Here is a 56,629-nt window from a genome sequence, read left to right as displayed (position 1 = left end):
GATAGCGGCGTTCGGGATCGATATTGCCGGTCGGCGCAATGCCCAGGCTGCCTGCCAGCGCCGCAGCCAGATCGCTGAGGATGTCGGCGTGCAGGTTGGTGGCCACGATGGTGTCCAGCGATGCCGGGCGGTTGACCATGCGCGCGGTGGCCGCATCCACCAGTTCCTTGTCCCACGTCACGTCCGGGAATTCGCGGCTGACCTGCAGCGCGATCTCGTCCCACATCACCATCGCGTGGCGTTGCGCATTCGATTTGGTCACCACCGTCAGCAGCTTGCGCGGACGCGACTGCGCCAGCTTGAACGCAAAGCGCAGAATGCGTTCGACACCCGCGCGCGTCATGATGGACACATCGGTGGCGGCTTCGATGGGATGCCCCTGGTGCACGCGCCCCCCCACGCCGGAATACTCGCCTTCCGAGTTTTCCCGCACGATCACCCAGTTCAACTGTTCGGGCGTGCAGCGTTTAAGCGGCGCATCGATGCCGGGCAAGATCCGCGTGGGCCGCACGTTGGCGTACTGGTCGAAGCCCTGGCAGATCTTCAGGCGCAGGCCCCACAGGGTGATGTGGTCGGCAATGTCGGGATCCCCCGCCGACCCGAACAGGATCGCGTCCTTGTCGCCCAGCGCCTCCAGCCCGTCGGCCGGCATCATCACGCCATGCTTGCGGTAGTAGTCGCCGCCCCAGTCGAAATCCTGGAACTCGAAGCGCAAGCCATTTTGACTGGCCAGCGTCTGCAGAATGCGCTGGCCGGCGGGAATGACTTCCTTGCCGATGCCGTCGCCGGGGATGGTTGCGATGCGATACGTCTTCATGGGCCGACAGGCTCCTTGCTGATAAGGGTCTGTGGGCACTTTACCGAGCGCAGGCGCCGCGAACGGCGCCTGAATTCACAACATCTTTAACCTGGAGTTGAAAGTGGCGGTCAGTGCGCCGAATGCCTGGCCTCGTGTTCCAGCAGCCAGCGCTTGCGGTGCAGCCCGCCGCCGTAGCCGGTCAGCGATGCGTTGGCGCCGATCACCCGGTGGCAGGGGATCACGATGCCGACCGGGTTGGCGCCGTTGGCCAGCCCCACCGCGCGCACCGCCGATGGCCGTTCGATGCGGCCGGCCAGGACGCCGTAACTGACGGTCTGCCCGCCCGCGATGCCGCGCAACGCCTGCCAGACCTGCCGCTGGAAATCCGTGCCGCCCAACGCCACGGGAAGGCCATTGATCGCCGCCACGTCGCCATCGAAGTACGCCTCAAGCGCCCGGCGCGCCGCCGACGGCCCGGCCGCATCCCGCACCTGCACGGCGTCTTTGCCGTACTGTCGGCGCAGCAGCGTGTGCATGCGCGTTTCATAGTCTTCCCAATCAACCGCGCGCAGGCACTGTTGCGAATCCGTCAGCACCAGCATCTGGCCCAGTGGCGTGGTGGCGCGCTCCAAAGAGAATGTGTGGATCGGCATGGCCGGCTCCTGGTGAAGTCTCGATGGGGCCAATATAAATACAGTCCGCCCCCTCGGCTGGCGGTTTTCGGACATCAGTGTGCGCCTCACAACCGTGTCCGAAAACCGCTAGATCCCGGCCCCGGCGCGGCGTTAGTATCGCTGCATGGAACTGAACCACGACGCCTGCTACAGCGCCATCCAGGTGCGCGACGCCCGTTACGACGGCCGCTTCTTCACGGCCGTCAAGACGACCGGCATCTATTGCCGCCCCGTCTGTCCGGCACGCACGCCGTTGTCGAAGAACGTCACGTTCTTTTCCACGGCGGCCGCCGCGCAAGAAGCGGGATTCCACCCTTGCCTGCGGTGCCGGCCAGAGACCGCACCGGAATTGGGGCCCGGGCATGAACTGCCCGACGGCGTGGCGCGCGCGTTGCAGTTGATCGAACTGGGCGCCCTGGACGAAGACGGCGTGGATTCGCTGGCGCAACGCCTGGGCGTGGGCGAACGTCAGCTACGCCGCCAATTCCGCCAATATCTGGGCGCATCGCCCGTCGCGGTGGCGCAGACGCGCCGCGTGTTGCTCGCCAAACAGTTGATTCACGAAACCCGCCTGCCCATGGCGGAAATCGCCTTTGCCTCGGGCTTTGGCAGCATCCGCCGCTTCAACGAGATTTTCCTGGACCTGTTCGGCCGTGCCCCGGGCGAACTGCGCCGCTCCGAAAAACCCGACGTTTCCGCCGGCCAACACGGCGAGATCAAGCTGCTGCTGCGCTACCGCCCGCCCTATGACTGGGATGCCATGCTGGCCTTTCTGCGGCTGCGCGCCATCCCGGGGATCGAACACGTCACGGAAGACAGCTACGCGCGCACCGTCAGCCTGGATGGCCATCAGGGTACCGTCACCGTGCGCCCCGGCACCGGCAACGCCTTGCAGGTCATCGTGCGTTTCCCCCATTTGCAAGCGCTGCCGGCGATCATCGCGCGGGTACGCCGCGTATTCGACCTGGCCAGCGACCCCGTCGCCATCGCCGCCCAATTCGCGGAAGACCCCGTCATGACGTCGCTGATCCAGGCCAGGCCCGGGCTGCGCGTCCCCGGCGCCTGGGACGGCTTTGAACTCGCGATGCGCGCCGTCCTGGGCCAGCAGATCACCGTGGTCGCCGCCATCCGCCTGGCCGGAAAACTGGTGGCGGCGCACGGCGCGCCCATGACGCGGCCGGAAGGCACGTTGACCCATGTCTTTCCCGAGCCGGCCGTCGTTGCTGGCGCCGAACTCGCTTCGCTAGGCATGCCCCGCAGCCGCGCCGCGACGTTGTCGGCCGTGGGCGCCGCCGCCGTCGCCGACAAGCACCTGTTCGATGCGGCCGCCGGACTGGAAGAAGCCGTGGCGCGCCTGCGCCAGATCCGCGGCGTGGGCGAATGGACGGCGCAATACATCGCCCTGCGCCAGTTGCGCGAACCGGACGCGTTCCCGTCGGCGGACATCGGCTTGATCCGCGCGTTGGAAAAGCTGGAATCGCGCGACATCACCCCCGCGCAGTTATTGGCCCGCTCCGAGCAATGGCGGCCGTGGCGCGCATATGCGGCGCAGCATCTGTGGACGGCGTAGCGGCTGCGAGGAATACGTGTTTGCGCGCGAAGCGTTCGCACAGCGTCTCGGCCGCCAACTTGGTGGCGCCGTAGATATTCTTTGGCACGGGGACAACTACTTCGGTCACCCGGCCCGACGCCGTTTATCGCCTGCGCTTTTCCTTCAGCCCGTCGATGATGACTCCCAGGCCGAACTCAAAGGCGGCGTCCGGACCGGCGCTATCGATGTCGCGCATGGCCGCTGTCAGGAATGGCGTGGCGGCAGCAGCGGTGGCTGATGGCGAGGGGCGTTCATCCACACCGGCTTCGTCGGACTGCTGTTCAATCACCGCGCCGACGGTGTAGTGGCTAACCGTCAGCAGTGCCTGGGCGGCGTCGCCCGGCGTGAATCCTTCTTCACACAAGAAGCGAAGCTGTGTTTCCACCGTCTCGAACTGCGGTTCGCTCGGCCGCGTACCGGCATGAATGCGCGCGCCATCGCGATAGGCCAGCAATGCCTGCCTGAAGCTGTGGGCATTGCCGATAAGGAACGCGCGCCAATCGTCGCCGGGCCGAGGCAAGGGATACGTGTGACGCTCGACCAACATGGCTTGAGCCAGCCGGTCCAGCAAGACGCGCTTGTTTTTGAAGTGCCAATAGAGCGCAGGTTGCTGCACGCCCAATCGCTCCGCCAACTTGCGCGTCGTCAGGCCGTCCATGCCGACGTCGTTCAGCAGGTCCAGCGCGGCGCGGATTACCGCGTTCGGTTGCAGTTTTGTCATGCTTGACAATTTATCACCGATAAATTATTTGTCTAGTTATCTATCACTGATAAATTTTGTGGATCTCCGCCGCAACTGGCAGCGGCGGCGTCCCGAAGCCCCACCCGTGAAATCCAATCCCGCCCTTGGCGTCCTGTTTAGTACGGTTGCGCTTGACGCTGCCGGCTTGGGCCTGGTCATGCCCGTGGTGCCCGGCTTGCTGCGCGAACTGGCCGCGGCAGGCGATGTCGCCACGCACTATGGCGTCCTGCTGGCGCTGTACGCGCTGATGCAGTTTGTCTGCGCACCGATCCTCGGCGCGCTGTCCGACCGATTCGGACGGCGCCCCGTCCTGCTTGTCTCTCTGGCTGGCGCGGCCGTCGACTACGCGATCATGGCGACCGCCCCTGTTCTCTGGGTCCTGTACATCGGACGTGTCGTCGCCGGCGTCACCGGGGCGACAAGCGCGGTGGCTGGCGCTTATATCGCCGATGTCACGGAGGGCGACGCGCGCGCCCGTCACTTTGGCTTCATGAACGCCTGCTTCGGCATTGGCATGATCGCGGGCCCCGCCATCGGCGGACTCGTCGGGGGGATGTCGCCGCATGCGCCGTTCTGGGCCGCGGCGGTGTTGAACGGCCTTAACTTCCTGGCAGGGGCCTTCCTGTTGCCGGAATCACACAAGGGCGAACGCGGACCCATCGCATTGACGGCATTCAATCCGCTTGCCTCATTCCGATGGGCTCAGGGCATGACCGTCGTCGCTGCGTTGATGTCCGTCTTCTTCGTGATGCAACTCGTCGGCCAGGTGCCTGCCGCGCTCTGGGTCATCTTCGGCGAAGACCGGTTTCATTGGAACGCCGCCATGACCGGCGTGTCGCTTGCCACGTTCGGCGTCCTGCACGCGCTTGCCCAGGCGCTGGTCACCGGCCCCGCCATCGCCTGGCTAGGCGAGAAGCGCGCGCTCATTGCCGGGATGCTGGCCGACGGCGCCGGATACGTTCTGCTCGCCTTCGCGACGCAAGGATGGATGGCGTTTGCCATCATGATCCTGCTTGCGAGCGGCGGCATCGGCATGCCGGCGTTGCAGGCCACGTTGTCCCGGCGGGTGGATGAGGCGCATCAAGGGCGGCTTCAAGGATCGCTGGCGGCGCTAGGCAGCGCGGCGTCGATCATCGGCCCCTTGGGTTTCACGGCGATCCATGCCGCGTCCGCTGCGACCTGGACGGGATGGCCCTGGATCGCGGGCGCGGCGCTCTATCTGCTGTGCTGGTCGGCCGTGGTATCGAATTGAGGCGCGCGAATCGGAAATTCACTTAGAACGGCCTCCTGCGCCATCCACATGGCGCGATAGCGGCCCTGTACCCGCAGCAGATCGGCGTGCTTGCCCGACTGCGTGATGCGACCGTCCTCAAAGACCAGGATACGGTCGGCGGCGACGATGGTCGAGAGGCGGTGGGCGATGACGATGACGCTGCGTTCCCGCACCAGCGCATCGATGGCCGCCTGCACGGCCAGTTCGCTTTCGGTGTCCAGCGCGGCGGTGGGCTCGTCCAGGATGACGATGGGCGCGTCCTTCAGGATGGCGCGCGCAATGGACAAGCGTTGGCGTTCGCCGCCCGACAGCCGGCTGCCCGCTTCGCCCAGACGGGTCTGCCAACCTTGCGGAAGACGTTCGACGAAGTCCAGGCAATGCGCGGCACGCGCGGCCTGGCGGATTTCGGCGTCGCTGGCCTGGGGCCGGGCCATGCCGATGTTGGCAAGCACCGTATCGTCGAAAAGATGCACGTCCTGGAACACCGTGGACACGAGACCGTTGATTTCTGCAGGCGGCATTCGGCGCAGGTCGACGCCGCCGATCATGATGGCGCCAGCCTGGGGATCGGCGTGCCGCATGAGCAAGCGCGTGAGCGTCGTCTTGCCGGAGCCAGAAGGGCCCACCAGCGCGGTCAGGCCGCGCGCCGGCAAACGCAGGTCGATACCACGCAAGGCGGGCGTCTTGGTACCCGCATAGTGGAAAGTCATGCCCTCGACGCGGATAGCGGCGTCACGCGGCGCATCGCCGGCAACCGGCCATTGCGGCAGCGGCGCAACCGACAGCACTGCCTCGACGCGCGCGAGCGCGGCTTCGATCAGCGCGAAAATGGCGGTGAACGACACGAAGGTCGCCATCGGCTCGGCAAAGCGCACCACCAGTACCAGCACGGCCGCCAACAACGCGGCGTCCAGGCTACCTTGGGCCACCCAGAACGCCCCGCAGGCCAGAATACCGAGCAGGCCCAGTTCGATCACGCTGGCAATCATCAGATCGGGTTTGGCCCCACGGCGGTGGGCGTCGCGCTGCACGCGCTCCACCGCTTCGAAGCGATGGCGCAAGCGCTGGTTTTCGACGCCGGCGCGCCCGGTCGCCATGCAGACCGGAACGCCCTGCATATATTCCAGCAGTTCGGCGCTCAGGGCTTCGTTCGCCAGTCCCGCCGCTTTCATGCCCTGGTCCATCGCCGGCCGGCGCCAGCGGTAAAGCGGAAGGATCGCGGGAAACACCAGCAGTAGCGCCACGCCAATGCGCCAATCCAGCGCCAACAGCGCCAAGGCCGTCACCGCGGGCGTCACCACTGCCCCCAGGATGAGGTTCACCACCGTCAACACGTAGTTCATCTGTTCATCGACGCCGCCAAGCAGCTTGGCGGCGATGTCGCCCGTGCGGTGGGCCTGCAAGGCCTCCAGCGGCATACGCCGGAGCTGCTGCCCCAGACGGATACGCAGGTCATGCGAAGCGGCCGCCATATGGCCTTGGTAATCGAACCCTTGAGCGCGCCAACGCACAGCCGTTGCGCCCAACGCCAACAGCGAAAAGGCCGTGAGCCAGCTTGCCAGCGTGCGCCATGGCGCGCCGTGGGCGACGGCGACGAAAAGCGGCGCGATGCAGGCAAGCGCCATGCCTTGCAGCATCGCGGCCGCCAGCAGTCGCGCAAGGCTTGCGCGCAGGCGTCCAGCCTGCGGGCCGGCGCTGCGCATCAGGCGGCGATAGGTTTCGGGCCACGTGGCCGGGTGGTGACTCATGGCTGGTGTTCTCCCAAGGTCCAGAGGCGGGCGCGTTCGTGGTTGCTCCACAGACGGGCATAGAGGCCGCCCGCGGCGATCAATCCCTCGTGCGTGCCGCGCTCGGCCAGACGGCCGTGGTCCAGGACCAGGATCTGGTCGGCGTGGCGGACGGCGTTCAGGCGATGCGCGACCATGATGACGGTCTTGCCGCGCATCAACCTGGCCAGCGCGGCGCCGACGGCACGCTCGTTCTCGGGATCGGTCGCGGAGGTGGCTTCGTCCAGTACAAGAATCGGCCGGTTCATGAGGATGGCGCGGGCGATCGTCAGGCGCTGGCGCTGGCCGCCCGAGAGGTTCTTGCCCCCTTCGCGCAATACGGTGTCGTACCCCTCGGGCAGCGCCGCGATGAAGTCATGGGCTTGCGCGGCGGTTGCGGCGGCCTCGATATCCACGCGGGCAGCATCGGGCCGACCCATGGCGATGTTTTCCGCAACACTGCCGGAGAACAGGAAGGCATCCTGAAAAACAAAAGCGACGTGTTCGAACAGCACGTCGCGTGCCATGTCGCGCACGTCGACGCCGCCGATGGTCACGCTGCCGGCATCGACATCCCAGAAGCGCGCAATAAGGCGCGCCACGGTGCTCTTGCCCGCGCCGGATGGCCCCACCAGGGCCGTGATCTGCCCGGCCTGGGCGGTGAAGGTAAGGTCATCAAGCGCCCGCTTGCCGTCGTAGGAAAACGTCACGCCGTTGCACCTGACCGAGCTGTCCGCGGGACGCTTGTCCGGCGCGAGCGCCGGCGGCAAAGGGGCGATGTCCATCACCTGCTGGATCCGGGTGACGCTGAGTTTGGCCCGGTCGATCATGTGGGCCAGCGACATCATCGGGAACATGGCCTCGGCCATCCCCATCCCGAACAGCAATGCGGCCAGCCATACCGGAAATGTCAGTTGCCCCTGCGAGATCAACCAGGCCCCGATCCAGAGCAGAAGACCCAGCGTGGGCAACGGCCCCAGCAGCGCAATGGAAAAGCGCGCGGGAAAACTGGCTTGGCGATACCAGTGCGTCAACATGGCCAGATAACGCTCCAACGCTTGGTGGTAGCGGCCGAACGTGGTCTGACCGGTATCGAAGGTGCGGACGACCGGCATGGCCTGGACGTATTCGACCACGGCCGCGCTAACCTGCTCGCGCGCCTCGTGATAGCGGCGCGTCATCGTGTCGCGCCCGCGCATGGCCCGAGACAGCACGCATGCCCCTGCCGCCAACACGCCGACGCAGGCCAGCGCCAGGCGCCAATCCAGCGCGAACAGCAATACGGCGCTGGCAGCCGGCATGGCGTATGCCCGGGCATAGAGCGGCGTGCTGTCCGCCACGAAAGTATGCAGCGCCTGGACATCGTCATGCACCACCTTTGCAAGCGCGCTGCTTCCCAGCGCTTGCGTCTCGCCAAACGAGAGGCGCGCAATATGCGCGACCAGGTTCGTGCGCAGGATGACCTCCAGGCGAAAGGCCGCGTAATGCGACTGATTGAACGCCTGCAAGCGCAACGCGTAGGCAAGCACGGTGAACAGAAGCGCACCGGCGAACTGGCGCCAAGGGAATACGCCGGGCGCAAGCGTCAGGGCCTGGACCGCCAATGCCAGGCTGGCCAGCGCCGCCATGCTGGACAGTACGCCGATCACGGCCAAGGCCATGGCCCGCCGTATGCGGCCGCGTACCGGGCGCAGTATCTGCCACGGCTTGTTCATGCGGCGCTCCGAGGCGTCCAACGCAAGCTGGCGGCGGCCGCCAGCAATGCCAGCACGACGGCCGCCGCCACAACCCCGCCATAGCCGATGCGCGCGGCCAGCATCGCACCCGCCGACGTCAGCAGCATCACGAAGCACTGGCTCAGACTGACCTGCAGGGTGTAATCGGTCGACGGGCTTGCCGCAGACGACTGATCCATCATCAATGTCGCCAGCACGGTCGCGGCCGGGTTATAGAGCAGGAAGTAGGCCACGACCGCCGCCCCCGCCATGGCGGCGGACGCCCACCCCATCGCAGGCAGCGCCAGGCCGCAGATGCCCAGCAGTTGCAGCAGCGCGGCCACGACCATGGCGCGGCGCCGCGAGTAGCGCCGCAACAGGCGGCCATAGGCCAGCGCGCCGGCCACACCCGCCAGCGACCCCAGCACATTGACGACCAGGCCGACGCTTTCCAAGCCCCATCCGGCATCGATCAGGGACGGCATGACGATCGAATAGGCCAATGCGCTGCCGGCCGGATAGATCAGCAGCAACAGCAGCAGACGCAGGCGCCCCGGCGCGCGCCAGAATCCGATAAGGCGGGAGTAGCCGGCAGGCCGCGCCGGCCGCGGCCATGCGGGTTCCCGGTAGCGCAGCAATTGCAGCCACGACAAGGCGGTCAGGGCCGCCAGCGTCAGGCAGCAGCCGGTCCATCCGAAGGTCGGATACAGCATCAACATTGCCCCGCCGCCGACCAGGTTGCCCACCAGCCCGCCGCCGATCTGCAGCCCATTTCCAAACCCGCGATCCGCAGCGGTGAGCAGGCGGCAGGCCAGGCCATCAACGGCGATATCCTGTGTCGCGGACAGCAGCGACGTCGCCAGGCACAGCAGATAGATCAGCGCAAAGTCGGCCTGCAAGTCCAGCAGTCCGATCAGCGCCAGGCATAACACCATGCCGCCTTGGGTGAAGAGCAGCCAGCCGCGATAGTGGCCCTGCCGTCCGATGGCATAGCGGTCAATCAAGGGCGCCCACAGCGCCTTCAGCGGCCACACCATGCCCAGCAGATACACGAGGCCAATGGTATCGAGGCTGGCGCCGCGGTCGCGCAGGATGGCCGCCATGGCGACGACGAAGAACATCAGACCCAGGAACTGGGTGCTGTAAAGGCTTGCCAGCAGGCGCCAGGCGCGTTGGGGGTGCACGATGCGGCTCCAGGGTCAGAAGGTGTACGACACGCCGACGCCCAGCGTGCGGCCGCGGGCGGGTACGCCATAGGCCACGCTGGGCGGCGCGAAATACCCATAAAGGTCATACTGCTGGTTCAACAGATTGCTGCCCCAGACGTAGTATTCGGCGCGCCCGTTGGCCAGCCCCAAGCGGGCATTCAGCAAGTGGTAGTCGTCCAGATCAAAGTGGTTCTGCGGGTCGGCGGCGCGCTTGCCGACATACTGGTAGTCCAGCCGGGCATTCAGCACCGGCGCCGACAGCCCCATGAAGGCGGGCATGGCGCGGCGGTACGTAACGCCCAGCGTGCCGCTCCAGCGCGAGACGTCCGGCACGCGGTTGCCGGCTTGCACGTCGCCATCGCCAATGCCTGACACGGTTGTCATGATCTTGGCGTCGATGTAGCTCAAGCCCGCCGTGAAGCCCAGGCCGTTGTCGAGCCGGACGTTGCCCTGAAGCTCCGCCCCCTTGCTGCGCGTGTCGGCGTTGAGCGCGCTGACGACATACGTTGCCGAGTCATACGACAGCAAGTGGTTGTTGCGCACCTGGTTCAAATAGACGGACCCATTCAAGCCGTAGCGTCCGTCGGCGCTCAGAAACTTGAAGCCGAGTTCATAGGAGTTGGTTTCGGCGGCTTTATACGGCGCGCTGTCCGCCGGCTGCGCGGCATAGTCGTTGAAGCCGGCCGGGTTGTAGCCGCGGCCATAACTGCCATACACCGTCGTTTCGGACGTGAGCGCATACGCAAGCGCGATGCGGCCGGTGGTGAAACTGTCGTCGAGCTTGCGGTGGTCTGTCTGGACGCTGCCCCCGCCGTGGTACTCGCCGGCATATGTCTTCTTCACCCATGACTGACGCAGCCCTGTGGTCAGCTTCCACTGCTCGGCGATGGGATAGGTCATTTCTCCATAGACGCCATACCGGTCCGTGTCGAAATCGCGGTACTTGGCGCTGGCCTCGCCGTAGGTATTGCGCGGCGTGTCGTAGGAGCGCGTGGCGTGGGAATACGACAATCCCGTCACCCAGAAGACGTCGGCGCCAGGCAGCGAGGCCAGGCGTAGATCCTGGGTGAACAGATGTTCACGGGCTTCGTCGACGTTCCAGAACTCGCTGGAACCGCGCCCCATGGCGGTTTGCAGACGGCGGTCGTAGACCACGGGGCCGATGTTGTAGCTATCGGTGTAGGCGGATGTCGCCGTCAGCTTGGCGCCGTCGAAACGATGATCGGCCTGAAGGGTGTAGCGTTCGACGGTTTTCTTCGCGTCGTCCAGCAACGACGGGTCCATATCCACCGTCGGGGGCCGGCCGTAGGGCATCAACACCAGTTGCTCGCCCAGGTGCCGGATCTGATGGCGTTCGGCCGAGACCAACGCGCTGGTGCGCGCGGTGATGTCCAAAAGCAGGCTGCCCCGAAAGGCCACGTCGCGCGGCTTGGAAAGCGGCCGGTCGTTGCGGGCGTTTTCGATCCAGTGGTCGGAGCCGCCCGCGCGTATCGCGAAGCGGCCCGCAAGCTTGTCGGTCAGCGGACCGCCGACAGCCGCCTCGGTCAGGAACTGGCGCTCTTGGCCATACTCGGCGCGGGCGTAGCCTTCCCACTCACGGGTGGGGCGGCGCGTGGTCAGGTTGACGGCGCCGGCCTCGCCCATGCCGCCGAACAGCGTGCCTTGCGGCCCTTTCAGCACCTCGATCTGATCGACGTCCAGCGTTCCGATGGAGATGTGGCGCGTCGAGAGGGGGCTGCCGTCGACGTTCAACGCCACCGAGCTGTCGTCCATGCTCATGGGATAGAGCGCGCCGACGCCACGGATATAAATCGTGGATACGTTGGCGCCGCCGGAGGAATTGACGTTCACGCCAGGCGTGGCCCGCAGCACCTGCTCCACATTGAGCATGCGGCGCTCTTCAAGCGTGACGCCGTCCATGACATTGACGGTGTACGGCAGGTCTTTATCGGTCTCGCCGGTGCCGCGCGCATGCACGGTGATGGCGGGCAAGGCCGCCGCCTCGCCAACCGGCTGGGCGTGGACGGGCAGGACAATAGACAGCGCCAGCGTGGGCAGGGAGAGCGCCGGCAAGGCAGGGAATCGCATTGGGGGCCTTTCAGGATGATCGGGGGATTCGGGTCGGATACGGCTGGCCGGGCCGTATTTGCAGGGTCAACACAAATGGATGATAATGATTTCCATTTGTGTTTCCACCCGAATCGGATCAACTCCCCCGATCGGATCACCTTATCTGGTGCGAACCGCCATGAGTTCCGGCATGATCCCGCTGTCCCGCGTTGTCACCGACACGTCGGTGTTGCGTCTTGGCCCCGGCAGCATCTGCCACATCACCCGCGTGCCGCTGCAGGAAGGCGCGCAACTGGTCTATTGGCGCAGCGCCTTCAACGAAACGCTGGACATTCCCTTGCAGGACGACAGCGATTACGTCCACTTCAGCTTCAACAGCCGCATGAACGGCCGCGCCGCCTGCCACTTCGAGCGTTGGGAAGGCGGCCGGGAATTCGCCGTAAGCGAAGGCATGGGCAGCATCAGCTACGGCCCCGGACGGCGCGGGCATTACTGCCAGGAAGGCCGGCTGGACAACGTGACCGTCATGGTCCGGCCGGATGTCCTCAAGCGCTGGACCCACGATGTGGACGGCAGCCTGGCGAGCGGGCTGGCCTCGTCCGCCTGCTTCCTGCACGGCCATGGCGGCGCCGAACTGCAAAGCACGGCGCATCTGTTGGCGCAGACCCTTTCCGGCAAAGGCTCGGCAAGCCGTCACGGGCTTTGGATGCAAGCCCAGGCATTGATGCTGGTGAGTCTGTTCCTGGAATCATGCTCGCGGCCCTTGACCGGCCTGTCGGCCAGCGCCCAACAGCGGATGGCGCGCGTGCACGAACATCTTCTGGCCGATCTGAGCCGGGCGCCCAGCCTGGCCGCGCTGGCCGATGACGCGGGCGTGAGCGTGCCGACATTGGTGCGGGCGTTCCGCCGCCAATACGGATGCAGTGTGTATACCTATTTCCAGTCCGAACGCATGCGCCAGGCACAGGCGCTGTTGCTGCGTGGCCGCTTATCGGTGGCGCACGTCGCGGCGGATCTCGGTTACAGCAATGCCAGCCATTTCACGGCCGCGTTCCGCAAGCAGTTCGGCGTCAATCCGTCATCGCTGCGCGGCGCGAAACGGGCTGCCGCCTGATCTGCCGGCACGGGCAGCCGCCCTTGCGGCTTGCACGCCGTTGCGTGCGTCACCAGCTATTTTCCGATCCCTTCTGGAAATAACCCACCAGGAAATCCACGAACACGCGGACCTTGGCCGACAGGTGATGCCGTTCCGGAAACACCGCGTAGATGTCCGCTTGGGGCAAGGCGTAGTCTTCCAACACGCGCACCAGCCGGCCGCTGCGCAGATAGCGGGCCAGGTCCCATTCCGCGCGTTGCAGGATGCCCAGGCCGGCCAGGCCCCACGTCAGCGTCACTTCGCCGTCGTTACTGCTGAGATTGCCGCGCACCTTCACGGTTTCGCTGCGGCGGCCCTTGGTGAACCGCCACAATCCGTAGGTGGCCTCGTTCTGCCGCAACACGATGCACTGGTGCCGCGTCAGGTCGTGCGGGATGGCCGGGGTGCCGTGCGCTTTCAGGTAAGCGGGAGACGCGCAGACCAGGCGCCGGTTGGGCGCGATCTTGCGGGCAATCAGGCGGGTGTCGGGCAGGTCGCCGAAGCGCACGGCGACGTCGAACGCATCCTGCACGAAGTCGGCGGGGCTGTCCGTCAGCTGCAGCTGCAGCGATACGTCGGGGTATTTTGCGGCGAATTCCGCGATGGCGGGCGCGATGTAGCTGCGGCCGAAGCCCAGCGGCGCGTTGACTTTCAATAGGCCGCGGGGGCTGGCCTGGCGGCTGGCGATCAGCGTATCCAGGTCTTCGATCTCGCCCAGGATACGGCGGGCGCTTTCCAGGTAGACCTCGCCTTCGGCCGTGAGGCTCAGGCGCCGCGTGCTGCGGTTGAACAGGCGCACGCCCAGGCGCGCTTCGATTTGCGCCAGCCGCTTGCTGACGGCGGCCGGCGTGACATCCAGTTCCCGCGCGGCGGCCGACATGCCGCCGGCGCGCGCGAGTTCAACAACGAGTTGCAGCTCCGTGGAATGACCCATGAGCCGGCGGCATCAATCGCGAAAGTTCTCGAACTGCAGGGGCAGGTCGACGTCGGTCTTCTTCAGTAGCGCGATGGCCGTTTGAAGGTCGTCACGTTTTTTTCCGGTGATGCGCAGCTTGTCGCCGTTGATCTGGGATTCCACCTTCAGCTTGGCGTTCTTGATGGCGGCGATCAGCTTCTTGGCCACCGGCTGCTCGATGCCCTGCTTGATGGTCACCTTCTGGCGCGCGCCGCCCAGGTTTTCCAAGGGGTCGGCCACATCCAGGCAACGCACGTCGATGCCGCGGGCGGACAGGCGGCCACGCAGGATGTCGAGCATCTGCTTCAACTGGAATGCGCTGGAGGCAACCTGGGTCACGACGAAGCCCTCCAGTTCGAACTTGGCATCGGTGCCCTTGAAGTCGAAACGGGTGGAAAGTTCGCGGTTCGCCTGGTCGATGGCGTTGGTGAGTTCGTGTTTGTCGACTTCGGAGACGACGTCAAAAGTAGGCATGACACGGGTCCTGTTGAGTAATGGGTGAAATGGGCGAATACCTAGGTATTCGCTATTTTACCGACCCCGCGCGGCCCGTGTCGTGCTCAAGCCGTCAGCACCAGCAGCCGCCCGGGCTGAAGCGGGTGCGCAATCACCTGGGCGTCGATGCCGTAGGCCAGATACAGGTTGGCCGGCGTCAGCACCTGGCCGGGCGTGCCCACCGCGATGCCTCGGCCACCACTAAGCAGCAGCAGGCGGTCACACCAGCGCGCCGCCAGATTCATGTCGTGCAGGATCACCAGTACGCCCGTATTGCCGGCATGCGCCAGTTCCCAGGCGCGGCGCAGCAGGTCGGCCTGATGCTTCGGGTCCAGGCTGGCCGTAGGCTCGTCCAGCAGCAGGTAGCGCGCTTCGCCCGGGGCTCGCGCCGCATGGCATTGCACCAGCACCCGCGCGAATTGCACGCGCTGCTGTTCGCCGCCGGAGAGTTCGGGATAGCGGCGCCCGTCCAGATGCGCCACGTCGGCCAGCTCCAGCGCCTGCGTCACCCAGGCGTCCACCTGGCCGGGCGGCAATTCGGGAAACGGATAGGCCCCCATGGCGACGACTTCACGCACATCCAGATCGAAGGTCAATCCGGGTTTTTGCGGCAACACGGCGCGGCGGCGCGCCTGCTGCCGATGCGGCAACGCGGCAAGCGCGGTGCCGTCCAGGCACGCCTGGCCCGAATCGGGGGTCAGCTCGGCCGCCAACGCGCCCAGCAGGGTCGACTTGCCCGCGCCGTTGGCGCCCAGCAGGCCCACGACTTCGCCCGGCCGGACGTCCAGCGACACCTCGGTCAGGATGCGCGCGCCCCCGCGGGACAGCGTCAGGTTTCGTGCGGCAAGGGTCATCCAATTCTCCTTCCGCGCGCCAGCAGCCACAGGAAGAAGGGCCCGCCCACCAGCCCCGTCACCAGGCCAATCGGCAATTCTGCCGGCACGACCACCGTGCGGGCCGCCCAGTCCGCCAACACCAGCGCCAACGCGCCCGCGATGACGGTGGCGGGCAGCAGCCAGCGGTGGTTGGCGCCCAGGGTCATGCGTACCAGGTGCGGCACCACCAGCCCGACGAACACGATGGTGCCCGTGGCGGCGACCAGCGGCCCGACGATCAGCGCGCTGGCCAGCACCAGCTTGGCCCGCACGCGTTTCAGCGCATAACCCAGATGCTGGGCCTCGCGTTCACCCAGCAGCAAGGCGTTCATGACGCGCCATTGGCTGACCAGCCAGACGCTGACGAGCAGGACCCAGGGGCCCAGGAAAGCCAGCAACGCCCAATTGGCCCCGCCCAGGCTACCCATGTTCCAAAAGGTCAGATCGCGCAGTTGCGCGTCGGTGGCGATGAACGTCAGCACGCCAATCAGACTGAACGCCATCGCGGTGATGGCCACGCCGGCCAGCAGCAGGCCCGCCACGCCCGGCACCCGGCGGCCGACCGCATAGGCGCACAGCGTCGCCAGCAGGCTGCCGATGAACGCCGACGGCGCCGTGACCCAGAACCCGCCCGAAAACAGCACGATGGCGGCAACGGCCCCCAGCGCGCCGCCCGCCGAAATACCGATCAGGCCGGGTTCGGCCAGCGGGTTCCTGAACAGCGCCTGCATGGCCGCGCCCGATATCGCCAAGCCCGCCCCCGTCACCATCGCGAACAGCACGCGGGGCAGGCGGATGTCGATCAGCACATTGCGCCACAGGGCGTTTTCCGGCGTGGCCGCCCCCCATAGCAAGGAAGGCAGTTCGCGCAGCGGAATGGCCACCGCGCCATTGGCGGTGGCCGCCAGCGCCGCCAGCACCAACGCCGCGGTCAAAAGGCCCAATGCCAATGGCGCGCTAACGCGCCATGACATCCGCGACCTCCTTTTTCAGTTCAGTCAGCGCCAGCGGCAGACGCGGCCCCATGCCCAGGATCAGCAGGTCGTCCATCACCACCACCCGCCGCTTGGCTGCGGCCTGCGTGGAGGCAATGCCCGGCAGGCGCAGGAAGGCCTCCATGCCGCCGCCCGCATCCAGCGAGGCCTGCGTCACCACGATCAGGTCGGGCGCCAGCGCGCCGACGGCTTCGGCCGACAGGGGTTTGTAGCCTTGCTGATCGTGCAGCACGTTGACCAGCCCCGCCAGATGCATGACTTCGTTGGCGGCCGTGTCGCGGCCCGCGCCTTGTGGCGACCCGGTCCGGTTGATAAGCAGCAACGCCCGGGCGCGCGTGGCGGGCAAGGCTTCGGCGCGGGCCAGTTCCCGCGTGACCTCGTCCACCATGCGTTCGCCGGCCGGCGCCACGCCCAACGCGTCGGCCACGCCGCGGATACGCGCCTTCAGTGAATCCACCGAGGGCGCGTCCGACACCGTCACGACCCGCACGCCCACGCCCTGCAGGCGTTTGAGCGCGTCCGGCGGCCCCGCCTGCTCCGACGCCAGCACCAGGTCGGGTTTCAGCGACAGCACGCCCTCCACCGGCACGGCGCGGTAATAGCCCACGCGCGGCAGTTTGGTGGCCGCCTCGGGATACAGGCTGGACAGGTCGTCGCCCACCAGCCGGCCGCCCTGCCCCAGGCCGTAGACGATTTCCGTCACGCTGCCGCCCAGCGTCACGACGCGGCTGGGTTCGGCGGCATGCACGCCCGCCGCCATGACCCAGCCCAATGCAATTGCCAGCCACTTTTTCATCAACGGATCCTTAGGCGGCCAAGGGCGCGCCGCACAAGCTGATCATCAATTCGCGCCAGCCGGTCAGCTCGGGCTTGCCCGGTTTGCGTTCGCCGAAGAACTGCACGATCAGGTCGCCATTGGCCGCATACACCTCCAGCGACGTCACCCAGCCATCGGACGTGGGCTTGTTCACGACCCAGGCCGACGCGATGGCGGTGGTGTCCAGGTGCAGGTTGAACTTCGGGTCCAGCACGTTGTACCAGGGGCCGGTGCGGCGCAGCTGCTGCACGGGGCCGCTATGGATCTGGATCATGCCGCGGTTGCCCACGAAGCACATGATCGACAGGCCCGATTCCGCCGCCGATTGCAGCATGCGTTCGACGGATTCCGCCGGCACGGGCTGCGCCAGGTCTTCACCCGCCGCGGCCAGCGCGGCCAGGCGCGTCACCTTGAACTTGCGCAGCAGCGGGAAGAATTCATGCGTGTCCTTCATGGCCAGCCAGGCCTCGCGCCAGCCTGCCGCGTCTTCGACCTGCTGGGCATCGGTGGCGGGGGCATAGGCGGTGGTTTCCGGCCATTGCGGTTCGCCCGCGAATGTCGCGACCAGCGCCGCGTAGGCGGCGGCGTCCGTGGCATCGGTGCGATAGACCTTGTGCACGGCCACGCCGGCGCCGTCGAAGAACTGCAGGCTGTGGCGGCCGTCCTGCTCGACCGCCCAGGCCGACTTCCAGGCGGTGAAGAACACGCGCAGGTCGATGTCCGGCCCCAACACCAGGCCCACCGGACCATCGGCCTGGATGTCCAGGTAGGCGCCGTGGCGTTCGTGCACACACCAGTCGTTGCGTGTCAATGCCATCACTTCGCCCAGCGTGCCGAGTTCGCGGAAGATGGCTTGGGGCGTGCCGTGCAGCGCGGTCGCCTTCACGCCGCCACAACCGGCAGCAACCCATTCCGCTTCGGAGACGCCCAGCGCCTGGGCAAGGTTGCGAGCGCGCAATCCAGGTTGCGCGGCCGCCAATTCATCGTTGCGGATGCGCAGCGCTTGCGCGCGGGAGTTGAAATCTTGGTTCGTCATCGTAGGCCCTCCGGCCAGAGCAGAGCATTCTTGAAAAACCACCGCCAGCCCCGCATGCGGCCGGCGGTGGCGCGAAATCAATACTGGTACGTCAACGACACGCGCACGCTGCGGCCCGGTTCCGTATACCAATCCACCGTGCGCGGCAGCGCCTGGGTCCCCGCGGTCGGCACGTTGATGGCCTCCCAGTATTTCTTGTCGAACAGGTTGAACACGCCAGCCTGCACTTGCAGCCCCTTCACCGCCGCCGGGCGCCAATAGCCCATCAGATCCACCACGCCATAACCCGGCGCCTGGAAGTCGGCATTGGCTGCCGCCGGCGGGCCATCGGGGTATTCGACCTTGTCGCGCTTGAGCGCGGTGGTCAACAGGGCGTCCACCCCCCACACGTCGCGACCGTAGCCCACACCGACGATGGCCTTCAACGGCGCCACCGAATTCAGATGCTGCCCGGTGCCTTCATCCTTGCCCACGGTCCATGCCACCGACCCCCAGGTGCGCCAGCCCGGCGCGAACTTCCAATGCGCGCTGGCTTCCGCGCCGTAGATGCGGACCTTCGCACGGTTGACGTTGCCCGTGATGCCCAGCGGATACTGCCCCGTCCAACCCGGCTGCCACTGCGGCGAGCTCGAGTTCAACGGCTGATTGGCATCGATGAAGTTCTGATAACGATTATCAAACAACGATACCGCACCGCCCAGGTCGTCGCTGCCCATCTTGGCGCCCAATTCCCAACCCTTGCTGGTTTCGGGCTTCAGATAGGGATTGCCCACGCGCAGATAGGTTCCGGGGCCACCGTAGTTGGTGTAGAGCTGGCTGGCGCTGGGCGCCTTGAAACCGTAGGCGTACTGGGCGTACAGGCTCAGTTGCTCGGCCGCTTTCCACGTGCCCAGCAGTTTGGGCGAGAAGCGGCTGCCGCTGTTGGACGGCGGCAAGGCGCCTGCGTTGGGATTGCTTTCGTAGCTGGCGCTGGACTGCGGCTTCTGTTCATAGTGGTCGTAGCGCAGCGCGGGCATGACGGTATAGCGGCCGTCGGCGAAGCTGAATTCGTCTTGCACCCACAGGGCCCACTGGTTGCCCTTGGATTGCGGCACGTCGGCCTGGTTGGTGTGCAGCATGTCGCACGAACGCGGACCGAACAGCGCAGGCAGGCCCGGGCGCAACACGGGGCAATTGTCGTACCCGCTGGAGTTCTGCTCGGTCTTGTTGCCATACCACTCGCCGCCCACCGTCCACAGCTGCGACATCGAGGCGCCGCCCAGCCGTTTGGTAAGTTCGCCGTTCACGCCGAACAGCGTCTGCTGGATGGAGTTGCTGCGACCGTAGGGGCCGCTGGGAAAGCCGTAGCGGAACGGATCGCCCGGGATGATGCCGGCGCGCGAATCCACACTGCGCACGCCGTCCAGGGAGTTGTCCAGCCGCATCCGCTGCCAATAGACGACCGCAGTGGCGGTATCGATCAGGCTGCCTTCGCCGGGCGCCTTATAGGAATAATCGAACGACACGCGCTCGCGCTCGGTTTCCTTCTTGGTGCTGTTTTCGCCGTACAGGTAGCTGGTGCCCGCGCCTTGGTCGTACATGTTGTCGATGTCGGCGCGGCGCTTGAAATATTCGCCCGTCAGGCCGAACCGGTGTCCGCCTTCGACGCGCTGCTGAAGCTTCATCAGGAAGCTCTGTTGGTCATAGTCTTCGGGGCTGGGCTGGCTGCGCTTGGGGCCGTAGCCGCCGACATCACCACGGTTGTCCACGTCGTGCCCGTTGCGCACGCCGGCTTGCACCAGCCAGAACGTGTTGCTGTGGATCTGGCCCGCCAGCGCGGCGTTGGCGCCCCAACTGGCGTCGGCCGAATCGTAGTCGGTCTTGGCCAGCGCGCCGAAGGTCTTGCCGCCGGTCAGCAGGTCGGACGGTTCCAGCGTGTACAGGTCGGCGGTGGCGGACAGCGCGCCCGAGCCGCCGCCGGTCGCGTCGGCGCCGCGCACGATGTCCAGCCGCGACAGGCTGTTGAAGTCCACGGCCTCCAGGCCGCCCTTCACGCCGCGCGCGCCGTCGTCCAGCCACGGCAAGCGGATGCCGTCCACGCGGGTCAGCACGCGGTCCTGATCCAGGCCGCGGATGTTGATGCTGTTTGTCGTCCGGTTGAAGTTCACCCCTGCTTCGGCGCGCTTGCCCAGATCGCTCCAATTCTTGATCTGAAGATCGTCCATCTTCTTGCGGTCGGTGCTGGTTTCCCAGGCGGGCGTCACGACGGCCCTCTCGCCTTCCACCTGCACCGGAGTCAGCAGCGTCACGCCGGGTTGCGGCGCCGCCAGCAACACGAAGACCCCGGCGCTGCGCTCGTTCACCGCCAGCCCGCTGCCGGCCAGCAGCCGCTCGAAGCCATCACGCACGGAATACGTGCCCTCCAGTCCGCCGGAACGGCGTTGCCCCACCAGCGCGGCGTCGAACAGCACCGTCACGCCCGCGCGGTCGGCGAAACGCGGCAATGCCTCGGCAAGGGGGCCGGCCGGGATGCGGTAGCTGCGCGCGGCGGCTTGCCCCGACGCCTGCGCGGAGGCCTGCGCTTGCACGGTGGCTATCGGCAACATGGCACCGGCGATGGCGGCGAAGGCCAAGGCTGCATGTACGGCGCAAGTCAGGCGGGTCAACCGGACCTGCGCGTCCGGAGCGTTTCGGGAGCCGCTTGCGCGGCCGGCGGGAAGATAAGCCATGGTCGTCCTTTCGATCCAACGGGTATCGGCATTCGTTTGCCTATACAGACCATGACCCTCGTGAATCGCGAATCGGACAGCTTGGGCGTCACTATTTTGTAACGGCCGAAAATCACGCGGCCCCTTCCCGGGGCCCGATCGTCACCCAGTAGGCCGTGCGGTAGCGAACCTGCACCGGCAGCGTCGCCGGCAAGGCAGCCAGTACGGCGTCCGTGTCGTTCAACTGGAAGGCGCCAGAGATACGCAGATGCGCGATGGCCGGATCGCAGCGCAGCACGCCCGAGCGGTACCGCCCCAGTTCGGAGGCGAACGCGTCCAGCCGCAATTGGTTGGCGTACAGCACCCCGCGCATCCAGTCGCTGGCATGGGGATCGGCGGCCGACGGCGCGGACACGCCGTCCTGGGTCAGCCGGCCTTGCTGGCCTGCGGCAAGGCTAAGCATGCGGCCGGAATGCGCGCCGCCGCTGACGCGGACCTGCCCCTCCTGCACACTGATCTGGCATTGCCCGCCGTCCTGGCGCACGCAAAAGCGCGACGGCATCGCCTCGATATCGCCCAGGCTCGTGCGGACCACGAACGGCCGCGACGCGGGCGAAGCATCCGCCACCGCATGCACGGCGATCTCGCCCGACCGCAGCCGCACCAGGCGCGTCGCGGCGTCAAACGCCACATCCACTGCGCTGGCCGTGTTCAGATGCAAGGTGGAGCCGTCTGCCAGCGTGATGTCGCGCCGCTGGCCTGGCCCGCTGCGATAGTCCGCCGTCCAGTCCAGCGGGTCTGCGCGCCACGCGGCCCACCCGGCGGGGCCCGCCACCACCAGGGCCACCAGCGCCTTCAACGCCGCGCGCCGCTGCTGCAATTGCGGCCGGTTCAGGGTCGCCATGCCGAGCGCCGCCGGGATCAGGCCAAAGCGCTGGTTCACGCGCTGCGCACGTTGCCAGGCGTATTCATGTTCGGCCTTGCTGGCGCGCCACTGGTCGCAGGCATGCACGTCCGCATCGGTCGCGCGGCCCGAACTCAGCCGCAGCAGCCAGCGCGCCGCCTCGCGCGCCACATTGCGCTCGACGGCGGGCAGCTCGCCAGCCGGCGCGCTCACGCCACCGCCATGATGCACTGCTCGAACCCGCGCGTGATGTAGCGGTGGACGGACCGTAGCGACACATTCAGCCGTTCGGCAATTTCGCCGTGGCTCAGCCCTTCCAGCTGCGCAAGCAGGAACGCCTGGCGCGCGGGCCGGGACAGCCCGGACAGCATTTCATCGATCTCCTGCAGCGTTTCCAGGATGATCAGGCGATGTTCGGCCGACGGCGCAACCGCTTCCGGCATCAGCGCCAGCGCTTCCAGGTAGGCGTCTTCAACCGAGCGGCGCCGGTGATGGTTCAGCAGCAGCCGCTTGGCGATCGTGGTCAGATAGGCGCGCGGTTCGCGCAGTGCGTCCAGCTCGTGGCGGTGGCGCAGCACCCGCACGAACGTGTCCTGGGCCAGGTCGGCCGCATCAAAGGTATTGCCCAGTTTCGCCCGCAGCCAGCCCTGCAGCCATCCATGATGCGTGCGGTACAAAAGTTGAACGGCGTCGCCTGAAGCGAGTACAGGGTTCGGCACGACGGGCTCCCAGAACGCTATGTACAAATAGAAATCAATCTCATTCTAAATGCAAAACCATGATTCCAGTCAAGTCCGCGCAAGATTATGTTGCGGCGATATGATGGGGACAGACCGGGCGGCATTCCGCGGCCCTTCCCTTGCAGGCAGCCCCCATGTTCTATAGCGTCGTGAAGTTCATCCATGTGATCGCCGTGATCCTATGGGTCGGCGGCATGCTGTTCGCGCACTGTTTCCTGCGGCCGGCGGCCGCGCAACTGGAACCGCCGGTGCGCCTGAAACTGATGGCGTCGGTGCTGGGCCCCTTCCTGAATGCCGTGCTGTGGGCGATTGTGTTGATCCTGCTGACGGGCATGTCGATGATCGGCCAGGAGGCCAGCCAGGCCTCGCGCACGGGCGGCGCGTTTTTCATGCCGCTGGGCTGGACGCTGATGGCATCGGGCGGCATCGTGATGATGGCCATCTTCGGCCATATCCGTTTTGTGCTCTACAAGCGTCTGGCCGCCGCGGGCGCGGGGGGCGATTGGCCGAAAGGCGGCCAGGCCATGGCGGGCATCCGCCGCTGGGTCGGCGTGAATCTGGTGCTGGGCATCGCCATCGTGGCCATCGTCTTCATGATCTAGCGCTGGCTCCAGCCGCCGGCTCCGCGCGGATACCGGCCGCCGCCGCCACCTATCGGCCAAGTGGGGACTGGTATCGGGATTCTTTCGACTGGTGCAATACCCCGTACATCCGCAGTGGCCACACTGCGGATGACTCTCGCGGGTCACGTCAACAACGACAAGGGATTCCCCATGATCAAACGTGCATTCCACCTGGCCGCCCTCGGCCTGTTCGCCACCTCGTTCGCCGCCCAGGCCGCCGCGCCCATCGACAACAGCGCCCTGGATAAGCCCGAGTTCCGCGCCCACAAGGCCACCTACGGCGTGGTGTACCGCCTGCCGCAGGACGTCAACGCCGTCCTGGACGCCAAGATCACCGGCACGCTCAAGCAGGACCTGCTGGCGCTGGGCCTGAAGACCGAGGCCGAAACGCCCAACATGCCGCACGTCACCGTGGTCCACATCCACAGCGCCGATCCCGAGACCCCCGCCCGCATGCTGCGCGCGCTGCCCAAGCCGCCCGCCCCGCTGCAGGTCACGCTGAAGACCTTCTACCCGACGGAAGCCGCCAAGGGCGCCGGCCATCCGTGGTGGCTGGATCTGGGTGTCGTCAAAAGCGGCCAGGGCTTTGAAGACATGATGCACTACAACACCGCCACGACCGCCGCGCTGGCCCCGTTGCGCGACGGCCCGCTGCCGCGCGTGACGGGCCCCGTCTACGCCAAGATGAGCGACGCGGGCAAGAACCTGGTCAAGACGATGGGCGTCAGCGGCGTCAACATCATGCAGGACGGCAAAGAGGTTCGCGCCCACAACCCGCACACCACGCTGGTCTACAGCATGGCGATCTACGACACCCGCTTGCAGGACGCCATGAAGCAAGAGTCCGACAAGTTCAATGCCGTGCTGCCCGACGGCATCAACACCACGTTCAAAGACGTTTCCATCGTTGAAATCGGCTTTGCCGGCAACGTCGTGCGCGAGATCTACCGCGTCAGCCTGGAAGACGGCTCGGTGATCGACGTGGCGACGGGCAAGAAGGTCGGCTCCTAGCGCCATCCGCTGCGGGCGAACCGGACGCGCGACGGTCTGACACGGCGGCTGAAGGGTCGACTGAATAGCCGACCGAATAGCCGACCGAATGCTGCCATTTCGTGGCAGCATTACGCATCTGGTTCCTTCCCCCCGCCATGTCTCGCACCGAACGACTGCTGGAGCTGCTCCAGACGCTGCGCCGCCACCGCCTTCCCGTCAGCGGCCACCGGCTGGCCGCCGAAATGGGCATCAGCCTGCGCACGCTGTACCGCGATATCGCAACGCTGCAATGCCAGGGCGCCGAGATCGAGGGCGAACCCGGCGTGGGGTACGTGCTGCGCCCCGGCTTCATGCTGCCCCCCTTGATGTTCAGCACCGAAGAGATTGAAGCCTTGGTGCTGGGCACGCGCTGGGTGGCCGGCCGTTCCGACGAACGCCTGGGCCTGGCCGCCCGCAATGCCCTGGCCAAAATCGGCGCAGTGCTGCCACAAGAATTGCGCGACGAGCTGGACGCCATTCCGTTGCTGGTCGCTCCCAGCGCCAGCGCGGTCATCGACCGCGTGGACGTGGCACTGATCCGCCAGGCGATCCGCAACGAGCGGAAACTGGAGATCCAGTACCGCGACGACAAGGGATCGGATTCCGCCCGCGTGATCTGGCCCTTCGCGTTGGGCTTTTTCGACAGTGTGCGGCTGGTCATGGCCTGGTGTGAACTGCGCCAGGACTTCCGGCATTTCCGCACCGACCGCATCGCCGCGCTGACTGCCGGCGACCGCTATCCCCGGCGCCGTCACGCCTTGCTGAAAGAGTGGCGCGCGATCCACCAGGAACCGAAAAAAGCCTGATGCACACTACTGCCAAAAACTGACAGCACCCCTGCCTAACATGAGCGCATCAACCACCAGGAGCGCCTCATGTCCGATACCAACTACGTCCTCTTCTACGTCGAAAAGCCCCAGGCCAGCGCCGCGTTCTACAGTGCGCTGCTGCAACGCGAACCGGTCGAGAATTCGCCCACGTTCGCCCTCTTCGTGCTGGATTCCGGCCTGAAGCTGGGATTGTGGTCGCGCTACACGGTGGAGCCGGCTGCGGCCGGCCGCGGCGGCGCGTCCGAACTGGCCTTCGCCGTGGCCGATGTCGACGTCGTTAACCAGCGCCACCGTGAATGGAGCCTGCGCGGCCTGCCCATCCTGCAAGCCCCCACCGACATGGACTTCGGGCGCACCTTCGTTGCGCTGGATCCCGACGGGCACCGTCTGCGCGTGTTCTCGCGCGCTCCTGCCTTGAACCCGGCAGACGAACGCATCGCAGCGGCCCAAGCCAGTTGAGGCCAGCGCGGGCTTGCCGGCATGCCGAACACGCCCGCGCCCCATTCAAGACGCCGTCGAATACAGGTCCGTCATGAATTGCGTGGACTTGATGCCGGTGCCGGTCAGCAGCACGACCGTGCGCTCGCTGGCCTGGATCGCGCCACGCGCTTGCAGTACGTCCAGGGCCGCCGCCGCCGTCGCGCTGGTGGGTTCGGCGTACAGGCCGGACAGCGCCAGGCGCTTCACTGCCGCCACGATGTCCGCTTCCGGCACCGCCACGGTCTGTCCGCCACTGGCCCGCACCGCCTGCAACACCTCGCGCAAGCGCACCGGATACTTGATGGCCGTGCCTTCAGCGACGGTGGGCAGCACCTGGCGCGGCACCGCCTCGTCTTGCCCCGCTTGAAAGCTGGCGTCCACCGGCGAGCAATTCAACGGCTGCGCCACGAACAGCCTGGGCAGGCGGCGGATCTGGCCCGCAGCCAGCAATTCGGCGAAGCCGATGGCGCAACCCAGCACGTTGCTGCCCGCGCCCGCCGGGATCACGACGTTATCGGGGGCCTGGAAACCAAAGTCTTCCCACATCTCGTAGGCGATCGATTTGGTGCCCTGCAAAAAGAACGGCTGCCAATTGTGGCTGGCGTAGAAGATGTCTTGCGAAGCGCGGATGGCTTCGGTCTGCGAATGCTCGCGCGGACCTTCCACAAGCCGCACGTCGGCGCCGAATGCGCGGATCTGCGCCACTTTGGCGATGGACGTATAGGCCGGCGCGAAAATGGTCACGCCCATGCCCGCCGCCGCACCGAAGGCAGCGATGGCCGCGCCGCCGTTGCCCGAGCTGTCCTCGGCCACCGCCGGGATGCCGATCTGGCGCAGCCACGACAGCATGACCGCCGCGCCCCGATCCTTGAAGCTGCAGGTGGGGTTGAACCATTCCAGTTTGAAATGCGGCCGCAGGCCGCCCCAAGCGCGTTCGACCATCGGCGTGCCGCCCTCACCCATCGACACCGGCGTTGCAATGTCCTGCGGCAACGCGGCGCGATAGCGCCAGATGGAGCGGTCGCGGGTATCGATGTCGTCGCGCGAAATGCCCGGCAACGGCGAAATCATCAGCGGCGTCTGGGCGTCGGAGCACCAGCGCGCATCAGTGATCGGATAGCGTCCGCCGGAAAGCGGGTCCACATAGAAGGGCTGCGGCATGATGAAGAGAAATAAGGCGGGAAAGCCGTCAGTCTAGGCCGGGCGCCCGGCACTGCGTTGCAATATCATGTTGCGATAACCGCAATGGAGAATCCGCATGGAACGAGGCGCGCTATGGGAATACCAGGTGTTCTGTGCCGTGGCCGAACGCCAGAGTTTCGTTCTGGCCGCCCGCTCGCTGGGCGCCTCGCCCAGCGCCGTTACCCGGGCCGTGCAATCGCTGGAACGCCAAGTGGGCGCGCAGCTGCTGTTGCGCAGCAAAAGCAGCGTGGTGCTGACGCCGCAGGGCGAAAGCTATTTCCAGTCGGCGCGCGAGCTACTGCGCGTGGAAGCGCAAGCGCGAGACGACCTTCAAGACGCGCAGGGCGGCGTGCAGGGGCGCGTGCGCTTTTCAGCGCCCGACCTGCTTGGCGTGGCGCTGCTGCCCGCCGTGCTGCGGCAGTACTCGGACGCCCATCCCGGCGTCAGCATGGACATCCTGTACACCGACAAATGGGTCGACCCCATCGCCGAAGGCCTGGACTTTGCGATCCGAGGCGGGTTCCCGGCTTCCAGCGACTTGCTGGGCGCGCACTTGTGGCCCTACGACCGGCTGTTGTGCGCCAGCCCGGACTACGTGCGCCGCAGGGGTCTACCTCGCGAGCCCGAAGACCTGAAAGCGCATCGCCTGGTGATGCACACCGGCCCCCGCGTGCTGAAGGATTGGCACCTGCGGGACGACCAGCGCATTGTGCGCCTGCACGCCGAACCCGCCGTGCGGGTCAGCAGCGGCAGCGGCTTGATGGCGATGGTCTTGCAAGGCATGGGGATCGCGCGGCTGGCGGACTGGGCCGCGCAGCCGGAAATCGAACGTGGCGCCCTGGTGCGCGTGTGTCCGGCGTATACCGTGACCTCGGCCCAGGGCGCCGCGCCGCAAATGCACGCCGTGTACGCGTCGCGTTCGCTGCCTGCCCGCGCCCGCGCCATGCTGGCGGCGATCCGGCAATGCGCGTCCGGTTCGGGGCGGCAGGCCAAGCGGTAACCCGGACTGCAGCGCCGGCGATGATCCGGGCGCGGTTGGCGGCCCGGGTCACCCTTGCTGGTCGCGCGCCTGCAGCAGCAGCGTTTCGCCGCGCTTCTTGAACAGCAGGAAATACAGCGCGGCCAGAATCAGCAGGAAGGGAACGCCAAAGGCCAGCGTCATCTTGAACACGCCGGTGAAGGCCGTGGTCACCAGAATGGCCAACATCGCAACTGCGCCCAGCAGCGTCAACGCCGGAAAGCCCGGCATCCGGAACGACAGCGCAGCGCCCCCTTCACGCGCCCAACGACGGCGGAAGAAATAGTGCGTGACGAAGATCATCATCCAGGTGAACAACGCGCCGAACATCGAAATCGCCATCATCAGCGTGAACGAGGTCTCGGGGTACAGCGCGTTCAACACGGCCGCGATGGCGATCCCGCTGGTGGACAGCAGCAGCGCGTTCAGCGGCGTGCCGCTGCGGGTCAGCCGGCCGAACGCGGATGGCGCGTGCCCGGCGCGAGACAGGCTGAACATCATGCGCGTCGTGATGTAGAGCTGGCTGTTCATGGCGGACAATGCCGCCACCAATACGATGAAATTGATTACCCCTGCCGCGCCCGGAATCTGCAGCGCCTGCATCACTTTCACGAACGGGCTGCCGCCCTTGCCGGCTTCGTCCCACGGCACGATGGCCAGGATCAGCGCCAGCGTCAGCAGGTAGAAGACGACCAGCCGGACGATGGTGGCGCGGAACGCCTTCTTGACGGCGCGTTCCGGGTCCTCGGCTTCGCCAGCGGCCACCGCGATCATCTCCACGCTGAGGTAGCTGAAGATCGAGATCACCACGGCGACCCACATGCCCCATACGCCATTCGGAAAAAAGCCGCCGTGCGAGGTATACAGCGCCGTGCCGTATTGCGGATTCCCCCAGACCACATACGCGCCCAGGATGATGAAGGCCACGATCGCCGTGATCTTGATGGTCGAGAACCAGTATTCAATGGTGCCGAAGGCCTTGACGCTCATCGCATTGATCAAGATCAGCGCCGCCGAAAACACGCATACCCACTGCCAACCCGGCACGCCGGGGAACCAGAACTTCATGTACTCGGCCACCGCCGTCACTTCCGTGCCCACCGCCAGCACCACGCACGACCAGTACGCATAGCGCACCAGAAAGCCCGCCAGCGGACCCACGTAATGCTCGGCATACGCGCCGAAGGAACCGGACGTGGAATGCGCCACCGTCATTTCGGCCAGGCAGCCCATCAGCAGCAGCGTGATCACCCCGCCAATGGCGTAGCTGATGATCACGCTGGGCCCGGCAAACCCGATGGCGAACTTGCTGCCCAGGAACAAGCCCGTGCCGATGGCCCCGCCGATGGCGATCATGCTCATCTGGCCCGAGGTCAGGCGCCGCTTCAAGCCTTGTTCGCGCTGGGTGATCTGGCCGAAGCCCTGTTGTTGTTTTTGCATTGTCTCCTCCTTGTACTGCGCTCTTTTTCTGGATGTAGGGCCGATCCGGCCCGCGCGATAAGGCAACGCGTCAGGGCGTTCAGGTCACGGCGGACCGCTGCTTGAATTCAGGCTTGTCCCAGGCGCGGCTGTCCAGCACGTCTTTCAGGATATCCACCGCGTCCCACACGTCGGCGTAGCCGAAATACAGCGGCGTCAGGCCAAAGCGCAGCACCTCGGGTTCGCGATAGTCGCCGATCAGGCCGCGCGCGATCAAAGCCTGCATCACCTCGTAGCCATTGGGGTGGCGGAAACTGACATGGCTGCCGCGGTCGGCGTGCTGGCGGGGCGTGACGAGCGTCAGCGGATGGCCTTCGCAGCGTTCTTCGACCAGCGCGATGAACAGGTCGCCCAGCGCCAGCGACTTGCGGCGCACGTCGGCCATGTCGGCAGCGTGGGCCACGTCCAGGCCGCATTCCACCAGCGACAGCGACACGATGGGCTGCGTGCCGCACAGGTAACGGCGGATGCCGCCGGCGGGTTCGTAGGCCACGGCCATGTCGAACGGGCGGGTGTGGCCCCACCAGCCGGACAGGGGCTGCCAGAAATCCTGCGTGTGGCGCGGCGCCACCCAGATAAAGGCCGGCGAACCCGGGCCGCCGTTCAGGTACTTATAGGTGCAGCCCACGGCGAAATCGGCGTTGGCGCCGTTCAGGTCCACCGGCACCGCGCCGGCGGCATGCGCCAGGTCCCAGATGGTCAGCGCGCCGCGTTCATGCGCCAGGGCGGTGACGGCGGCCATGTCGTGCATCTGGCCGCTGCGGTAGTTCACGTGCGACAGCAGCATCACGGCGACGGAATCGTCCAGCGCCTTGTCCAGCGGCAGCTCGTCATCGATCAGGCGCATTTCGTACCCCTGCCGCAGCAGGTCGATCATGCCCTGGATCATGTACAGATCGGTCGGAAAGTTATCGCGTTCAGACAGGATGACGCGGCGCGTCGGCTGCTTTTGCTGCTGGATGCGCAGCCCGGCGGCCAGCGCCTTGAAGATGTTCAGCGACGTGGTGTCGGTCACGACCAGTTCGCCTTCGCGGGCGCCCAGCAGGCTGCCCAGCTTATCGCCCAGGCGGGCGGGCAATTCGAACCAGCCGGCGGTGTTCCAGCTGCGGATCAAGCCGGTGCCCCATTCCTGCGTGATGACGCCAGCGGCGCGGGCGGCGGCGGCCTTGGGCATCACGCCCAGGGAATTGCCGTCCATGTAGAGCACGCCGGGCGGCAATTCAAAACGCGCTTTCAGGGCGGCCAGGGGGTCTTTCCGGTCTGCGGCGACGCAGTCTTCACGCGTAGTCATGCAATGCTCCTTCGGGCAATATCCTGTCGAACAGGATAGCAGCGCGCCGGGGCCGAAATATTGCAAATCCGGGCGTGGCTTACCCTAAGATTCCGCAGTAAATTGCATAGAACCCGGATTTTTAGAATTGGATTGCACCATGCAACTAGACGCGATTGATCAGCGCATCCTGTACCGCCTGCAAGAGAACGGCCAACTGAGCAATCAGGATCTGGCCGAACAGGTCGCGCTGTCGCCGTCGGCCTGCCTGCGCCGCGTGCGGGCGCTGGAAGAAGGCGGGATGATCCGCCAGTATCGCGCGGTGCTGGACGCCGAGAAACTCGGGTTTGAACTCGAGGCCATCGTCCATGTGTCGTTGGACCAGTCCCGCCCTGGCTGGCACGAAGCCTTCCTGGCCGGCATCGCCGCGCACGACGAGATCACCGAAGCCAGCATCGTGACCGGGGCCTCAAACTACATCCTGACGGTGCGCACCCGCAACCTGTCGGCGTTTTCCCAATTCGTGGAAGACAAGCTGAGCAAGATCGCCGGGGTACGCGACCTGTGTTCGCATATCGTCATGCGGAAAGTGAAAGACCGGGGCGGCATGCTGCCGCTGGCCGGTTGGCGATGACACCGTTCTTGCGTGACGCCCTGCCCGCCACGCTCAGGCGGGCGTGCCGTAGCGCAGAAAGCCGAACACCGTGACGAAATGGCAGGCCGATCCGCCCATCACGAACAGGTGCCAGATGCCGTGGGCGTGGCGCCAGCGCTTGTCGTTGACGTAGAACAGCGTGCCGATCGTATAGGCCGCCGCGCCCGCCAGCAGCCAGACCAGCCCCGCGGATGACAAGGCGCCCGCGATCGGGGCGGCGAACATCACCCCCAGCCAGCCCATCGCCAGATACAGCGGCAAGGCGGGCGCCGCGCCGCGCGCCCACCACAATTCCCGGCTGATCCCGACGGCGGCCAGCAGCCAGATCGCCACGCCCATCGCCGCCCCCCAGCCGTGGGCAATCGGCCCGAACGCCAGCGGGGTATAGGTGCCGGCAATCAACAGATAGATGGCGCAGTGGTCGGCCTTGGCCCAGCGCGCCTTGTTGCGGCCGCGGGTGCAGTGATACAGCACCGATGACGCGTAGACGGCGATCATCGACGCCGCGAACACCGCGCAGCTGATGATCTGCCGCGTATCCACCTTCAGCTCGGCCGCACGCGTGATCAGCCATCCGGACGCGCCCACGGCCAGGGCCAGGCCAGCCAGATGGGTCGCGCCGTTGAATCGTTCGCCCTTATACATAATGAGCCCCCTGTCAGGACACCGGAACCCCGGTGCCTGCCATGATGTTCCCTTCCTGTGACAACCTGAGGTCAGGAGGGTCGCCGGGGCGGCGCGATTCCTTCAGGCGATGAAATCGACAGCGGCGGGAAAGCCTTCCACCGCGCGTGCCGCCAGGATGGCGCGCTGCACCGCGATCGCCATGGCCTCCGCCGCCATGACGCCCAGCAGCATCACGTTGCCCGGTTTGCCCAGGGTGCCGGTGCCCAGCGCGAAGATCGTGTCGCCGTCCATCATCGTGTGGATCGGGTTGATGGTGCGGGCCAGGCCGTCGTGGGCCATGCCGGCGATCTTCTGGGCCTGCGCCTTGGTCAGGGTGGCATCGGTGGCGACCACGCCGATGGTGGTGGCGGTACCGGGGCGCATGGCGTTGGGCAGGTCGCCGGCCAGGATGGCGGCGCGCGTGTCCAGCAGATGCTTGCCGTCGGCGGTGCGCGCGCCGGCCAGGATTCGCCCGGTGGCGGGGTCCAGCACGTCGCCCACCGCATTCACGGCCACGATCGCGCCGACCGTCACGCCTGCCACCGTCAGCGACGCGCTGCCGATGCCGCCCTTCATGGCGCGCTTGGCGCCATACAGCTTACCCACCGTTGCGCCGGCCCCGGCGCCGACATTGCCCTCTTGCGGCGCGTCGGTGGCGGCTGCCTTGCAAGCCTGGTAACCCGCCGCCGCATCGGGCCGGATGGACGCATCGCCCACGCCCAGGTCGAACAGGATGGCGGCCGGCACGATGGGCACGTGCGCCACGCCCACATCAAAGCCGATCTTCTTTTCTTCCAGGTAGCGCATGACGCCGGTAGCGGCGTCCAGGCCGAACGCGCTGCCACCCGACAGCACGATGGCATGCACCTTGTCCACCATGTTCATGGGATTGAGCAGATCGGTCTCGCGGGTGCCGGGCGCGGCGCCGCGCACATCGACCCCACCCGTGGCGCCGGCCTCGGCGATGATGACCGTGCAGCCGGTCGGCCGCCGGGTATCGGTGTAATGGCCCACGCGCAGGCCCGATACCTGGGTAATGCTGCCCCCGCCCGGCGTCAGCCGCAAGCCGTTGCCGCCTTGCGCGGGCATCACCCCGGCAAACGCCGCCGCGCCCGCCGCCGCCATCATGAACGCCCGCCTGTTCCATTGCTGTTCCACACCATTCTCCCTCGCCATGCCGATTGAGTGCGCCCGGCGCGGACCGCCCCGGGCGTGCGTAACCTTATGACTTGCCGCTATATTTTTACTATTCCTTATGCTTTGTGGAAAAATAGACGCGTTGTTAGAGTGCGGCTAAGCCGGAGGGCATTGCACACCCGCAAGCTCTCCAGAATGACACCGATCATCCGTGGAGCATTGCCATGAAACTCTTTCGCTCGCTGTTCATCGCCGGCCTTATCCAGGCCGCCGCCCTGACCGCTGCCCACGCCCAGTCCGGCCTGGACCAGATCAAATCCGCCGGCACGTTCAAGATCGGCACCGAAGGCACGTATGCGCCCTTCACCTTCCACGATGCATCAGGCCAGCTTACCGGTTTTGATGTGGACATTGGCCGCGCCATCGCCGAACGCCTGGGCGTGAAGGCTCAATTCGTGGAAGGCAAGTGGGACGGCCTGATCGCTGGGCTGGACGCCAAGCGGTACGATGCCGTCATCAACCAGGTCGGGATCACCGACGCGCGCAAAGCCAAATACGATTTTTCCGATGCCTATATCTCTTCGGCAGCGGTGCTGATCGTGCGCGACGACAACACCACCATCAAATCATTTGCTGACCTGAAGGGCAAGAAGTCGGCCAATACGCTGACCAGCAATTTCGGCAAGCTGGCGCAAAGCCACGGCGCAGAAGTGATTGCCGTGCAGGGTTTCAACGAAGCCATTGACCTGCTGACCTCGGGCCGCGTGGAAGCCACGGTCAACGACAACCTGTCGTTCCTGGACTTCAAGAAGCAGAAACCCAACGCGCGGGTGAAAATCGCCGCCACCGACAAGACCGCTGAATTCAGCAATTCCGGCGTGCTGATCCGCAAGGGCAACCCCGAGCTGCAAGCCGCCATCAACAAGGCGCTGGCCGACATCAAGGCCGACGGCACCTACAAGACCATATCCGTCAAATACTTCGGCACGGACCTGTCGGCGCAATAAGCGACGGGCACGCACATGACGCTACCCTCCTGGCTGCAAGCCGTCATGCCCGATTGGCTGCTGGCGCAAATCGGGTCGTGGACCGTGCCGGCCTGGGTGCAGTTGATGGCCGACTCGTTCTGGCCGCTGCTGCACGCCGGGCTGGTATTCACGGTGCCGCTCACGCTGATGTCTTTCGCGCTGGGGCTGGCGCTTGCGTTCGTGGTGGCGCTGATCCGGCTGTTCGGCCCGGCGCCGCTGGTGGCGGTGGTGCGCTTCTATGTGTGGCTGATCCGCGGGACGCCGCTGCTGGTGCAGTTGTTCGTGATCTTTTACGGCCTGCCCAGCGTGGGCATCGTGCTGGACCCGCTGCCCGCCGCGCTGATCGGCTTCACGCTGAACGTAGGCGCCTACAACTCGGAAGTCATCCGCGGCGCCATCGAATCCATCACCAAGGGCCAGTGGGAAGCGGCGTACTCGCTCAGCATGACGCGTGGCCAGGCGCTGCGCCGGACCATCCTGCCGCAGGCGGCCCGCGTGGCGGTGCCGCCCCTGTCGAATTCGTTCATCGCGCTGGTCAAGGACACGTCGCTGGCGGCGGTGCTGACCGTGCCCGAGATCTTCCAGGCCGCGCAACGCATCGCGGCCGTCACCTATGAACCGCTGATCCTCTACACCGAGGCCGCGCTGATCTACCTGGTGTTCAGTTCCGTCCTGTCCGCCGCGCAGGTCCGCCTGGAACGGCGTTTTGGCCAGCACGCCGTGTTCTCCGAGAAAAGCCGATGATCCGCCTGCAGAAAATCGAAAAATCCTTCGGCGGAAACCTGGTGCTCAAGCAGGTGGACGTGAGCATTGCCGAAGGCAGCGTCACCGCCTTGATCGGCCCGTCAGGCAGCGGCAAAAGCACGCTGCTTCGTTGCGTGAATCTGCTGGAAGTGCCCGACCGCGGCACGCTTTCCATCGGGCCCGAAACCGTTGAATTCGAACCGGGCCAAAAGTTGGCGCGCGATCAGGTGCAGCGCGTGCGCAAGCAGACGGGCATGGTGTTCCAGAACTTCCAGCTGTTTCCGCACCAGACGGTGATCGGCAATGTGATGGAAGGGTTGCTGACGGTGCAGAAGTGGCCGCTGGACCGCGCCCGCGCCCGTGCCGAAGAACTGCTGAAGAAGGTCGGCATGGCAGAAAAGGCCGACGCCTGGCCTGCCAACCTGTCGGGCGGTCAGCAGCAACGCGTGGCGATTGCCCGCGCGCTGGCGCCCGCGCCCCGCGTGCTGCTCTGCGACGAACCGACCTCTGCGCTGGATCCCGGGCTGGCCGCCGAAGTGGTGGACGTGCTGCGCCAGTTGGCCACCGAGGGCATGACCATGCTGATGGCCACGCACGACCTGCGCCTGGCTGCCAGCGTATCGCGCGAAGTGGTGTTCCTGCTGGATGGCGTCGTCGTGGAATCCGGCGAGTCCCGGACGCTCTTCTCGCGCCCCACGGATCCGCGCACCGCCACGTTCATCTCGACCCTGACGCAGGACGCGACGCCGTAGGCCGCGTTGCCGCCGGGTTACTTCGGCGGCAGGTTCCCCGCCGGGTCGACCGCCTGGCCGTCATAGCGCAATTCGAAATACAGCCCGACCTGCTTGCTGTCGCTGTTGCCCATTTCGGCGATCTTCTGCCCTTGCTTCACGCTCTGGCCTTCCTTGACCAGCAGCTTGCTGTTGTGGGCGTAGATGCTGAGGAAGCTGGCGTTGTGCTTGATGATGACAAGGTGGCCATAACCCCGCAGGCCACTGCCCGAATAGGCCACCGTGCCGCCCGCCGCGGCCACCACCGGCGTGCCGGACGAATTCGAGATGACGATGCCGTTGGATCCGCCGCCGTCATAGCCGCGCGTGACCTTGCCTTGGGCCGGCCACACCAGCGAGATCGCGCCCGGCGGCGCGGTGCGCCGCTTCGTCGACGAGGACGTCCGCGGCGACGACGCGGCGGCTTTGGACGGCGCCTTGCCGGAGGCGGACGTGCTGGCCTGCCCCCCAGGCGGCGCCACCCGCAGCATCTGCCCGACCTCGATGGAATTTGAGTTCGACAAACTGTTCCATCGCACCAGGTTGCTGACGCTGGTGCCCTGCTTGCGCGCGATCTGCGTCAACGTGTCGCCCGACTGGACCCGGTAATAGCCGGGCTGAACCTTGGTGGTGCCGCAAGCGGTCAGCAAGACCAGCAAGGCCACGACCACGGCGCCCATCCAGAGCCGCCCGAACGGGCGAAGCCGTCTGCGGAAACCGGGCGGGCCGGCAGGCGCCGCGGCAGAAGGGGCGGAAGCGGGCACGGACGCGATCGAAGCGGACAAGGAAAGCACTGAAACCTGGGGCACTGAGAGGGCGGTGGAAACGGAAGTGCATTCAAGGGTACCAAGATTTTCGGGTGCCAGTGTGGCGAGGGTGCTTCGCAGCGGCCGCCGGGCCGTGTATAACCCGCTGATCACGGTGAACGCGCTTCGCCACGACTCAACGCGATTGCAAGGACCGACATGGGCATGACCGACACGGTTAGAAAGAATCCGCTTTGCCTGCTGTGGACCCTCCCTTACCTGCTGTGCGGCGTGTTCTCGCACCTGCTCAACGACCCGGTCAGCCACGCGCTCTTCGTCTGGCTGCCGCCGGGGGTGGCCGTCGGCGCCTATCTGCTGTCGCCGCGCCGCGACTGGCTGCTGCTGGCCGCGGGCTTCTTCTGCGCCCAGCTGCTGTTGACGCTGGTCACGCGCGGGCAACCGGCCACCGCCATCGTCTTCGCGCTGACGGGCAGCCTGTCTTCGCTGCTGGCGGCATGGACGGTACAGCGCTTGTCGCCACGCGCCGAAGGCCCGGGTTTCGTGGCCGCGCTGCTGGCCGGGGCGGTCGCTGGCGCCGCCAGCAGCGCGCTGATGGGCGGCGGTTGGCTGTGGCTGACGCAGGATGCCCACGCGCTGGTCCGGTTGCGCACCTGGGTCACCGCCTATCTGGCCGGCGTGCTGATCCTGGCGCCGGCACTAACGGGATGGGCGCAATTCCGGCCGCGGCGCTCCGGCGGCCCTCGGATGCGAGACCTGCTGATCGGCACGGCCGCCTACGCACTGATGATCGTGTCGACCTTCATGACGTTCGACGGCGACATGATCCAGAACCTGCCCTACGTCGTCTCCTTCGAGCTGACTTATCTGCCGCTGGTGTTCGCCGTGCTGATCGCGCTGGTCTGGGGCACGCCGGGCGGAACGCTGGCGATGGTCACGCTAATGCTGATGGCGTTGTACCAAAGCGCCCAGGGCGAAGGGCCGTTTGTCGAGGCCAACGACCCCTGGCATGTGCTGCTGGCCACCCAGGTCTACCTTGTGATCACGGCGTTGCTGCTATTGCTGGTCAATACCCTGCGCGGCGCGCGCGCCCAGGCGCTTGAAAGCGCCGAGCGGTGGCGCGGGCGCTTCGACCTGGCGCTGGCGGGCAGCCACCAGCTGATGTACCGCTTCAATCCCCATGACGGCAAGCTTGAACTGGCGGGCGACCTGCAAGACGCTTTCGGCCTTCCGGCCAGCGCCATCACGGATCTTGCGTCGCTGACCGCGCATGCGCATCCGGAAGACCGGTCGCGCCTGGCGATGCACTGGGCGGCGCGGCGCGCCGGCACCCAGGACCGCACGCCCTTGCTGTTCCGCGTGGCGCATTCGGCGGGCGGCTGGCGGCTGGTCAGCGACCGAGGGTCGCCGCTGTCCGACTTTGACGGCAGCGTGGCCGTCGTGGCCGGCATGTGGCGGCTGGGCGAGATCGAGCGCGAGCCGGCCGATGCCAGCCAGTAACCTCGACGCGCCGTCCGGCACGGGCGCCCTCCTGATCCATGGACTGGGCGGAACCGAATACGACCTGGGGTCGATGCACAAGGTCCTGAAACGCGCCGGCATCCAGACTTACAGCCTGACCCTGCCCGGTCACGGCGGTTCGCCCGAGGACCTGCTGTCCGTCCGCATGGAAGACTGGCTGGACGCCGTGACGCACAAATACCGCGAAGTCGCCCAGCGCCACGAGACGCTGCACGTCATGGGCATGTGCCTGGGCGCGCTGCTGGCGGTCGAACTCTGCAAACGGGTCGGGCACAAGCAGGGCAAGCTCGTGTCGCTGGCCGCGCCCGTCTTCATCGACGGCTGGAGCACGCCCTGGTACCGCGGCCTGCGCAAGCTGGTCTACCGCATCCCGGGCCTGGCCGCGCGCATGCGCGTCGAAGAGGAAGAGCCCTACGGCATCAAGAACGAGCTGGTCCGGTCCATCGTCAAGGCCAAGTTCGAACGTGGCGAGAACTTCCATTACCGCTGGGTGCCGCTGGCCTGCGTGCGCGAAGTCGATCGGCTGCGCAACGCGGTCACGCGCGGACTGGACGGCATCGCCTGCCCCACGCTCATCATGCACGCGCACGAGGACGAGCTGACGTCGGTGCGTTCGGCGCATCTGCTGCATGACGCCATCGCCGGCAGCCAGCTGGTGTTGCTGAACAACAGCTATCACATGATCTGCGTGGACAACGACCGCGACCTCGTCGCGGCCACCGTGCTGCAGTTCATGGACCGCGACCCCGCCGCCGCGCAATCGCCGCGTGCGGCCGGGCGCGCCGCCCCGATGGGCGCGGCCGATGTCGAGCGCATTCTCGGGGCGTACCGCGATTCCCTCTTGGCGGGCGAATTCGAAACGCTGTTCCCGTTGTTCGCCGAAGACGTCGTCTGGACCGAAGAAGGCGATAGCCCTGTCAGCGGCGTGTACGAAGGCCGCGGCGCGCTGATCACTCTGTTCTCGCGGCTGATGGACTATTCGCGCAACACGTTCGCAATCCGCGACGTCGGGCAACCCGCGCTGGCGGGCCGCGCCATTGCGCTGCCGCTGCGCTTCCAGGTGCAGGACGGGGCCGACCTGTACGAAGCCGGGGCCACGCACACGCTGCGCCTGCGCAACAATGCGATCAGCAAAGTCACCGCCCGCGCCGACGAGCCCGAAGCCGAAGACGCCCTGTGGCGCAGGCTGGCCGCCGCCGTCGGCCACGAACCCGAAGGCGACGCCATGGACGAGGCCACCCTGGCCCTCGACGCCAACGCGCTGCCCGATGCGTTTGAAGCGGCCGTGATCGAATTGCGTTCGCTGCCCGCACCGCCGTCCGCTGCGGTGGTGATCCGGCTTACCGCCTACGAACAGCAAGCGCGCCACGGCGACGCGCCGCCGGCGGCCCCGCCCGATGCGGATGCCCGCAGCCAGATCCGGCATGCCGCCTGGCGTCTTCTGGCCGGGTTGCCCGCCGATCAGGCGCAACGCCGCTACATTGCCCTGGTGCGGCGTCTGGACGCAGGCGACTGACCCCTGGGCGTGGCTAAAATGGCGCGATGCCCGACCTGACCCGCCTCCACCCCCTGGGACGCGCCGCGCGCGCCCGCGGCGTGCTGTGGCTGGCGCTTCTGGCCTTGGTCCTGCGCGCCCTGGTGCCCACGGGCTACATGCCCGACGCCCGCGCGCTGCATGATGGCCGCCTGGAAGTCACGTTCTGCTCGGCGGCGGGCGACCTGTCCACATTCAGCCTGGCGCTGGCCAGCCCCAAGGCGGGCGGCGACGCCCCCGCCGGTCATGACGGCGCCAAGACCGGCGCGCAATGCCCCTTCGGGCTGCTGGCGCATGTCGTCCCCGCGCCCACTCCCGCGCTGACACCCATTCTGCTGCCGGCGGGCCGGTATGTTCCGCCCCCGCCCGCCTACCGGGCCTTGCCCGCGCTGGCCGCCCACGGCCCGCCCCTCGGTTCGCGCGCCCCGCCTTCTTTGGCCTGACTCCGCCTGACCGCGCGGCCCAGCCGCGCGCCTTGCCGACCGTCGACCCAAGAGGTTTCCATGCATTCCCCGTTCATGCGTTCCCCCGCCCTGCGCCCGCCCGCCGGCGCGGCGCTTTCCCATGCGCCCGATCCGCGGCGCCGCCTGCTCTTGTCTTCCCTTGCCCTGCTTGCCCTGGCCGGCTGCGGGCCAGACGCCCCGAAGCTCCACGGCATGGACTTGTCCGGCATGCCGACGGGCGACTTCCAATTGCAGGACACCGGCGGCCAGCTCCGCCGCCTGGCCGACTACCGTGGCCACCCCGTCATGCTGTTCTTCGGTTTCACGCAATGCCCGGACATCTGCCCGACCGCGCTGACCCGCGCGATCGAGATCAAGGGCCTGCTGGGCGCCGACGCAGACAAGCTGCGGGTGCTTTTCATCACGGTCGACCCCGAGCGCGACACGCCCGACATCCTGCGCGCCTACACCCAGGCTTTCGATCCGGCGTTCGTCGGCCTGCGCGGCGATGCGGAGCAGACCCGCGCCGCGGCCCAGTCATTCAAGGTGTTCTATCAAAAGGTGGCCACCGGCTCGTCCTACACCATGGACCACACCGCGCTGACCTACATCATCGATGCGCAGGGCAAGCTCCGGCTGGCCTTGCGCCACCAGCAAACCGCCGAGCAATGCGTGCAAGACCTGCGCACCGTGCTGTGACCCCGCCGCCGTCAACCCGATCAAGAGAAGCCAACATGATGAAGCCCTTTTCGTTCAAGTCCCTGGCCGCCGGCCTTTCCCTGTGCGCGCTGGCCGGTTTCGCTCCCGCCGCGCTGGCGCAGGACGCCACCCTGAAGGTGGACGACGCCTGGGTGCGCGCGACCGTGCCCAGCCAGCACGCCACCGGCGCCTTCATGCGCCTGACCTCGGCGGTGCCCGGCCGCCTGGTGGCCGTGGAGTCCGAGGCGGCCAAGCACGTGGAAGTCCACGAAATGGCCATGCAGGACAATGTCATGAAGATGCGCCAGGTCCCCGGCATCGATCTGCCCGCCGGCCAGCCGGTGGAACTGAAGCCCGGCGGCTACCATGTCATGCTGATCGACCTGGCCAAACAGATCCAACCCGGCGACCGCATCGCGCTGACGCTGGTGGTGGAAGACGACAGCCAGCAGCAGCGCCGCGTGCCGGTGCAGGCCGAGGCCCGCGCGCTCAACGCGAAGGCGGGGGCCGCGCCAGCGCCGCAGCACGGCCACTGAGCGAATATCGGGGACGCACCATCCGCGTCCCCGCCAGCGTCTCGCGCTGAATCGCCATACAATGCCTGCACATCCGCCGTCGACGCCTGAGTCAGGCCCGACGGCAGCCGGCCCCTCGCGCCGCGCGCCGGATGCCTGCGTTCCGCGCCGCCGGGCGCTTGACCCGCCGGCGGGCCGCCGGCACCTCTGTGTCTGGATATGCCCGGTAGTTCCGCCTTTTCATTCCTGCGTACCTTATGCAGCCTGCGCTGGCTCGCCATCGCCGGCCAAGCCGCCACCATCCTGCTGGCCAGCAGCGTGCTGGGCCTTGCCCTGCCGCTTGAGCCCCTGTGGATCGGCGTCGGCGTGCTGATCGGATTCAACGCCTACGCCAGCCTGCGCCTGCGCCACCCGCGCGACCTGTCCCACGCCACCGCCTTCGGCCATCTCTTCGTGGACATGGCGGTGCTGTCGTGGATGGTCGGCTGGAGCGGCGGCATCAGCAATCCGTTCGGCACGATGTTCCTGATCCTGACCGCGTTGGCGGCCTTGGCGCTGCCGCGCAACTGGGCGCTGGCGGCGGCGGTCGCGGGTATTTCCGGCTACGCGGCGGCGGCCATCTTCGGCCAGCCGCTGCGCGGCGATGTGGACACCCATTCCCTGCTGCTGTGGGGCCTGGGCGTGAATTTCCTGATTTCCGTCGTGGTGGTGCTGGTGTTTTCCACCCGCCTGGCGTCCGACCTGCGCGACCGCGAACGCGAGCTGGCCCGCTTGCGCGAACGCTTTACCCGCAACGAGGGCATCGTTGCCCTGGCCACCCACGCCGCGGCCATGGCGCACGAATTGAACACCCCGTTGGCCACCATGACCCTGCTGGCCGACGAGATCGCCGCCGAGGTCAAGGACGAAGATCTGCGCGCCGACGTGGCCACCTTGAGCCAACTGCTGGCCCTTTGCCGGGAACGCATCCGCAATCTGGCTGTCCCAACCGCGGTGGATCTGGTCCGCGTGGTGGGGCAATGGCGCCTGATCCGCCCGACGATCGACCTGCAACGCTCCGGCACCCTGCCGACCAGCCTGCGGGTGGATCCGGCGATCGCGCATCTGCTGCAGGCCCTTTTGAACAACGCGGCCGACGCGGGCGAAGCCGCCGAGGCGCCCCGCGTGGACCTGCATCTGGAATACGGCTATGGCGCCCTGCGCGGCGAAGTCCGGGACTACGGGCGGGGCTTCGACCCCGACCAGACCCTGCTGCCGGCGACCAGCCTGTTCAACAGCGGCAAGCCGGGAGGGTTGGGCGTCGGCCTGGCGCTGTCGCACGCCACCGTGGAACAGCTGGGCGGTGAAATGACCATGACCGCCGCCTCAGGGGGAGGCACCCGCATCCGCTTTTACCTGCCCCTGGGCAACCCCGGAACTTGAAAGTGATGAATCCTACCGACCTTGGCCTGCTGATCGACGACGACGAACTGTACGTGCGCACCTTGCAGCGCAGCCTGTCGCGCCGCGGCCTCGAGACCCGGACCGCCACCGGCATCGCCGAAGCGCTGCGCGTGGCCGAAGAGATCCGGCCGGCCTTCGCGCTGGTGGACCTGCGCCTGGGTGAAGACTCCGGCCTGACCCTGATCCGCCCCCTTCGCGCACTTCGCGCGGACATGCGGATTCTGCTGGTCACCGGGTATGCCAGCGTGGCCACCGCCGTCGAAGCCATCAAGCGCGGGGCCGACGATTACCTGCCCAAGCCCGCCACCGCGCCAATGATCCTGCGCACGCTGGGCCTGGTGAAGCCAGAATCCGTTACGATCGAAACGACCATGACGCCGTTGCACCGCCTAGAATGGGAACACATTCACCAGGCCCTGCACGAGACCGGCGGCAACGTTTCCGCGGCGGCGCGCCTGTTGGGCATGCACCGGCGCTCCCTGCAGCGCAAGCTGGCAAAAAAACCGGGGCCGGAACGGGAAGTCCTTGTCGACTGATGGGTGCAGTGCGACACATCTTTACAACACTGCCCTGTGCAGGTGCGACATATCGTCGCACCCCGCCCCCACCACCTAGGGCATCTGCCCCCTAGGAAAACCCTGAATCTGCCCTGTTGGGGGCAGAATCCTCCCAGGCAATGCGACCATTCGTCGCATGCTTGACCGATATCAAGCCGATAGGATGGACGTTGCTGCTTGGCAGCATTCCAGCTTGCTGCTCCGCAGCATTTCCAACCATCCATCCAAGGCTGTACGTGAAACACCCCCTCCTTGCGACCCTAACGCGCATTTTTGGCGTCGGCGCGGTCATGCTGCTTGGCGGCTGCAACATGGAAATTCTCTCTCCCAAGGGAGACATTGGCGCCCAGGAAAAGACTTTGCTGTTCACGGCGACGGGGCTGATGCTCATCGTTGTGATTCCAGTACTGTTCATGATCGTGTCGTTTGCGTGGAAATACCGCGCATCCAATACCAAAGCCGATTACCAGCCCAAGTGGGCCCACTCCACGGCGATTGAAATCGTGGTCTGGACCGTGCCTTGTATCATCGTGGCGATTCTTGCCGTGATCACCTGGCGCTCCACGCACGCGCTGGATCCCTACAAGCCGCTTGTTTCCGAACACAAGCCCGTCACCATCGAGGTGGTGTCGCTGGATTGGAAGTGGCTGTTCATCTACCCCGAGTACGACATCGCCACGGTCAACGAGATCGCGTTCCCCGTGAACGTCCCGGTCAACTTCCGGATCACGTCGGCATCGGTCATGAATTCGTTCTTCATCCCCCAGCTGGGTAGCCAGATCTACTCGATGGCCGGCATGGAAACGAAGCTGCACCTGAACGCGACCGAAGCCGGCACCTACGCGGGCATCTCGGCCAACTACAGCGGCGCCGGTTTCTCCGGCATGCGCTTCAAGGCCATCGCCACGTCGCAGGAAGGGTTCGACAACTGGGTCAAGGAAGCCAAGGCTTCGCCCACGGCGCTGACCCCCGAGGCCTACGCTGAACTGACCAAGCGCAGCGAGCGCAATCCGGTCGCCAAGTACTCCTCGGCGCCTCCCGCCATGTTTGATTTCATTCTGGGCAGCACCATGTCCAAGATGGCCGGTGTGGACGACGCCACGTGCACCCCCACGTCGAAAAATCTGATCGCAGGAATTAACTAACAATGCTCGGGAAACTCACCCTCGAGGCCATTCCGTACCATGAACCTATCGTCATGGTTACGCTGGCCGCCGTGTGCCTGGGAGGCCTAGCGGTCTTCGGCGCCGTCACTTACTTCGGCAAGTGGAAGTACCTCTGGACGGAATGGCTGACCTCCGTCGACCACAAGCGCATCGGCGTGATGTACATCATCGTCGCGCTGATCATGCTGCTGCGCGGCTTTGCCGACGCCATCATGATGCGCACCCAGTTGGCGGTCGCGTCCGCCGACTCCGCCGGCTTCCTGCCACCGCACCACTACGACCAGATCTTCACCGCCCACGGCGTCATCATGATTTTCTTCATGGCGATGCCCTTCATTACCGGGCTGATGAACATCGTGGTGCCGCTGCAGATCGGCGCCCGCGACGTGGCCTACCCGTTCCTGAACTCGCTGAGCTTCTGGCTGTTCGGCGCCGGCGTCGCGCTGATGATGATCTCGCTGTTCGTGGGTGAATTCGCCGCGACCGGCTGGCTCGCCTATCCGCCGTTGTCAGGGCTGGACTACAGCCCAAGCGTCGGGGTGGACTACTACATCTGGGCGCTCCAGATATCCGGGTTGGGCACCACGCTTAGCGGCATCAACTTCATCGTGACCATCCTGCGCATGCGCGCACCGGGCATGAGCCTGATGAAGATGCCGATCTTCACGTGGACCTCGCTGGTCACCAACGTGCTGATCGTCGCCGCCTTCCCCGTGCTGGCGGCAACGCTTGCGCTGCTGACCGCCGACCGCTACCTGGGCACGCACTTCTTCACGAACGACATGGGCGGCAACGTCATGATGTACGTGAACCTGATCTGGATCTGGGGCCACCCCGAGGTCTACATCCTGGTGCTGCCGGCGTTTGGCGTGTATTCGGAAGTGGTTGCCACCTTTGCCCGCAAGACGCTGTTCGGCTACAAGTCCATGGTCTACGCCACGGCCGCCATCGGCGTGCTGTCGTTCCTGGTCTGGCTGCACCACTTCTTCACCATGGGGGCGGGGGCCAACGTCAATGCCTTCTTCGGCATCGCGACGATGATTATCTCGATCCCGACGGGCGCGAAGATCTTCAACTGGCTGTTCACCATCTACCGCGGCCGCCTGCGCATCACGACGCCGGTGCTGTGGACGCTGGGCTTCATGATCGTCTTCGTCATCGGCGGCATGACCGGCGTGATGCTGGCCATCCCCGGCGTGTCCTTCGTGCTGCACAACAGCTTGTTCCTGATCGCCCACTTCCACAACACCATCATCGGTGGCGTGGTGTTCGGTTGTATCGCGGGCATGACCTACTGGTTCCCCAAGGCGTTCGGCTTCACGCTGAATGAGCGCCTGGGCCGCTACTCGTTCTACTGCTGGTTCGTCGGTTTCTTCATGGCCTTCATGCCCCTGTACATCCTGGGCTTCAAGGGCATGACGCGTCGTCTGAACCACTACGACAACCCCGAATGGCAACCCTACCTGCTGGTCGCGCTGGCTGGCGCCGCGCTGATCATGCTGGGCATCTGGTTCCTGTTGCAGCAAGTGTTCGTGTCGGTTCGCCAACGCAAGCAAAACCAGGACGTCACGGGCGATCCCTGGGATGGCCGCACCCTGGAATGGTCGATTTCGTCGCCTGCTCCTTTCTACAACTTCGCCCACGTTCCTCACGTTGATGAGCTGGACCAGTTCTGGGAAGACAAGCAAAGCGGCAAGGCCTACAAGCGCCCGGCCAAGTACGAAGACATCCACATGCCGAAGAACACCGGCGCCGGCGTGTACATCGGCTTGTTCGGCCTGGTCATGTGCTTTGCGCTGATCTGGCACATCTGGTGGCTCGCCATCGCCGGTTTCGTCGGCATGGTCGGTTCGTTCATCGCCCGCGCCTACGACCGCGACGTCGATTACTGGGTCCCGGCCGCGGAAGTCGAACGCATCGAAAACGCCCACTTTGAAAAAATGCAGAAGGCCGCCTGAGCCATGATTCAAGCCGTAGCCACTCACCCCCACGCGGGTCACGACGATCACGCGCATCATGACGATGGATCCAAGACCGTTTTCGGTTTCTGGGTCTATCTGATGAGCGACTTGCTGATCTTTTCGGTGCTGTTCGCCACGTTCGCGGTGTTGTCCAACGCCACCGCGGGCGGCCCCACGGGCAAGGAATTGTTCGACCTGAAGTTCGTGCTGGTCGAAACGCTGTTGCTGTTGTTCTCCAGCTTCACCTTCGGCATGGCCAACCTGAACGTGCACGCCAACAACAAGTCCCGCGCGATGGGCTGGTTGATGGTCACGTTCCTGTTCGGCGCGGGCTTCATCGCGATGGAAGTCTGGGAATTCCATCACCTGATCACTGAAGGCGCCGGCCCGGGCCGCAGCGCTTACCTGTCGGCGTTCTTCACGCTGATCGGTACGCACGGCCTGCACGTCACCTTCGGCCTGATCTGGATCATCGTCCTCCTGGACATGATCCGCCGCCATGGCCTGGACTCGATCAACAAGCGTCGTCTGGCGTGCCTGAGCCTGTTCTGGCACTTCCTGGACATCGTCTGGATCTGCGTCTTTACCTTCGTCTATCTCATGGGAGCCATCTGATGTCGCACTCCGCTGCGGCCGCACACGGCCACGACGATCACGCCGCCGACCACGGCAGCCTGAAGTCCTACATCATCGGTTTCGTGCTCTCGCTGCTGCTCACCTTCGGCTCGTTCGGCCTGGTGATGCACGGCGCGCTGTCGCACACCATCACCATCGTCGGCGTCGTCGCCCTGTGCGTGCTCCAGTTGCTGGTGCAACTGGTGTACTTCCTGCACATGGGCGCGTCGAAGTCGGCACGCGACAACCTGGCCGCGTTCGTCTTCACCGTGCTGATCATCGCCATCATCGTCGGCGGTTCGGCATGGGTGCTGTACAACATGAACGTCAACATGGGCCACGCCATGTAATGACGGCTTGCCGTTGAAGCAAAAAAAACAGGCACCTTCGGGTGCCTGTTTTACATTGCGCGCCCCGCGCGCGGAACGCGCCGGCCTACTTCGGCGCCGCCACCGTCAATGCCACCCCGGCCCGCGCGGCCAGATCGCTGGCGGAAACGCCGACATAGGGCTGCACGCGCGAACGCTGGCTCAAATCGCAACTGGCCGCGCCCGCCGCGCCATCCAGCACCTGCTTCACGGCACGCGCGCCCATCGGGCTGAGCGGACCGCCGTCGTCCAATTGCCAGGCCAGCACATCGGCCACCGCCATGCCGCAACGCCAGGGGGTGCGGTACAGGCCCGCATCGTGTTCCAGCAGCATCTTCGTTTTGCTTTCCTTGCCCAGGCGCAGCATGATCACCAGCGGCAGGGCGTCGGTATCGGCCACGCCGTCGATGCGCACGCTGTTGCCGGTGCGGTCCGAGGCATCCGACCCTTCTCCAGCCACGCCTGATACAGGTCGTCGGGCAGCCACGGCAAGCTCAGGGGCGCGATGCCGTTGTTGCTGACGCCCGTGGCGTCGTCCGCGCGGGTCAGCGGCACGCCCGCCGCCAACAGGCGGTCAGCGGTGGCGCGCAGCCTGGCGCGCTGCCCGTCCCACTCGGGACCGTTCTGCTTGATCGCCGCGCGGATCTCCACCTGGTTCCACACGCTCAGCAAGCTGGACAGCGGTTCCGGCGTCAGTGGCATGCGCGGCTGGCCAGCGGCTTGCACCAACTGGTCCACCAACGCGGGCTCCATCGTGCGCGCCGCCAGGGTAAGTGCTTCATTCAAGCCGTTGCGCTCGGGCGTCTTGCTGGCGCTGTAGCCGCCCACCGCCGCATCGGCGCCGTGCGCCAGCGCGAAGGCCACGCGCTCGGATACCGGATACGTCGCGGTCGGCGTCAGTTCTCCGGAATTCGATTCGCGCAGCGCTTCCAGCAACGGGGTTTCCCACATGCCCCGGTTGCCGTAATACATGCGGACATAGGCGGCGTTGATATCCGCGCCCTTGGCCAGCAGTTGCTCGGCGAACCAGAATCGGCTGGGCGCCCCCATGGCGGCATGCAGTGCCGACCGGCCGTTCTTTTCGCGCGCATTCGGGTCGGCGCCCTTTGCCAGCAGGTAGGTCAGGCTGTCCTTGTCTTCGCTGAAGTACGAAATGCGCCGCACCAGCAACGGCGTGCCGTTGTAGTCGACACCATTCAGCGGCGCGCCAGCCGCGATCAGGGCATCGGCCAACGCGTAGCGTTCCGCCGCCGGACGGGTGTCCTTGGCGTCCGGCAAGGCGCTGGCCAACAGCACGAACCCGTTGTTGGGGCCATCCGCGCGGGCGCCCGCCGCCAGCAAGGCCCGCACGATTTCCAATTGCTTGCCCGACACCGCCACGGCCAGCGCCGACGTGCCGTTCTCGTTCACGCCATTGGGATCCTGGCCTCGCGCCAGCTCGGCACGCACCGCGTCCAGGTCGTCGGCCCGGATCGCCTTGAAGATTGCCAGCCGGGGCCGGCAAACGGCCGCGTCCAGCGCTTTCTCGTTCAGGGCGCCGCTGATGCGGCTGGCGATATTGCCGGGGATCGGTTCCTTGGCCATCAGGCGGTTTGCGCAATACAAGCGGTAATCCTCGCGCGCCAGGGCCTCGAAGTAGCCGCGCCTGTCGCCGGCTTTCGCGCTTTGCGCCCAGCGCGCATCGGCGCGGTTCAGATAGGCGGCCGTGCGGGACGGGTCGCGCCGCAGCACGTCGCTCAAGACACGGTCCGCCTGCACGGCATCGCCCGATTCCGCCAGCCAGAAACCGTAGTCATTCAGAGCCGTCAGCATCTCGGGGTCTTTGCCGCCGGGATCGATCTCGCGGAAGTCCTGTTCCATCACGAAGCGGCGCAGGTCCGCCAGCGCACGTCCGAATTCCGCGCTCTTGCCACGCGGAATGGCACGCGCCACCTGATGCAGGGTACGGAACACGGCCGTCACGTCCACCGGCGCCTGATGCTCGAAGCGCACGTCGGCGGGAAACGCCTTCAGGCGTCCGGGGTAGGTCGTCAGCACCTGCCGCAGCGTCGCCAGGGCTTGCGCCTTGCGAGCCTCGTCCCACGGTTGATTGGCGGTGACGACGGCCAGGCTGGCGTCGGCGCGGACCGTCGCCGCATTACCGGCGGCATCCACCAGAAAGCCGTCGGACTGCGCAGCATCGGTGTCGTTGTAGGTATAGCCGACCCAGTACAGAGTCTCGCCGTCGCGCGGTGTCCTGACCCGGACGTTCTCTTCGCGCGCCGCCTTCCACGCCGCCGGATCGATTACCAAGGGCTGGGAACGGAAGGCCAGGTGGAATTCCTTGCCGGTGCCCCGCACGTACCGATACAGGTACAGGCGGTTCTCCATTTGACCGACCAGCACCGCGTCGCGCACGTTCTCGGTGCCCCACACGCGCCGCTCCGGTTCTCGCAACGGGTAGCGCGACAAGCGGATGGATTCGACGACGGCGCCGATATCGGACGCCGCAACGGGCGGCGCCGCAAACGCCAGGCCTGCCAGCGCCAGAAGGGTGGCGCCGGTCATTCGGGAGACTGCGGGGCGGAAAGTGCGCGGCATGCGGAGGGCAAACCCAGGAAATCAGGGACACCGATCATACCCCCGGGACATCCCTAGCTCGCGGGTAAGTCCTGAGGGGTTTTTGTCCCGCAGTACGGAATTTCAGTCATTTTTCGTTATATATTCCGCAACATAGCGATTTCATTAACATTTGAACGACTGTAGCGACCCTCATGGACGCCGTGCTGATCCCCCCTCCCGCCCCGGCCGTTTCACCCGCGCCGGCCCAGCGGTTTGCCCGCGCCTTGTTGCATCACGCGCCGCCCGGTCATCCCGACGCCGGCTTTTTCGCCACCGTGATCGGTACCAGCCTTGCACACCAGGACTTGGCGCGCAGCGGCCTTTGCCCCGACGAGCTGCAACAGTTGCTTCACCATCTGTTTCCCGGCGCGCTGGCATCGGACGACGCGCGGCTGGCTGCGTTGCGCGAGCAGGCCGCGGCTTATGCCGCGCGCGGCCGGGGCGATCCTCAACCCGGCTTCACCTTGCTGCTGCGCGTGCTGCTGGACGCCTACCGCGCCCCAGAACCCGAAACCACGACCTGGGTCACCGGCGTGCTGGTGCACGCGTGCCTGCGCCCCGATCACCTGTGGCGCGACCTGGGCTTGTCGGGCCGCGAAGACGTCACGTTCCTGCTGGCCCGGCACTATCCCGGCCTGGTGATCCGCAACGTGCGTAATTTGCGCTGGAAACATTTCCTGGCGTACTCGGCCTGCGAGCACGCGGGCTTGCCGCCGTCCGCCGCGCCGGGCTGCCCCGCGTGCGAAGACTACGGCGTCTGCTATCCGGATGCGCCTGACTGACGTCTGACTGACGCCGCACCGCGCTAGAACCGGTACGCGACGCCGGCGCCTACGCCCACGCTGCGCCCGGCGGCGGGCTCGTAGTAGCGGCCGTTGCTTTCATTGACGATCACGGACCCGGCGTAGTGGCGGTCGAATAGATTGTCCACGCGCGCATAGGCGTTCAATTCCCACGCGCCCACCCGCTTCACATAGCCGGCGCTGACCGCCGCCACGAAGTAGCCGGGCGCCTCTTCGCTGTTGGCGTCGTTCACGTAGATCTGGCTCAGGTAGCGGCCTTCCACCGACGCCTGCCAGCCTTCAGGCGGCGCCCACGCCACCGACGCAAACACCGCCTGCCGCGCAATGCCGGGAATCTTGTCGCCGGCGCGAATGTCGCCGGAACTGTCGTCCACATACCGCGCGTTCAGCCACGTATAGGCAAACTGCGTGCGCCAGTGGCGCGCGACTTCCCCCGACCAGGCCAGTTCCAGCCCGTCGCGCCGCGTGCGCCCGGCGTTCTGGTAACTGGTGCGTCCGCCGGCGCTGCCGGCGGACACGATCTCGTTGTCGGTACCCGTATGGAACACCGCCGCCGTCGCCAGGCCGCCCGCCATGCGCGCTTTGACGCCCGCTTCCAGATTGGTGCTGAGCGACGGCGCCAGGCCGAAATTCAGACCCGGCAGACCGCCGGGACGATACGAAATTTCGTTAAGGGTCGGCGTCTCGAAACCCCGCCCATACGAGGCGTACACGCTGACGTCGGCGCTGGCCGCGTAGCGCAGCGCCGCCACCGGCAGCGCCTTGCGGTAGCGCGCAGCGCCGCTGTCGTCGCCATTGCCGGCCGTCATGTAGTGGTCGTCCGAATTGAAGCGGACCGTGCTGTAGCGCAGGCCGGCGTCCATCGTCCAGCGTTCGGACGCCTTCCATGACGCCTGCACATAGGGATCGGCGTTGTAGACGGTGTTGGTCTCGTCGCGCCGCAGCGCGCCCTGCACCCCCAGTTGCCGATCGGCGCCCGTGCCGGTGAAGTTCTGATACCCCTGGCGGTCTTCGCGCATGGAATCGTAGGAAAACCCGCCGATCAGCGTCAGCGGCCGGCCCGCCAGATCCAGCTCGGACGTCCAGCGAAAATCCGCACCGCCATACTGGCGCGCCAGATCGATGACGCCGCCCGCCTGGGTAGGCGGCAGCTGCACCGCAGGAGGAATCGACTGGTACTGGGTGGTGTCGCGCTGGCCGTAGTACGCCATCACGCGCAGGAAGTTGCGGCTATCGATCTGCCGTTCGTACACCACGCCGCCCTGCGTCTGCCGAACCGTCTTGCGGGTGTCGTACTGCTCGGCCAGGGGGGCGGCGCGCGGGTCGTCCTGGAACTGCTGGTAGGTCAGGCCAAGCGGATCCTGCGCCTTGAGGTCCACGCTGTTGACAACGATGGTCAAGCGGCTGGCGTCGTCCAGTTGCAAGCCAAGCTTGGCGTTGGCCAGGTTCTTTCGCGCGGCGCTGTGGTCGCGGTAGCCATCGGTCGTGAAGCGGCTGGCGTCCAGCACATAGTCCAGGCCGCCTGCTTCGCCGCCGCTGGCCTTCACACCGTAGCGCCAGGTGCCGTCGCTGCCGCCCCATCCGCTTGCCGATAGCGTGGGCGGCGGCATCCCGTCTTGGGTGTAGACCTGAATCACGCCGCCCGATGAATTGCCGTACAGCGCGGAAAACGGCCCCCGCAGCACCTCCACGCGGTCGATCGATCCGATGTCGATGTTGGACGTCTGCCCCTGCCCATCCGGCATCGTGGCCGGAATGCCGTCCACGTAGAGGCGCACGCCGCGCACGCCGAACGTGGACCGGGCGCCAAAGCCCCGGCTGGATATCTGCAGGTCCTGCGCATAGTTCTGCCGGTTCTGGATCTGCAGGCCCGGCACGCCGGCCAGGCCTTCGGACAGGTTGATCCCGGGCTGGCCGCGGCGCATGGCCACGCCCTCGACCACGTCCACCGATGCCGGCGTGTCCAGCACAGAGGTACCCAGGCGCGTGCCGGTCACGACCACGGGGGATAGCGTGGGGCTGGCGTCTTGCGCCCAGGCGCCGTTCGCCAGCGCGTGCGTCAAGCCCGCCGCCAGCGAACCGCGCGCAGCCCAACGGACCCCCCAGTGCACTCCTCGTGGCGCCGTCATGCCGCGCCGTCCGACCCGCTTCGTCACATCCGTCTCCCGTAAACCACGCCCCACTATCGCTGCGCGCCTGCCCCGCCACCGCCATGGCCATGGCCGCCGCCATCCCCGTTGGAAACGCAAAGCGGGAATAGGTTCTAATAGCCGCCATGGAACCATCGCAAGACATCGAACGCCGCCTGCTCGAATTGGAGGTCAAGTCCAGCTTCGCGGACGACCTGCTGGAACAGCTGAACCAGATCATCGTGCGGCAGCAACAGCAGATAGACCGGCTACTGCGCGAAGTGGCCGACCTACGCCAGCAGGCGCCCGAGGGCGCCGCGCCCTTCCGCAGCCTGCGCGACGAACTGCCGCCGCATTACTAAGCCGGCGCGGCTAGAAACGGTAGCGTAGCAGCCTGCCCAGGCGCCGCAGCGGCGCAACCCGCCGCATCAGCCAGATCGCTGCCCGGGCCGGCCAGGTGTACCTGGCCCACTGCCTGCCGCCGCTTTCTTCATACACCCATTGCTCGTCGCACAGCCGCAGGCCCGGCACCTGCGACTCCAGGTCCAGCGGGTTGTCCAAGCTCCAGCGCATCACCGCGCCGGTCGCCCGGAACATGCGGTTGCGCGCCGCCAGCGCCAGCCCCATTCGGCTGTAGGCATCGAATACGACCTCGCCCGATGGGAATTGCGTGGTCACGGTGCGCAGCAATTGCAGTACCTGGTCTTCGGACAGGTACAGGAACAACCCCTCGGCCACCACCAAGGCCGGCCTGTCGGTGGGAATCTGCGACAGCCACCCCAAGTCCGCCATCGATGAACCCAGCATCTGATAACCCGGGCGCGGCGGATACAACGCGCGGCGCAGGTCGATCACGTCGGGATAATCCACGTCGAACCAGTTGACCTCCGGGGGCGGCGCCACCCGGTATACGCGGCTGTCCAGGCCGCAGCCCAGATGCAGCACCGTGGCGCCACGGTGGGCGGCGATGAACGCCCGCGCCCAGATATCCAGCGAGTACGCCCGCATGGCCAGCCCGATCATCTCGTCCGGCCGCATGCCCAGCGCTGAAAAATCGTGATCAAGGCGCGCCACGGCCTCGGCGGCGTAGTGGTCCTGCAACAGCGAGCCGGGCAGACGGCTTTCCTCGGCCTTGGCATACAGGGTGATCAACAGCGTGGCTTTTTCACCGGTCAGACGAACCTTTTCCATGCGGGCTCCAGGTAGGCCACTGCCTGCGCTATCCATTCCATTAATGGAGACTATCGAGTAAATAGAACGGCATTCTTCCATTAATGGAAAGATGTTTTACCGATACACGGGTTTATCCCTATATGGATTCGGCGCACAATTCAGTCATCGGGAAACAGCAACGAACCACGACGGATAGGCCGCCGGATTCGCCCCCTAGGCTCTTGAAATCGGAGATTTACCATGAAGAAGACCCTCGCTACCGCTTTGATGTTGTCCTTGGCCGCCCTGAGCGCCGGCGCCTACGCATCGCAGAACATTGAACCCAACAACGTGCCGTTCCAAGGCGTTTACGGCACCCCGTACGAAGGCCCGACCCGCGCCCAGGTGCAAGCCGAACTGGCTGCCGCCAAGGCCGCAGGCCTGGTGACCAACGTCGAACCGAACAACGTGCCGTTCCAAGGCGTCTACGGCGCCCCCCAGTCGGGCAAGACCCGCGCTGACGTGCAAGCCGAACTAGCCGCCGCCAAGGCCGCCGGCCTGGTCAGCAACGTCGAACCCAACGACATGCCCTTCGCTGGCGTCTACCACGGCAACTGATCTGCCCGGCAACGATTAACTCCCTCCCCTTGTTGTACCTTGGCCGCCTGCAATAGGGCGGCCTTTTTTTCGCCAAAGCGCGCCAAGCCGACCGGCGCGGGCGGGCGGATTGAAAATGGACCGGGTTCGCGTACTATCCGCTCATGTACAAGCACGACAATCTGATCCATCAGACAGGGAGCCCAACTTGAAAACCACCCGCGTTCTTGCCGCGTTGCTTATCGCGACCGGCTTGTCGGCAACCGCCGTGGCCGCGCCGCCGGTACTGCTGAACAACTCGCTCATCACCGAGATCCCCAAAGGCGACCGGACGTCGTTCCACGAAGCGATCGCACAGGCGCTGAACAGCTCGGCCGATGGCCAACGCACCGAATGGGCCAGCAAGACGCAGCCCAAGCGCGCCGCGCCGATCACCGTGCAACTGACGCCCACGCAAACCAGCAAGGTCAAGGACGACCGCGTCTGCCGCTTCCTGGTGGCCGACTTCGCACGCACCAGCACCACCGAAAAGTGGCAATTCTGGTTCTGCAAACAGCCCGACGGCACCTGGAAGGCCAGCAGCAACTAAGCTGCCGCCGCCCAAAAAAAAATGCCCCTCACGGGGCATTTTTCTTTTCAAGCACGCGATGCGTGCGCAGCGTGGGGGCCCTTCCTTCAGATCTAAGCTTCCACCCGGTTCGCGTCCAGCACGGTCATGGCCGTCATGTTGATGATGCGGCGCACCGTCGAACTGGACGTCAGGATGTGTACCGGCGCGTTCGCGCCCAGCAGGAACGGGCCCACCGCCACGTTGCCGCCGGCCGCCGTCTTCAGCAGGTTGTAGGCGATGTTGCCGGAATCCACGTTCGGGCACACCAGCAGGTTCGCTTCGCCCTTCAGGGTGGACGACGGCAGGATGCGCATGCGCAGCGCTTCGTCCAGCGCGCAGTCGCCGTGCATTTCGCCGTCGATTTCCAGTTCCGGCGCCTGTTCGCGCACGATTTCCAAGGCGCGACGCATCTTGGCGCCCGAAGCTGAGCTGCCCGAACCGAAGTTCGACCGCGACAGCAGCGCCACCTTCGGCGCCAGGTTCATGCGGGCCATTTCCTGCGCCGCCATCACCGTGAATTCCGCGATCTGTTCGGCCGTGGGTTCGTCGTTCACGTGCGTGTCCACCAGCACCACCGTGCGCTCGTTGAGCAGCAGGATGTTCATGGCAGCATACACGTTGCGGCCCGGGCGGCGGCCGATCACTTCATCGACGAAACGCAGGTGGTCGTGATAGGCGCCGACGGTGCCGCAGACCATGCCGTCGGCGTCGCCCAGGTGCACCATCATCGCGCCGATCAAGGTCAGGCGGCGGCGCATTTCCACGCGTGCCATTTCCTTGGTGATGCCGCGACGGCACATCAGCTCCCAGTACGTGGTCCAGTACTGATGGAAGCGTTCGTCGTATTCCGGATTGGTCACTTCGACGTCTTCGCCCAGGCGCAGGCGCAGGCCGAATTTCTCGATGCGCGACAGCAACACGGCCGGACGACCCACCAGGATGGGGCGCGCCAGGCCTTCGTCCACCACCACTTGCACGGCGCGCAGCACGCGTTCGTCTTCACCCTCGGTGAACACGATGCGCGACTTCCCGCCGCCGCGCACGATGCGCTTGGCCGCCGAGAACAAGGGCTTCATGAAGGCACCCGAGTGGTACACGAACTGCTGCAACTGCTCTTCGTAGGCTTCCAGGTCGGCCAGCGGACGCGTGGCCACGCCACCGTCCATCGCCGCCTTGGCCACGGCCGGCGCGATACGCACGATCAGGCGCGGATCGAACGGCTTGGGAATCAGGTATTCGGGGCCGAACGAGATGTCATAGGTGCCGTAAGCGGCGGCCACGACTTCATTCTGTTCCTCTTCCGCCAATTGGGCGATGGCGTACACCGCCGCCATTTCCATTTCGCGCGTGATCGTGGTCGCGCCCACGTCCAGCGCGCCACGGAAGATGTACGGGAAGCACAACACGTTGTTGACCTGGTTCGGGTAGTCCGAACGGCCCGTGGCCATGACGACGTCGTCGCGCACGCCGTGCGCCACTTCCGGCAAGATTTCCGGCGTGGGATTGGCCAGCGCCAGGATCAGCGGGCGCGGGCCCATCGTGGCGACCATTTCCGGCTTGAGCACGCCGCCGGCCGACAAGCCCAGGAACACGTCGGCGTCCTGGATCACTTCGGCCAGCTTGCGGGCATCGGTCTTCTGCGCGAAACGCGCCTTGTCCGGGTCCATCAGCACGGTGCGGCCTTCGAAGACCACGCCTTCCAGGTCCGTGACCCAGACGTTCTCCAGCGGCAGGCCCAGGTCCACCATCAGGTCCAGGCA

General features: G+C 66.2%; 54 protein-coding genes (1 of these 54 only partly in view). 27 read left to right on the top strand and 27 right to left on the bottom strand.

Features of this window, described 5'->3' with window-relative positions:
* Both ACE039_RS25825 and ogt read right to left on the bottom strand, forming a co-directional pair.
* Positions 1–817: the 5' portion of a tartrate dehydrogenase gene (locus ACE039_RS25825; RefSeq protein ID WP_485823691.1), read on the bottom strand. 269 nt of this gene lie to the left of the window's left edge; 817 of the gene's 1,086 nt are visible here — the first part of the coding sequence; it begins with the start codon at positions 815–817; its stop codon lies beyond the left edge, outside the window.
* 110 nt (positions 818–927) lie between these two features.
* Positions 928–1,452 (bottom strand): methylated-DNA--[protein]-cysteine S-methyltransferase, encoded by a 525-nt coding sequence (ogt, locus tag ACE039_RS25820; protein WP_485823690.1) that lies wholly within the window; start codon positions 1,450–1,452, stop codon positions 928–930.
* Between the two features lie 145 nt (positions 1,453–1,597).
* On the opposite strand from ogt, the gene ACE039_RS25815 reads away from it, so the two are divergent.
* Entirely contained in the window at positions 1,598–3,043 is a 1,446-nt protein-coding gene (locus ACE039_RS25815) for an AlkA N-terminal domain-containing protein (RefSeq protein ID WP_485823689.1), read from the top strand.
* A gap of 124 nt (positions 3,044–3,167) precedes the next feature.
* Here the strand turns inward: ACE039_RS25815 and tetR are convergent, their stop codons facing one another.
* The gene (gene tetR, locus ACE039_RS25810; RefSeq protein WP_485823688.1) at positions 3,168–3,785 is read right to left on the bottom strand and encodes a tetracycline resistance transcriptional repressor TetR; all 618 of its coding nucleotides are present in this window, start codon (positions 3,783–3,785) and stop codon (positions 3,168–3,170) included.
* 106 nt (positions 3,786–3,891) lie between these two features.
* Between tetR and tet the strand changes: the two genes are divergently transcribed.
* Positions 3,892–5,058, top strand: a complete 1,167-nt coding sequence (gene tet / locus ACE039_RS25805) for a Tet(A)/Tet(B)/Tet(C) family tetracycline efflux MFS transporter (protein ID WP_485823687.1) — start codon at positions 3,892–3,894, stop codon at positions 5,056–5,058.
* Here the strand turns inward: tet and ACE039_RS25800 are convergent.
* The 4 genes from ACE039_RS25800 to ACE039_RS25785 are packed head-to-tail and all read right to left on the bottom strand — an operon-like array spanning position 5,022 to position 11,856.
* Entirely contained in the window at positions 5,022–6,827 is a 1,806-nt protein-coding gene (locus tag ACE039_RS25800; RefSeq protein WP_485823686.1) for an ABC transporter ATP-binding protein, read from the bottom strand. The genes tet and ACE039_RS25800 overlap by 37 nt on opposite strands.
* Positions 6,824–8,560 (bottom strand): ABC transporter ATP-binding protein, encoded by a 1,737-nt coding sequence (locus ACE039_RS25795; protein ID WP_485823685.1) that lies wholly within the window; start codon positions 8,558–8,560, stop codon positions 6,824–6,826. Before ACE039_RS25795 ends, ACE039_RS25800 begins: the two co-directional genes overlap by 4 nt.
* Positions 8,557–9,744, bottom strand: a complete 1,188-nt coding sequence (locus ACE039_RS25790; protein ID WP_448709535.1) for an MFS transporter — start codon at positions 9,742–9,744, stop codon at positions 8,557–8,559. Before ACE039_RS25790 ends, ACE039_RS25795 begins: the two co-directional genes overlap by 4 nt.
* Before the next feature lie 15 nt (positions 9,745–9,759).
* Complete coding sequence (locus ACE039_RS25785; RefSeq protein WP_485823684.1) at positions 9,760–11,856, bottom strand: TonB-dependent receptor; 2,097 nt, start codon at positions 11,854–11,856, stop codon at positions 9,760–9,762.
* 172 nt (positions 11,857–12,028) lie between these two features.
* Between ACE039_RS25785 and ACE039_RS25780 the strand changes: the two genes are divergently transcribed.
* Positions 12,029–12,952 (top strand): helix-turn-helix transcriptional regulator, encoded by a 924-nt coding sequence (locus ACE039_RS25780; RefSeq protein ID WP_485823683.1) that lies wholly within the window; start codon positions 12,029–12,031, stop codon positions 12,950–12,952.
* Between the two features lie 49 nt (positions 12,953–13,001).
* Here the strand turns inward: ACE039_RS25780 and ACE039_RS25775 are convergent, their stop codons facing one another.
* From ACE039_RS25775 to ACE039_RS25735, 9 genes are all read right to left on the bottom strand, one after another.
* Positions 13,002–13,907, bottom strand: a complete 906-nt coding sequence (locus ACE039_RS25775) for a LysR family transcriptional regulator (RefSeq protein ID WP_105558329.1) — start codon at positions 13,905–13,907, stop codon at positions 13,002–13,004.
* 12 nt (positions 13,908–13,919) lie between these two features.
* Positions 13,920–14,402 carry a YajQ family cyclic di-GMP-binding protein gene (locus ACE039_RS25770; protein WP_006222631.1) on the bottom strand — a complete coding sequence of 161 codons (483 nt, stop codon included), beginning with the start codon at positions 14,400–14,402 and terminating at the stop codon, positions 13,920–13,922.
* Between the two features lie 86 nt (positions 14,403–14,488).
* Complete coding sequence (locus tag ACE039_RS25765; protein WP_448709532.1) at positions 14,489–15,277, bottom strand: heme ABC transporter ATP-binding protein; 789 nt, start codon at positions 15,275–15,277, stop codon at positions 14,489–14,491.
* A complete protein-coding gene (locus ACE039_RS25760) occupies positions 15,274–16,272 on the bottom strand; it encodes a FecCD family ABC transporter permease (protein WP_199196866.1) in 999 nt (332 codons plus the stop codon). Before ACE039_RS25760 ends, ACE039_RS25765 begins: the two co-directional genes overlap by 4 nt.
* Positions 16,256–17,089, bottom strand: a complete 834-nt coding sequence (locus ACE039_RS25755; protein ID WP_105558327.1) for a heme/hemin ABC transporter substrate-binding protein — start codon at positions 17,087–17,089, stop codon at positions 16,256–16,258. Before ACE039_RS25755 ends, ACE039_RS25760 begins: the two co-directional genes overlap by 17 nt.
* 10 nt (positions 17,090–17,099) lie before the next feature.
* Entirely contained in the window at positions 17,100–18,146 is a 1,047-nt protein-coding gene (locus ACE039_RS25750; protein WP_332009162.1) for a hemin-degrading factor, read from the bottom strand.
* Between the two features lie 77 nt (positions 18,147–18,223).
* Entirely contained in the window at positions 18,224–20,854 is a 2,631-nt protein-coding gene (locus tag ACE039_RS25745; RefSeq protein ID WP_485823682.1) for a TonB-dependent receptor, read from the bottom strand.
* Positions 20,855–20,966: 112 nt separating this feature from the next.
* On the bottom strand, positions 20,967–21,950 hold the full coding sequence (locus ACE039_RS25740; RefSeq protein WP_485823681.1) for a FecR domain-containing protein: 984 nt from the start codon (positions 21,948–21,950) through the stop codon (positions 20,967–20,969).
* Positions 21,947–22,456, bottom strand: coding sequence for a sigma-70 family RNA polymerase sigma factor (locus tag ACE039_RS25735; RefSeq protein ID WP_105558323.1), 510 nt, complete (start codon positions 22,454–22,456; stop codon positions 21,947–21,949). Before ACE039_RS25735 ends, ACE039_RS25740 begins: the two co-directional genes overlap by 4 nt.
* Before the next feature lie 155 nt (positions 22,457–22,611).
* Between ACE039_RS25735 and ACE039_RS25730 the strand changes: the two genes are divergently transcribed.
* The 4 genes from ACE039_RS25730 (at position 22,612) to ACE039_RS25715 (ending at position 25,421) form a co-directional block, all read left to right on the top strand.
* Complete coding sequence (locus ACE039_RS25730; protein WP_485823680.1) at positions 22,612–23,079, top strand: CopD family protein; 468 nt, start codon at positions 22,612–22,614, stop codon at positions 23,077–23,079.
* A gap of 171 nt (positions 23,080–23,250) precedes the next feature.
* A complete protein-coding gene (locus tag ACE039_RS25725; RefSeq protein WP_448709525.1) occupies positions 23,251–24,111 on the top strand; it encodes a hypothetical protein in 861 nt (286 codons plus the stop codon).
* Positions 24,112–24,248: 137 nt separating this feature from the next.
* On the top strand, positions 24,249–24,938 hold the full coding sequence (locus ACE039_RS25720) for a helix-turn-helix transcriptional regulator (RefSeq protein WP_485823679.1): 690 nt from the start codon (positions 24,249–24,251) through the stop codon (positions 24,936–24,938).
* Between the two features lie 69 nt (positions 24,939–25,007).
* Positions 25,008–25,421 (top strand): VOC family protein, encoded by a 414-nt coding sequence (locus tag ACE039_RS25715; RefSeq protein WP_310031121.1) that lies wholly within the window; start codon positions 25,008–25,010, stop codon positions 25,419–25,421.
* 45 nt (positions 25,422–25,466) lie between these two features.
* Here the strand turns inward: ACE039_RS25715 and ACE039_RS25710 are convergent, their stop codons facing one another.
* On the bottom strand, positions 25,467–26,603 hold the full coding sequence (locus ACE039_RS25710) for a threonine synthase (protein WP_485823678.1): 1,137 nt from the start codon (positions 26,601–26,603) through the stop codon (positions 25,467–25,469).
* Positions 26,604–26,700: 97 nt separating this feature from the next.
* Between ACE039_RS25710 and ACE039_RS25705 the strand changes: the two genes are divergently transcribed.
* A complete protein-coding gene (locus ACE039_RS25705; protein WP_485823677.1) occupies positions 26,701–27,624 on the top strand; it encodes a LysR family transcriptional regulator in 924 nt (307 codons plus the stop codon).
* 48 nt (positions 27,625–27,672) lie between these two features.
* Here ACE039_RS25705 and ACE039_RS25700 read toward each other — a convergent pair whose 3' ends face one another.
* Positions 27,673–29,082 (bottom strand): amino acid permease, encoded by a 1,410-nt coding sequence (locus tag ACE039_RS25700; RefSeq protein ID WP_485823676.1) that lies wholly within the window; start codon positions 29,080–29,082, stop codon positions 27,673–27,675.
* Positions 29,083–29,161: 79 nt separating this feature from the next.
* Entirely contained in the window at positions 29,162–30,412 is a 1,251-nt protein-coding gene (gene kynU, locus ACE039_RS25695) for a kynureninase (RefSeq protein WP_485823675.1), read from the bottom strand.
* 139 nt (positions 30,413–30,551) lie between these two features.
* On the opposite strand from kynU, the gene ACE039_RS25690 reads away from it, so the two are divergent.
* Positions 30,552–31,025 carry an Lrp/AsnC family transcriptional regulator gene (locus ACE039_RS25690; RefSeq protein WP_105558314.1) on the top strand — a complete coding sequence of 158 codons (474 nt, stop codon included), beginning with the start codon at positions 30,552–30,554 and terminating at the stop codon, positions 31,023–31,025.
* 33 nt (positions 31,026–31,058) lie between these two features.
* On the opposite strand, the gene trhA is transcribed toward ACE039_RS25690, so the two are convergent.
* Entirely contained in the window at positions 31,059–31,691 is a 633-nt protein-coding gene (gene trhA, locus ACE039_RS25685) for a PAQR family membrane homeostasis protein TrhA (protein WP_485823674.1), read from the bottom strand.
* 102 nt (positions 31,692–31,793) lie between these two features.
* Complete coding sequence (locus ACE039_RS25680) at positions 31,794–32,888, bottom strand: P1 family peptidase (RefSeq protein WP_199196865.1); 1,095 nt, start codon at positions 32,886–32,888, stop codon at positions 31,794–31,796.
* A gap of 185 nt (positions 32,889–33,073) precedes the next feature.
* Here ACE039_RS25680 and ACE039_RS25675 point away from each other — a divergent pair, with 185 nt between their 5' ends.
* The 3 genes from ACE039_RS25675 to ACE039_RS25665 all read left to right on the top strand — a co-directional run bounded on the left by ACE039_RS25675 (position 33,074) and on the right by ACE039_RS25665 (position 35,373).
* A complete protein-coding gene (locus tag ACE039_RS25675) occupies positions 33,074–33,856 on the top strand; it encodes an amino acid ABC transporter substrate-binding protein (RefSeq protein ID WP_105558312.1) in 783 nt (260 codons plus the stop codon).
* 84 nt (positions 33,857–33,940) lie between these two features.
* The gene (locus ACE039_RS25670) at positions 33,941–34,621 is read left to right on the top strand and encodes an ABC transporter permease subunit (protein WP_054423301.1); all 681 of its coding nucleotides are present in this window, start codon (positions 33,941–33,943) and stop codon (positions 34,619–34,621) included.
* The gene (locus ACE039_RS25665) at positions 34,618–35,373 is read left to right on the top strand and encodes an amino acid ABC transporter ATP-binding protein (RefSeq protein WP_105558311.1); all 756 of its coding nucleotides are present in this window, start codon (positions 34,618–34,620) and stop codon (positions 35,371–35,373) included. The genes ACE039_RS25670 and ACE039_RS25665 overlap by 4 nt, the downstream gene beginning before the upstream one ends.
* Before the next feature lie 17 nt (positions 35,374–35,390).
* On the opposite strand, the gene ACE039_RS25660 is transcribed toward ACE039_RS25665, so the two are convergent.
* Positions 35,391–36,071 (bottom strand): peptidoglycan DD-metalloendopeptidase family protein, encoded by a 681-nt coding sequence (locus tag ACE039_RS25660; protein ID WP_332008173.1) that lies wholly within the window; start codon positions 36,069–36,071, stop codon positions 35,391–35,393.
* A 291-nt stretch (positions 36,072–36,362) separates the two neighbouring features.
* Between ACE039_RS25660 and ACE039_RS25655 the strand changes: the two genes are divergently transcribed.
* The 11 genes from ACE039_RS25655 to cyoD all read left to right on the top strand — a co-directional run bounded on the left by ACE039_RS25655 (position 36,363) and on the right by cyoD (position 46,959).
* Positions 36,363–37,655 carry an MASE1 domain-containing protein gene (locus tag ACE039_RS25655; RefSeq protein ID WP_485823673.1) on the top strand — a complete coding sequence of 431 codons (1,293 nt, stop codon included), beginning with the start codon at positions 36,363–36,365 and terminating at the stop codon, positions 37,653–37,655.
* Positions 37,642–39,192: an acyl-CoA-binding protein gene (locus ACE039_RS25650; protein WP_485823672.1), complete on the top strand. Its 1,551-nt coding sequence runs from the start codon at positions 37,642–37,644 to the stop codon at positions 39,190–39,192. Before ACE039_RS25655 ends, ACE039_RS25650 begins: the two co-directional genes overlap by 14 nt.
* A gap of 26 nt (positions 39,193–39,218) precedes the next feature.
* Positions 39,219–39,653, top strand: a complete 435-nt coding sequence (locus ACE039_RS25645; RefSeq protein ID WP_313460201.1) for a DUF2946 family protein — start codon at positions 39,219–39,221, stop codon at positions 39,651–39,653.
* 60 nt (positions 39,654–39,713) lie between these two features.
* The gene (locus ACE039_RS25640) at positions 39,714–40,352 is read left to right on the top strand and encodes an SCO family protein (protein ID WP_485823671.1); all 639 of its coding nucleotides are present in this window, start codon (positions 39,714–39,716) and stop codon (positions 40,350–40,352) included.
* A gap of 38 nt (positions 40,353–40,390) precedes the next feature.
* On the top strand, positions 40,391–40,888 hold the full coding sequence (locus tag ACE039_RS25635) for a copper chaperone PCu(A)C (protein ID WP_485823724.1): 498 nt from the start codon (positions 40,391–40,393) through the stop codon (positions 40,886–40,888).
* Positions 40,889–41,086: 198 nt separating this feature from the next.
* Complete coding sequence (locus tag ACE039_RS25630) at positions 41,087–42,289, top strand: ATP-binding protein (RefSeq protein ID WP_448709320.1); 1,203 nt, start codon at positions 41,087–41,089, stop codon at positions 42,287–42,289.
* 5 nt (positions 42,290–42,294) lie between these two features.
* Entirely contained in the window at positions 42,295–42,846 is a 552-nt protein-coding gene (locus ACE039_RS25625; protein WP_006221322.1) for a response regulator transcription factor, read from the top strand.
* 257 nt (positions 42,847–43,103) lie between these two features.
* Complete coding sequence (gene cyoA / locus ACE039_RS25620; protein WP_485823670.1) at positions 43,104–44,012, top strand: ubiquinol oxidase subunit II; 909 nt, start codon at positions 43,104–43,106, stop codon at positions 44,010–44,012.
* A 2-nt stretch (positions 44,013–44,014) separates the two neighbouring features.
* A complete protein-coding gene (gene cyoB, locus ACE039_RS25615) occupies positions 44,015–45,991 on the top strand; it encodes a cytochrome o ubiquinol oxidase subunit I (RefSeq protein WP_105558303.1) in 1,977 nt (658 codons plus the stop codon).
* Positions 45,992–45,994: 3 nt separating this feature from the next.
* Positions 45,995–46,609, top strand: a complete 615-nt coding sequence (gene cyoC / locus ACE039_RS25610) for a cytochrome o ubiquinol oxidase subunit III (RefSeq protein ID WP_006222595.1) — start codon at positions 45,995–45,997, stop codon at positions 46,607–46,609.
* The gene (gene cyoD, locus ACE039_RS25605; protein ID WP_054422653.1) at positions 46,609–46,959 is read left to right on the top strand and encodes a cytochrome o ubiquinol oxidase subunit IV; all 351 of its coding nucleotides are present in this window, start codon (positions 46,609–46,611) and stop codon (positions 46,957–46,959) included. Before cyoC ends, cyoD begins: the two co-directional genes overlap by 1 nt.
* Positions 46,960–47,044: 85 nt before the next feature.
* Here cyoD and ACE039_RS25600 read toward each other — a convergent pair whose 3' ends face one another.
* Together ACE039_RS25600 and ACE039_RS25595 are read right to left on the bottom strand one after the other, a co-directional pair.
* The gene (locus ACE039_RS25600) at positions 47,045–47,392 is read right to left on the bottom strand and encodes a hypothetical protein (protein WP_485823669.1); all 348 of its coding nucleotides are present in this window, start codon (positions 47,390–47,392) and stop codon (positions 47,045–47,047) included.
* Positions 47,347–49,524, bottom strand: coding sequence for an ankyrin repeat domain-containing protein (locus ACE039_RS25595; protein ID WP_485823668.1), 2,178 nt, complete (start codon positions 49,522–49,524; stop codon positions 47,347–47,349). Before ACE039_RS25595 ends, ACE039_RS25600 begins: the two co-directional genes overlap by 46 nt.
* Before the next feature lie 206 nt (positions 49,525–49,730).
* Between ACE039_RS25595 and ACE039_RS25590 the strand changes: the two genes are divergently transcribed.
* Positions 49,731–50,360: a nitrogen fixation protein NifQ gene (locus ACE039_RS25590; protein ID WP_485811807.1), complete on the top strand. Its 630-nt coding sequence runs from the start codon at positions 49,731–49,733 to the stop codon at positions 50,358–50,360.
* A gap of 23 nt (positions 50,361–50,383) precedes the next feature.
* Here the strand turns inward: ACE039_RS25590 and ACE039_RS25585 are convergent, their stop codons facing one another.
* Positions 50,384–52,510 (bottom strand): TonB-dependent receptor domain-containing protein, encoded by a 2,127-nt coding sequence (locus ACE039_RS25585; RefSeq protein WP_485823723.1) that lies wholly within the window; start codon positions 52,508–52,510, stop codon positions 50,384–50,386.
* Positions 52,511–52,656: 146 nt separating this feature from the next.
* On the opposite strand from ACE039_RS25585, the gene ACE039_RS25580 reads away from it, so the two are divergent.
* On the top strand, positions 52,657–52,872 hold the full coding sequence (locus ACE039_RS25580; protein ID WP_006222589.1) for a SlyX family protein: 216 nt from the start codon (positions 52,657–52,659) through the stop codon (positions 52,870–52,872).
* A gap of 10 nt (positions 52,873–52,882) precedes the next feature.
* Here ACE039_RS25580 and ACE039_RS25575 read toward each other — a convergent pair whose 3' ends face one another.
* A complete protein-coding gene (locus ACE039_RS25575) occupies positions 52,883–53,701 on the bottom strand; it encodes a class I SAM-dependent methyltransferase (protein ID WP_485823667.1) in 819 nt (272 codons plus the stop codon).
* Positions 53,702–53,923: 222 nt separating this feature from the next.
* Here ACE039_RS25575 and ACE039_RS25570 point away from each other — a divergent pair, with 222 nt between their 5' ends.
* Both ACE039_RS25570 and ACE039_RS25565 read left to right on the top strand, forming a co-directional pair.
* Positions 53,924–54,280 carry a DUF4148 domain-containing protein gene (locus ACE039_RS25570; protein ID WP_088589517.1) on the top strand — a complete coding sequence of 119 codons (357 nt, stop codon included), beginning with the start codon at positions 53,924–53,926 and terminating at the stop codon, positions 54,278–54,280.
* A gap of 187 nt (positions 54,281–54,467) precedes the next feature.
* Positions 54,468–54,848 carry a hypothetical protein gene (locus ACE039_RS25565; protein ID WP_105558298.1) on the top strand — a complete coding sequence of 127 codons (381 nt, stop codon included), beginning with the start codon at positions 54,468–54,470 and terminating at the stop codon, positions 54,846–54,848.
* Positions 54,849–54,940: 92 nt separating this feature from the next.
* On the opposite strand, the gene ACE039_RS25560 is transcribed toward ACE039_RS25565, so the two are convergent.
* On the bottom strand, positions 54,941–56,629 hold a 1,689-nt coding region (locus tag ACE039_RS25560), incomplete at its 5' end, for a phosphate acyltransferase (protein WP_485823666.1).

This window comes from Achromobacter maghribensis, from assembly GCF_057334215.1.
Note: the sequence above shows the minus strand (reverse complement) of the source record. Positions and strands in the feature narration are given on the sequence as shown.

Coding starts and splice junctions, on each gene's coding strand:
- ACE039_RS25595 (WP_485823668.1), bottom strand. CDS start 49,524: ATGACCGGCGCCACCCTTCTGGCGCTGGCAGGCCTGGCGTTTGCGGCG.
- ACE039_RS25755 (WP_105558327.1), bottom strand. CDS start 17,089: ATGAAAAAGTGGCTGGCAATTGCATTGGGCTGGGTCATGGCGGCGGGC.
- ACE039_RS25655 (WP_485823673.1), top strand. CDS start 36,363: ATGACCGACACGGTTAGAAAGAATCCGCTTTGCCTGCTGTGGACCCTC.
- tetR (WP_485823688.1), bottom strand. CDS start 3,785: ATGACAAAACTGCAACCGAACGCGGTAATCCGCGCCGCGCTGGACCTG.
- ACE039_RS25675 (WP_105558312.1), top strand. CDS start 33,074: ATGAAACTCTTTCGCTCGCTGTTCATCGCCGGCCTTATCCAGGCCGCC.
- ACE039_RS25780 (WP_485823683.1), top strand. CDS start 12,029: ATGATCCCGCTGTCCCGCGTTGTCACCGACACGTCGGTGTTGCGTCTT.
- ACE039_RS25665 (WP_105558311.1), top strand. CDS start 34,618: ATGATCCGCCTGCAGAAAATCGAAAAATCCTTCGGCGGAAACCTGGTG.
- ACE039_RS25745 (WP_485823682.1), bottom strand. CDS start 20,854: ATGGCTTATCTTCCCGCCGGCCGCGCAAGCGGCTCCCGAAACGCTCCG.
- ACE039_RS25590 (WP_485811807.1), top strand. CDS start 49,731: ATGGACGCCGTGCTGATCCCCCCTCCCGCCCCGGCCGTTTCACCCGCG.
- ogt (WP_485823690.1), bottom strand. CDS start 1,452: ATGCCGATCCACACATTCTCTTTGGAGCGCGCCACCACGCCACTGGGC.
- ACE039_RS25660 (WP_332008173.1), bottom strand. CDS start 36,071: ATGGGCGCCGTGGTCGTGGCCTTGCTGGTCTTGCTGACCGCTTGCGGC.
- ACE039_RS25705 (WP_485823677.1), top strand. CDS start 26,701: ATGGAACGAGGCGCGCTATGGGAATACCAGGTGTTCTGTGCCGTGGCC.
- kynU (WP_485823675.1), bottom strand. CDS start 30,412: ATGACTACGCGTGAAGACTGCGTCGCCGCAGACCGGAAAGACCCCCTG.
- ACE039_RS25710 (WP_485823678.1), bottom strand. CDS start 26,603: ATGCCGCAGCCCTTCTATGTGGACCCGCTTTCCGGCGGACGCTATCCG.
- ACE039_RS25715 (WP_310031121.1), top strand. CDS start 25,008: ATGTCCGATACCAACTACGTCCTCTTCTACGTCGAAAAGCCCCAGGCC.
- cyoC (WP_006222595.1), top strand. CDS start 45,995: ATGATTCAAGCCGTAGCCACTCACCCCCACGCGGGTCACGACGATCAC.
- ACE039_RS25680 (WP_199196865.1), bottom strand. CDS start 32,888: ATGGCGAGGGAGAATGGTGTGGAACAGCAATGGAACAGGCGGGCGTTC.
- ACE039_RS25585 (WP_485823723.1), bottom strand. CDS start 52,510: ATGACGGCGCCACGAGGAGTGCACTGGGGGGTCCGTTGGGCTGCGCGC.
- ACE039_RS25775 (WP_105558329.1), bottom strand. CDS start 13,907: ATGGGTCATTCCACGGAGCTGCAACTCGTTGTTGAACTCGCGCGCGCC.
- ACE039_RS25640 (WP_485823671.1), top strand. CDS start 39,714: ATGCATTCCCCGTTCATGCGTTCCCCCGCCCTGCGCCCGCCCGCCGGC.
- ACE039_RS25720 (WP_485823679.1), top strand. CDS start 24,249: ATGTCTCGCACCGAACGACTGCTGGAGCTGCTCCAGACGCTGCGCCGC.
- ACE039_RS25575 (WP_485823667.1), bottom strand. CDS start 53,701: ATGGAAAAGGTTCGTCTGACCGGTGAAAAAGCCACGCTGTTGATCACC.
- ACE039_RS25800 (WP_485823686.1), bottom strand. CDS start 6,827: ATGAGTCACCACCCGGCCACGTGGCCCGAAACCTATCGCCGCCTGATG.
- trhA (WP_485823674.1), bottom strand. CDS start 31,691: ATGTATAAGGGCGAACGATTCAACGGCGCGACCCATCTGGCTGGCCTG.
- ACE039_RS25760 (WP_199196866.1), bottom strand. CDS start 16,272: ATGTCATGGCGCGTTAGCGCGCCATTGGCATTGGGCCTTTTGACCGCG.
- ACE039_RS25625 (WP_006221322.1), top strand. CDS start 42,295: ATGAATCCTACCGACCTTGGCCTGCTGATCGACGACGACGAACTGTAC.
- ACE039_RS25690 (WP_105558314.1), top strand. CDS start 30,552: ATGCAACTAGACGCGATTGATCAGCGCATCCTGTACCGCCTGCAAGAG.
- ACE039_RS25795 (WP_485823685.1), bottom strand. CDS start 8,560: ATGAACAAGCCGTGGCAGATACTGCGCCCGGTACGCGGCCGCATACGG.
- ACE039_RS25725 (WP_448709525.1), top strand. CDS start 23,251: ATGATCAAACGTGCATTCCACCTGGCCGCCCTCGGCCTGTTCGCCACC.
- ACE039_RS25635 (WP_485823724.1), top strand. CDS start 40,391: ATGAAGCCCTTTTCGTTCAAGTCCCTGGCCGCCGGCCTTTCCCTGTGC.
- cyoD (WP_054422653.1), top strand. CDS start 46,609: ATGTCGCACTCCGCTGCGGCCGCACACGGCCACGACGATCACGCCGCC.
- ACE039_RS25765 (WP_448709532.1), bottom strand. CDS start 15,277: ATGACCCTTGCCGCACGAAACCTGACGCTGTCCCGCGGGGGCGCGCGC.
- ACE039_RS25815 (WP_485823689.1), top strand. CDS start 1,598: ATGGAACTGAACCACGACGCCTGCTACAGCGCCATCCAGGTGCGCGAC.
- ACE039_RS25785 (WP_485823684.1), bottom strand. CDS start 11,856: ATGCGATTCCCTGCCTTGCCGGCGCTCTCCCTGCCCACGCTGGCGCTG.
- cyoB (WP_105558303.1), top strand. CDS start 44,015: ATGCTCGGGAAACTCACCCTCGAGGCCATTCCGTACCATGAACCTATC.
- ACE039_RS25570 (WP_088589517.1), top strand. CDS start 53,924: ATGAAGAAGACCCTCGCTACCGCTTTGATGTTGTCCTTGGCCGCCCTG.
- ACE039_RS25650 (WP_485823672.1), top strand. CDS start 37,642: ATGCCAGCCAGTAACCTCGACGCGCCGTCCGGCACGGGCGCCCTCCTG.
- ACE039_RS25630 (WP_448709320.1), top strand. CDS start 41,087: ATGCCCGGTAGTTCCGCCTTTTCATTCCTGCGTACCTTATGCAGCCTG.
- ACE039_RS25750 (WP_332009162.1), bottom strand. CDS start 18,146: ATGACGAACCAAGATTTCAACTCCCGCGCGCAAGCGCTGCGCATCCGC.
- ACE039_RS25580 (WP_006222589.1), top strand. CDS start 52,657: ATGGAACCATCGCAAGACATCGAACGCCGCCTGCTCGAATTGGAGGTC.
- ACE039_RS25730 (WP_485823680.1), top strand. CDS start 22,612: ATGTTCTATAGCGTCGTGAAGTTCATCCATGTGATCGCCGTGATCCTA.
- ACE039_RS25770 (WP_006222631.1), bottom strand. CDS start 14,402: ATGCCTACTTTTGACGTCGTCTCCGAAGTCGACAAACACGAACTCACC.
- ACE039_RS25645 (WP_313460201.1), top strand. CDS start 39,219: ATGCCCGACCTGACCCGCCTCCACCCCCTGGGACGCGCCGCGCGCGCC.
- ACE039_RS25700 (WP_485823676.1), bottom strand. CDS start 29,082: ATGCAAAAACAACAACAGGGCTTCGGCCAGATCACCCAGCGCGAACAA.